This window comes from Pseudomonas sp. PAMC 25886 (assembly GCF_000242655.1).
GTDB lineage: Bacteria > Pseudomonadota > Gammaproteobacteria > Pseudomonadales > Pseudomonadaceae > Aquipseudomonas.
Genome location: NZ_AHHC01000032.1, coordinates 1 through 57,671 on the forward strand (window position 1 = coordinate 1; position 57,671 = coordinate 57,671).

Sequence of the window (57,671 nt, forward strand, 5' to 3'; positions counted from 1 at the left end):
CGCCCACATCGAGGTAATCGGCGCCGCTGGCCAAGGCCGCCAGTGCCACCCGGTCGAGCACCTTGTAGCTGGGCCCTGCGCAATTGATCACCAGCTCGCAGCCGCTGCAAAACGCTGCCAGGCTGCGGGCGTCCCACAGGTCGAGTTCACGGACCTCGGCCCGCCCGTTCAACTCCCGGTCGTTAAAACGCTGGCCTTGCCCGGGGTCACGACCGCCCAGGCGCAGGCGGTAGTGACCCACCAGCACCCGGGCGACCTGCCGACCGACATGCCCGTACCCGCCTACAATCCCGACGTTCATGCCGCCACCTGCGCCAGCCGCTCGAACGCCCGGGCCACGGCTTCGACCTGCGGGCTCTGCATGCAGCTGAAGTGGTCGCCCGGCACGTCGACAACCTGCAACTCCCCGAGGCACAGGGCTTGCCAGTATTGGCTCATGTCCCGGTGCATGCCCGGCAGTACCTGAACCTCGCCGCATTGGCGGATAAACACCATGTCGCCGTCGTAAGGCGTGGCCTGGTGCAACGCGACGGCGGCGAGGCTGTGGCGCAACACCTGCAATTGCTCCCGCAGCCAGTCCAGATCGCTCAATTGCGAGCCCGCATGGCGCATCGCGTCGGCAATCGCCTGCAAACGCTGGTCAGCCGACTTGCGTCCCAGGGCCCGCAGGCAGGCCAGGGCCGTGGCGCAATCAGGCTCGTCCTCCAGCGCCAGCAATGCACCATGGGGCACGCGGCCGGGTGTCTGGCGCAGCACCTTGGCAATCGCCCGTTCCATGGCCTGTTCATCCAGCGGGTAACCCAGGGTGTGCGGGTCGGCCTGCATGACGCGGGCGAACACGTACTCGGCCAGCAGATCATCCTCGATCATGAACGGCACGCGGTAGCTGCTGATCACCGTCAGTTGCAGCACCTCGATGCCCCTGGCCGCCAGGCAGGAGGCGAGTTCCGTCGCCAGCAATCCGCCGAGGCAATAGCCGACGATGCTCACCTGACGCCGGCCTTCGGCGTGCAAGGTGTCGGCATAACGTTCGGCCAGTTCACGAATCGCCGTGGCCGGCGCCAGGGCCATGTAACCCGGTACGTCATTGAGCACCAGCCCTTCCAGTGGCGCTTCTTCCCCCAGCGCGGCAAACAGCGCGCGATACGGTGCCAGGGTGCCGCTGCCGTCATGGACAAAGATTCGCGCCGGGCCTTGCACCTCATCACGAATACGCACCAGCGGCGAAAGACTCTCGCTGCCCTGCCCCCGCAGGTAATCCGCCAGGGCGGCCACCGTCGGCTGATTGATCAACTGCCGCAGTAAATCCCCCCACGGCACGTTTCGGGCCTGGGGCAGGCTTTCCCGCAGGCGGCCAACCACCTGGGCCACCAGTAATGAGTCGCCACCCAGTTCAAAGAAACCCTGCTCACGGCCCACGCTCGGCACCCGCAGCAGGGTTTGCCAGACCTCGGCAATGCTGCGCTCCAGCGCATCCAGCGGCGCAGCGCCGCTGTTGGCCTGTTGCGTGGCCTGGGCAATACCCAGGTTGGCGAGGGCCTGGCGGTCGACCTTGCCGTTGGCCGTCAACGGCATTTCATCCAGCACCCGCCACTCGGTGGGCACCATGTAGTCCGGCAAACGCTGGCCCAGATGCGCGCGCAACGCCTCGGGTTCGAGGGTGTGGCGGTCGGTCTTGAAGCGCGTGATAAACAAGTGCTGGCCGATCTGCGACATGGCATCGTCTGCCGCAGGCAGGCACAGCGGCGTCTGCGCGCCGGCCTCCTGCAACAACTGGTGCCACTGCTCGCGGCGGATAAACGTGGTGTCCTGTGCGGCACGGAAATCCTCGAACGCGGTCAGGCCCTCCTTGAACTCCATGGACGCCATGATCTGGTAGGTGTCGCGCGTGGCCTCGATAAAGATCAGCCAGCCTCCGGGTGCAAGCATTTCCCGCAACCGCGCCAGGACCCGGCTGGCGTGCCGCGAGTTGTGCAGCACGTTGGCACACAGGATCACATCCAGGGAGTTGGCGGCGATACCTTGGCCCCAATGATCGAGGTTCAGGTCAAACAGCCCGTAGCTGACCCACGGAAACTCGACAAAATGCTCCCGCGCTTCGTTGAGGAAGAACTGCGACAGGTCGGTGAACTGGTAGTCCACCGCCAAGCCGTCCAGGGCCGGAATCAGGTCGGCGCTGGTGCCGCCCACGCCTGCGCCGATTTCCAACAGGCGCAGGCGCTGGCCCGCCGGTTGCTGCGCGGCGATTTCCTGCACGGCTGCGCACACCGCCTGGTTCAGGTACTGGCTGATCAGGTTCTTGCGGTAGGCACCTTCGGCGGTGTCGGTACGGCCTTCGGGGAACAGCAGGTGCAACGGGTCGAGCCGGTCGCTCATCAGTGCCGGCAGTTGCTCCTGGCTCTCGCGCAGGTAACGCAGCACTTCAGCGCCCCAGCCCACACTGGGTTCAAGGGCCTCGATGCGTTGCCACAGTTGACGGTACTCGGCGCCCGAGACCCGCAGTGACGAATAGGCGCCGGTGTGTGGATTCTGGTCCACCAGTTGCTCGCGGTGCAGGGCTTGCAGCCAGCGGCGGATCAGCCGTTCATTGCGGGGCGCGACCTCGCATGCCGTCATGACCTGCGCCAGGTCATGCTCGACGCCCGGTTGATCAAACAACCCCGGACGTTGCAGGGCCAGGCCCATGGACAGCAGCGCGGCACGCTCGACGCAATCGGACATTTGCGTGATCAGCACCTCGGTCAATTGGCCTTTCACCCCGTTGGCCGCCGCCAGGGCGTTGGGTGCCAACCGGGCAGGCCAAGGCAATGGCGTATCGCGCAGCGTGCCGCGCACACAGGCCTGCAAACGCCGCTCGAACGCGCCTTCGCCCGCGGCGACTACCACGGCCGACTCCACATTGGGATGGCTGAGCAACGCACTCTCGACTTCCGCCAACTCGATGCGATGGCCGCGCACCTTGACCTGGAAATCCTCACGGCCAAGGAACTCGATCAGCCCGTTTTCCAGGTACCGACCCAGATCGCCGGTGCGGTACAGACGCTCGCCACTGTGGGCGTGCTCGATAAAGCGCTCGGCGGTTTTCTCGGCGTCCCCCAGGTACCCCATGGCCAGCCCGCTGCCGGCGATAAACAGCTCACCCGCAACGCCCTGCGGACGGTCACGTCCCTGCTCGTCGAGCACCATGAAACGTTGGTTGGCCAGCGGCGCGCCGTAGGGAATGCTGCGCCATTGCGCGTCCACCTCGGTGATCGGATAGGCAATCGACCAGATCGCCGCCTCCGTCGCGCCGCCCAGGCTGATCAGTTGCAGCGTGGGCAGCAACGCACCGATCTCGGCGGGCAGATTCAGCGGGATCCAGTCGCCGGACAACAACGCCAGGCGCAGGCTATGCGGTGCCGCTGCGGGGACCGCTTGCAGGTAATGGGTCAGCATCTGCAACTGCGCGGGCACCGAGTTCCACAGGGTCACGCCATGCTCGCGGGCGCACGCCGCCCAGTGGGACGGATCAGCCCGGCGGCCGGCGTCGGGCAGCACCAGCGCGCCCCCCACCGCCAGCAGGCCGAAGATGTCGTACACCGACAGATCGAACCCCAGGCTGGCCAGGGCGAGCACCCGGTCTTCGGCGCCGATGGCGAAGCGCTGGTTGATATCGACCACGGTGTTGAGGGCCGCCTGGTGGTTGATCATCACGCCTTTGGGAATGCCGGTGGAGCCGGAGGTGTAGATCACGTAGGCCAGCTGTTGCGTTGTCACAGTTGGCGTGGGCAGCTCACGGGTGGCGGCAGTGCCCGCCTGGTCGACTTGCAGGCACTGAGTCACCTGGGCAGGCCACATCAGGTCCGCGCTCAACCACGACTGGCTGAGCACCCGGCTGACGTCGGCATTTTCAATAATCAGCGCGCGGCGTGCCGCAGGCTGATTGGTGTCCAGCGGCAGGTAGGCCGCGCCGGCGCGCAAAATTCCGAGCACGGCCACCACCTGCTCGATGCCCTTGTCCATGCACACCGCCACCCGCTCACCGGGCTGGCAGCCGGCGTCCAGCAACTGCTCGGCAATCGCCTCGGCGCGGCCTGCCAGTTGCGCGTAGGTGAGTGGCCGTGAACCCTGGATCAGGGCGATGCGGTGTGGTGCTGCGCGGGCCTGGCGAAAGAACGGTTCATGCAGCAAACCCGGCGGAATCGGCTGCGCGGTCTGGTTGATCAGCTCCCGCACCAGCCGTTGGGGCACCGGCAGTTCCAGGCAGTCATCCAGGGTCCAGGCCGAGGGTTCACGGGCCAGGCGCTTGAGCAGGCGTTCGAAGGTGTCGAACATCGCCTCCAGCATCTCGTCATTGAACACGCCCTGGCGAATGTCCCAATTGATGTACAGGCCACTGTCGCGCTCGCTGACCTGGCAGTCGATCAGCACCTGCGGGGTCTGGCTGATGCCATGCACCAGGCGTGAGCCGGGCATGAACGCCCCGCCGCCACTTTCACCGCCGGCGCCGAGGGTGCTGGTGAAGGCATAGGGCATCAAGGCCGCCTCACGGCCTTTGCGCCGCGCCAGTTCGCGCAGTACTTCGATGCCGGAACACAGGCGGTGGTCCATGTCCTGCCACAGGCGCTCCTGCAACTGCTGGCTGCGTTCGCCGAAACTGCCGCCTTGCAAGGTCTGGACTTCCAGCAGTTCCACCGAGCTGAAATCCCCCACCAGCCGGTCGACCTGCGGGTGCAGCGACAGGCGATTGAGCAAGGTCAGGCTCAGGCAGAAATGCCCCTTGCGGCTCCAGCGCCCCAGGGTCTCGGCATAGCACGCGAGAATCGCAGCCGACACCCCCACACCGGCGGCCGCCGCATTCAGGCGCAGGGCGTTGAAATCCCGGGCCTCCAGGCTCAGGGCGCGACGCTCGAAACGCGGGCCGCTGGGTGCGCCCATCATCGGCAATTCCGGGGCACCAGGCAGGCTGTCGACCCGCGCCCACCAATACTGGCGGTCACGCTGGTAGCGCGGCTGCTCGCGCAGGCGGCGTTCACCCAACACGTAGTCGCGAAAACTGATGGGGGCTGCCGACGGCAAGGCTTCGCCCCGGTAAACCTGCTGCAACTCGGCCAGCAGCATGCGCACGCTCTGGTAGTCGCATACCAGCAAGTCCACTGACAGGTGCAGACGCGCATGCTCACGGCCCTGGCTCACGCACAACTCGATCAGCGGCCACTGCCGGGGCGAGGCCTGGCGGATTTCCATGCGCTCGCGCAACGCCGCCAACCCCTGGCCATCGTCGTCGCGCAGGTCGTGCCGGGCGATCAGGTAATGCGGCACCTGGGGCAGGATTTGTTGGTAGCCGTCTTCCAGCACCACCGCCCGCAGCATGTCGTGACGGGCTACCAGATGGTTCCACGCCTGCTCCAGGCGCGCCGGGTCGAGTTCCTCGAGCTCAAATTCCAGGTACCCATGACAGGCTACCCCGCCATAGCTGAACGCTTGGGTGCGGCCCATCAGGTAGGCAGCCTGCACGTCGGTCAGCGGAAACGGTTCGCTGCGGGCGGCCAGGTCCGCCGAGACGGTGGGCATCGCCGGTTCCATCAGCTGTTGCAACAGCGCGTCCTTGTGCTCGCGCAGTTGTTGCAAGCGGTCTTCGTCCATCACCCCGGCCGGCGCCCGATAGCGCAGGCGGCCCTGCTCTTCCCAGAGTTCCACACCCAGTGCCTCGAGTTCCTGTTGCAGTTGCTGCAGTGTCATAGCGCACCCTCCACCATTGCGTTTCGGTTGACGTGGTCCTGTTCCCGTCGGGCGGCCAGCCATTGGGCCTGCCGGGCGACGGTGGCCGCGTTGAAAAAGTCTTTCAGCGACAGTTCGACGTCGAACTGCCGGGCAATACGTTCGATCAGGCGCGCCGCCAACAAGCTGTTGCCGCCGAGGGCGAAGAAGCCCTGATGGCGCCCCACCAGCGGAATGTCGAGCAGCTCGCGCCAAAGCCCGGCCAGCAGTTGCTCGGCTTCGCCTTGAGGCGCGTCTTCACTCGCGGGTTTGGCGCCCTGGCGTTGCTCCTGCACCAGCCACAACAGGGCGGCGCGGTCGACCTTGCCGTTGGCGCTCAGGGGCAGTTCGCTGAGGTTCAGCCAGTGGTCCGGCAGCATGTGTTCCGGCAGCCACTGGCGGAGCCACTGGTGCATGGCGTCGGCATCCGGCACCGCGTCGCCCGTCAGAGCCGCTGCCAGTTGCGGGTTGGCACCCGGCAGTACCAGGGTGACCGCGCGACTGACAGCCGGATGGCGCTCCAGGGCCACGTCGATTTCACTGAGTTCGATACGGAAACCCCGGACCTTCACCTGGTGGTCCATGCGCCCGAGAAATTCGAGGTTGCCGTCGGGCCAGTAGCGGCCCTGATCACCGGTGCGGTACCAGCGCTGCCCGGCCTGCTCGACGAACCGCTGGGCACTGAGGTGCGCCAGGCCGCGGTAGCCTTGGGCAACCCCGGCCCCGCCGATCCACAATTCCCCCGCCACCCAATCCGGGCAATCGCGGCCCTGGCTGTCGACCACCCGGAAGCACTGGTTATCCAGGGGCTTGCCGTAGGGAATCGAGCGCCAGTGCGCGGGTACGTCGTCGACGTCCTGGACGTTGGACCAGATTGCCGCTTCGGTGGCGCCTCCGAGGGCGGCAAACCGGGTGCTTTCGCCGGCAGCCACGCGCAAGCGGCGCGGCAGGTCCAGCCCGACCCAATCGCCCGAGACCATCGCCAGGCGCAGTCCGACCAGGGCATTCGGCTCGCGGGCCTTGAGGGTCAGCATGTCGAGCAAGGCCGGCACCGAGTTCCACAGGGTTACCCGTTGCTGGCGCACCAGGCGCAGCCATTCAGACGGTTCCTTGCGGCAGGCATCCGCCGGCAGCACCACCGCGCCACCGACGCTCAACAGGCCGAACAGGTCGTACACCGACAGGTCGAAATCGAGGGCGGACACGCCGAGCACGCGGTCCTGCGCGCACACCTGATAACGCCGGTTGATCGCCTCGACGGTGTTCAGCGCCGCTTGATGGGACACCTCCACGCCCTTGGGTTCGCCGGTGGTGCCGGAGGTGAAAATCACATAGGCCAGCGCCTCCGGTGAGACCTCGACCGGCTGCTTCAGGGGCGGGGCCGAGCGGGCCTGGGCCAGGTCCACTACTTGCAGGTCTGCCAGCCATACACCGCGATCGCGGTGGGCCGCATCGGTGATCACCACCTTGGCCCCGGCTCGCTGATAAATCATGTCGCGACGGGCTGCCGGCTGTTCGATGCCCACCGGTACATACACCGCGCCCGCTGCCAATACGCCGAGCACCGCAATGATTTGCGCCTGGCCCTTGGGCAAGGTAATCGCCACCGCATCGCCCGCTTCGATCCCCCACTGGCCGAGGGCTCCCGCCACGTGCAAGGCCTCGGTTGCCAGCTCGGCGTAGCTCAGTTCACCTTCCTCGGTGATCAGCGCTACCCGTTGCGGGTGCAGGCGCGCCTGCTGGAAAAAGCCTGCGTGCAGCAGCCCTTTGTCATAGGCCCAGGGCGTGTGATTGACCGCGGTGCGCACCTGTTGCTGGGCGTGCGGCAACGGCAGCGGCGCGGGTTGGCGCCAGTCATCGGTGCACAACCACGCCAGCAGGTCGCCATAGGCAGCGAACATTTCATCCAGCAGGCCTTCGGGGAACAGCGCGTCCACCGCGTCCCAGTTCAGCAGCAGGCCGTCAGGCAGCGGGTAGCTCTGGTGATCGAGCCACACCTGGGGTGTTTGCGACAACGCCCAACCCGGTTCCCCCAGGTGTTCTCGGCAGGTGGCGTCGACAAATGCTTCGCCGAGGTTGCAGGCAAACACCACCGGTGCGCCGCCTTGCCGGGTGCGGGACAACTCACGCAGCACCTCCACACCGGGCCAGGCACTGTGGGCAATATCGCGGTGCAACTGGCGTTGCAGGATTTGCGCCTGTTGCGCGAAAGAACCTGCCTGGCGCTGGTCGACCTCCAGCAGCACCAGGTTGGAAAAGTCGGCCAGCAGGTGCGGCACGCAGGGGTGCAGTTCCTGGCGATTGAACAGCGGCACGTTCAACAGGAAATGCTGGCTGGCGCTCCAACGGCCCAGCACTTGGGCGTAAGCGCAGCACAATACGCTGGCCAGGGTCAGGCCGTGTTGCCGCGCCTGGTCTTCGAGGGCGTGCAACTGGGCACGGCCGAGGCGCATCGCCAGGCGACGAAAGCGCGGCGCGCCGAGGGACTGCGGCTCCTGCGCCAGGGGCAGTTGCGGGCCGTCGGGCAAATCATCGAGGCGCTGCAACCAGTAGTCACGTGCGCCCGCATCGGTGGTTCGGGTGGCACTCAGGTAGTGCGCAAAATCCCATTCGAGGCGTGGCAGTTGCGCTTCCTGCCCGCTGTAGATCAGCGCGAGATCCCGCAGCAGCACGCTGATACTCAACACGTCCGCCACCAGCAAATCGATGTTCAAGTGCACCCGGCTGCGGCCGTTGGGCAAGTGGCTCAGTTGCACATCGAACACTTCGCCCCGACGCACCTCCAGGCAACGGTGAGCCAGGCGCTCGCGCAGGGCCAGCGCATCCGGCAATTCATGCACGGTCAACCCGGGCCATGGGCTCACCGGCAGGATGCGCTGGCAGGTGGCCGTGGGGAAACAGGCGCGTAGCATCGGATGGCGCTGGGTCAGGCGCACCACCGCGTGCTCAAGGCGTTGCGCATCAACCTGAGGCCCGTCCAGCTCCTGATACAGGTGGCAGCCGACGCCGCCCAACGGCATGGCCGGGTCGCGGCCAAACCAGTAGGCCTGCTGCAAGGGCGTGAGCGGGAAATCACTGTCAGTGGCAACGGGCTTGAGGTGAGCCGGCGGGCCGCGACGGCGATCGATCAGGGCCCACCAGGCCTCGAGGGTCGGCCGCTCAATCAGTTCGGCAAAGCTCACCTGCACACCTTCGCGGGCGAGCAACGCCGGCAGGCGCATCATGCTCACCGAATCCAGGCCTTGCTCGATCAGCGAGGCGTCGGGCTCCAGGTCCTGGGGGGCATAGTTGAGCAACTGCGCGACACCGGCGCACAGCGCCTCGGGGCTGTGTGCGAGGCCGCCGGGTGAAGGATGAACGCATGCCAGTGCTGGGTTATCGGTCATGGGGGACGGTCCTTTGGGGAACGGTAGGGTCTGGACGCAAGCGCCAGCGATTGATCGCTTCGCGCTCGTGGAACAACTCGCGGTAACGGCCGGGCACGGCCATCAACGCGTCATGGCGGCCGACCTGGGCCAATTGGCCGTGGTCGAGCAGCAGAATCTGGTCGGCGTGGGGCGCCAGCGTCGGCTTGTGGGTGACCAGCACCACGGTGTGCTGGCGGGCCAGTTGCAACAGGGTGCGATTGACCCGGGCCTCGCTGATGGCGTCGAGGGCCGCCGTCGGCTCATCCAGCAGGATCAGCGACGCGTCCTTGAGCAGCACCCGCGACAACGCCAGGCATTGGCGTTCACCCCCGGACAGGCTCACGCCCTGCTCTCCCAGCAGGGTCTGCCAGCCCTGGGGCAGGCGTTCGGCGAGGCGGTCCAGGCCCGTGGCGCGGGCGGCGTGCTGCCATTGCTCTTCGCTGGCATCGGGGCGCCCCAGCAGCAGGTTGTCCAGCAGGCTGGCCGGCAATGGCGGGCTGTCCTGGAACATCAGCGCGACCTGGGTATCCCGGGCCAGTGCCGACTGTTGCCGCAGGTCGACACCGCCCAGGCAGATCGCCCCGCTGCTGACATCGCTGAAGCGCGCCAACAGGCGCAACAGGCTGGACTTGCCGGAGCCGGACGCGCCCACCACCAGGTTCAGCGAACGCTCCTGCAGGGTAAACGTGATGCCCTGCAACACCGGCTGCCCCTGGCGTACCAGGCCGACATCTTGCACCTGCACGTCGAAACCTTTGGCAGATTGAGGCTCAAGCGGCTCAGGCAAACCCGGCATTTGCAGCAGATGGCGCAGGCGATTCAACGCGTGGCGGGTCTGGCGCAAGGTGGTACCGAGATTGACCAGCGCGCCCATCGGCTCCACCAGGCAGGTGGCGAGAATCGCCAGCGCAAGGAACTTCGCCGGGTCGAGGGTGCCACCCAACACGGCATACAGGCCGCCTAACAGAATGGCGCTGTAGCCGGCCTGCAACACCACGGCCAGGCCCAACGCAGCAGGAAAGGTTCGCCAGTGGGCGTGACGCTGGGCCTGTTGCTGCTGGGCCAGGGCCTCGGTGAGCAATTCGAACCCTTGCCCGGTGCGCCCGCTGGAACGCAGCAAAGGTTGCTGGCGCAGAAACTCCATCACCCGCGCTGCCGCTTCATTGGCTGCGGCTTCGCTCAGCGCTTCGGCCTGCCCGCCCCACCGCACGCCCCAGTGGTACACCAGCACCAACAAGGGCAACGCAGCCAGTGCGGCCAGCGCCATGGAGCGGTCGTAGAAAAACAGCGCCAGCAGCAGCGCCAGGGGCGTTAACAGCGCGTTGGCCATGGGTTGCAGCAGGTGTGCCGGGGTGCTCATGATTTGCAGCACGGTGTGGGTCACCAGCCGATTCAGCTCCGCGCTGCGCCGTTCCACAAACCATTCCAGCGGCAGTTGCACCAGCTTTTCACCGATACGCCGGTTCAACGCCTGGGCCGCCTCGGCACCGGCGCGATAGCCCGCCAATTGGGCATACCGGCGCAACCACAGGCACAGCACTGCCATGCCGGTGAAGCCAAGGGCCCAGGCCCAGGGCGTTGCGGTGCCGAACCATTGGGCAAAGGCCATCGGCAACAGGGCCAGTGCCGCGCCCTGGGCCAGCGCGCTCAACGCCATTGCCATCAGCGCGCGCCGCACCAGGCCGGCTTCACGGGGTTGCAGGCTGCGTAACAGGGCGCGAATCATGCCCGCGCCCTCTTCAGCGCTGTCGCCGAGAACTGTTCGGCCGCCCATAGCCCGGCGTAGGCGCCCTGCTGGTCCAGCAAGCCATGATGGGTGCCGCGCTCGACAATCCGCCCGCCTTGCAGCACTACAATCTGGTCGGCGTCCTGGATGCTGCTCAAGCGGTGGGCGATCACCAGCACCGTGCGCCCACGGGCCAGGCGTGACAGGGCCTGCTGGATCGCGGCTTCGGATTCCGGGTCACTGGCGGCGGTGGCTTCATCGAGGATCAGGATCGGCGCTTCACTGAGCATGGCCCGGGCAATACCCAGGCGCTGCACTTCCCCGCCGGACAGTTGCACGCCGGCGCCGAGCACCGTGTGATAACCCTGGGGCAACGCGAGGATGCGCTGGTGAATCTGTGCGGCCCGGGCGGCGGTTTCCACCTCGGGCAGCGTGGCTTCGGGGCGTGCCAGGCGCAGGTTGTCGAGGACGCTGGTGCGCAGCAGGCGCACGTCCTGGAACACAAAGGCGACCTGGCGGTACAGCGCCGCACTGTGCATGTCCCGCAGGTCGACGCCGCCGATGCGAATCGACCCGGCGGTCACGTCTGCAAAGCGTGCCAGCAAGGTGGCAAGGGTGGATTTGCCGGCACCCGAATCGCCCACCAGGGCGGTCAGCGTGCCGGGTGGCAAATCCAGGTCAATGCCCTGCAGCACCTGGGTGCCATCGGGATAACGAAAGTCCACCCGCTCAAAGCGGACCTGCCGCCCTTGAGGTTCGCGAGACTCGCGGGGTTGCGGCAACGTCGCGCTGTTCAGCACGGCAGCGATCCGGCTGGCGGCCATGCGGCCTTGCACCAGCGCATCCGCACCATGCCCGAGGGCCGCGACCGGCGCCGCCAGCGCCGGCCCCAGCAACAGGAATGGCAGCAATTGCACCGGCAGCAGCCAGCCGCTCCCTACCAACAGCGCACCGCCCAGCAACACCAGGGCCAGCACCAGCAACGGCGAAAGCAGCACCTCGACACTCGCCCCAAGCCCGGCCCAGCGCTGGGCCCAGCAGGAAAAGAAACCGGCAAAACGTTCGACCGCCGCGAAAAACTTCGACTGCACCCGATCAGCCCGGCCGAACGACTTGACCATGGCGATGCTCTGCACAAACTGCTGGGTGGCCTGGGACAGGTTGCCCAGCGCCGCGCCCAGTGCTTTCTGGTCATCCCGATAAGCCCGGGAGCGCAACGCCCGCAGGCGCCATAACGCAACCACCGGCGGCAGCAGCACCACAACGGTCATCGGCACACTCACCGTCAGCAGGTACAGCAGGCAGGCCAGTGGCGCCACCAGTGCGGCGGCGAGGTTGTTCGGCAGGTGCGCCACCAGTTGATGCAGGGCGCCCACATCATCGAGCAATACGCGGTCGACTTTTTGCCCGCCACGGGCACTGAACCAGGCCAGTGGCACCCGCGACAAATGCGCCGCCAGGCGCTGGCGAATCTGGCGCTGCAGGTCGCTGTCGGCCAAGTGGGTCACCTGCAAGGCCGCCGCCAACCCGAGCATGCGCAACAGCAAGGCGCCCGCGCCGGCCAGCAACCACCAGAACCCGTCCTGCAGGTCGAGCTTGCCCTCCAGCAGCAACGGCGCCAGTTCCGCCACCGCGATCAACGGCAGCAAGCCGATCAAGGTCGCCAGGGCCTGCAGCAGCATGGCGCCGATCAGCCGGCCACGTACGGGGGCAAGCAGCGTGTGCAGCGGATTGTTATCAGCCACGGGCCGCACTTCCCTCAGGGGTTTTCGCCCCGAAATACAGCTGTTGGATGGCCTCCCGCAGGTGCTTGCGACTGACCTTGCCCACGCCGGTCTGCGGGAACCCCGGGATAAACTCGAAGCGATCCGGCAGCTTGAAGGCGGCAAGCCCTTGCTCACGCAAATGGCGCAGCAGCTCCGGCGGGCGCGGTGCGGTGCCACGGGGAATCACGAAGGCGCAGGTGCGCTCGCCGAGGTAGGCGTCGGGCATCGCCACCAATGCCACATCGGCCACGGCGGGATGGCTGAGCAGGAGGTTTTCCACTTCTTCGGCGGCAATCTTTTCGCCGCCCCGGTTGATCACGTCCTTGTCACGACCTTCGACCATCAGGTAGCCGTCGGCGGTGAGCATCACCCGGTCACCGGTGCGGTAGAAACCGTCGGTGGTGAAAGCCTGGGCGTTGTGCGTCGGGTGGCGGTAGTAACCGCGAATCGTGTACGGGCCACGGGTGAGCAACTGGCCAACCTGGCCCTGGGGCACGTCCTGTTCGTTGTCGTCCACCACCCGGATTTCATCGGCCGGGGACAGCGGTTTGCCCTGGGTGTGCAAGACCCGTTGCGGCGGGTCGTTGGGGTCGGTGTAGCAAATCAGCCCTTCGGCCATGCCGAACACTTGCTGCAGGCGGCAGCCCAGAGTGGGCTCCACACGCCGGGCTGCCTCGAAGCTCAGCTTGGCACCGCCCACCTGCAACAGTTGCAGGCCCGGCAAGCCCTGCCCCCGGGCCTGGGCAGCGTCCAGCCAGACCAGCACCAGTGGCGGCACCAATGCGGTGTGGGTCACGCGTTCCTGCTCGATCAGCGCAAAGCAGGTTTCGGCGCTGGGTGAGGGGCTCAAGACCACGCGGCCGCCCATCAGCAAGGTGCCCATAAACCCCGGGCAGCACATGGGAAAGTTGTGGGCCATCGGCAATGCGGCGAGGTACACCGTGGCCTCGGTCAGGCCGCAACGCTCGGCGCTGGCCCGTACGTTGTAGAGGTATTCGTGGTGGCGCCGAGGGATCAGTTTCGGCACGCCCGTAGAGCCGCCGGACAACTGGAAACAGGCCACTGCGTCGGCCGCCGGTGCGCAAAAGGATGGGTGCGGGGTGTCCAGATAGAGGTCTTCGAGTGCGGTGAACTCTTCGGCCTCGCCCGCCACAATCACCCACGCAAGATCCGCATGGGCAGCCTTCAAACCCCGCGCCATGGCGCGATAATCAAAGCCCGCCGTGACGTCGGCGCACAGGTACGCCCTGGCCTGGGCAAACTCGCAGAAGCGGCCGATTTCCAGATGACGGTGGGCCGGCAAGGCGAAGATTGGCCGTACGCCAAGGCGATACAGAGCGAAGCACACTTCGACAAATCCCACGCAGTTCGGCAGTTGCACCACCACGTTGTCCCCCGCCACCAACCCCAGCCGGGACAACCCGTTGGCCAGTTGATCGACGCGTTGATCGAGTTGGCGATAGCTCACCCGCAGCGCTCCGTCGGTGATCGCTTCACGGTCGCCAAAGGCCTGGGCAGCGTTGCGCAGCAGATCGCCAAAGGTCTCGTCGCGCCAGTAGCCGGCGTCGCGGTAACGCTTCGCAAATGCCTGGGGCCAATCGGGGCAGTCATCGTTGAAAGTCATGGGGTCTCCAGAGTTTTTTTCGGCAATAAGGGGCCGTTGCCGTGAACAAAAGGCCTGCGGGCAAGGGTGAAAAAGGCTAGGGAGAATGGGGCATTGAGCGGTTCATCCATGAGTCGCCAAGGGCTGCGGAAATGAGAGTGATTATTAATAGGCAAAAGCTGCAGCACGGCAACCGGCAGGACATTCGTTTGCGCGGCTTTTTCTTTTGATTGCGCAACAGCGCCGTTTTCAGCGGCCTGCAGCGATGAGACGGGATCTGTGCTTTTCGCTAAAGGATAATCATTCTTAATTACAGGTAAGAAATTTCCTGCTAGCGTATGGCCCTCTTTTCCGGTTCACAGGGAGTCCGCCATGCTCAGCCCTCACGCTGCGCCGCTACCGACCCAAAGGGATTTCACCCTCAATTTCCCCAACACCTTGAACACCGGTGCCGCTACCGTCGTGCCGGAAATCACCCTGTCCGCCGGGACGGTGTTGATGGACAGCCAGATGTGGATGCAGGAACCCCTGTGGCAGGGTTTGAAGATCATCCTGGTGCTCAGCGGCCAGCTCAATTGCCGGGTCGAAGGCCAGCAGGAAGTCGAGATTCGCGGGCCCACCCTGTGCGCCGTGGCCAACCAAGGTGAACATTGTGGTGACCACCTGTTCGCCAGTGGCGTGCCGGTGCGCTACACCACCGTGCAGCTGGATTTCCCGTCGATTCGCAGCGTCGGCCTCGAGCCGGAACGCCTGCTGGATAAACGCGGCGGTGGGCCGATGATGTTCTGCCAGCCCGCCAGCAAACCATTGCTGGCCCTCGCCCAACAGATTTTCACATGCCCGTTGCAGGGCCCTGCCCGCTCCTTCTATCTGGGTGGCAAGGCGCTGGAACTGACGGCACTCGGGGTGGAAGGCATCCTCGCGCAAACCGAGTCGCGCCCGGTGCAGGAATCCCATTGCAATTCGGCCGATATCGAACGCATTCATGCGGCGCGCGACCTGTTGCTCGGTTCGCTGCAGGCTTCGCCCTCACTGGCCGAGTTGTCTCGCGCAGTCGGCCTGAACCCGCGCAAATTGACTGCGGGCTTTCGTCAGGTATTCGGCACCAGTGTCTACGTGTACTTGCAGGAACAGCGCCTGGCCGAAGCCTATCGGCTGCTGGCCAGTGGCGAGACCAATGTCTCCAGCGCAGCCTACCGCGTAGGTTACAGCCCGGCGCATTTCTCCACGGCGTTTCGCAAGCGCTTCGGGGTTTCGCCCAAGGCGTTGCGCTGAGGATTTTGTAAAAGTTCCTGCCCCGCCTCGCAAACGAAAGAAATGGTCGCTCGACCCAAAGCAATAGCCCTGCGTCACACTGCCTAGATGAGATACGTTTGCATTCGCATTAAACACCTCATCATGGAGTGAAGCATGGGCACCCGCGTTCTGTACCGAGACACCCCAGGTTTGCCAGTCGATATCGCAGTCCCGCTCTTGAAGTCCAATCGCAAGCCCTTGGCAACCCTGATCCATGGCGTGGCCCTGGGCCTGTCGCTGACCCAGATGAGTCACGTGCTGGCCGCCGAGGCCGACACCGATCACGCCGTGGTGCTCGACAGCAGCGTGGTCACCGGCACCCAGGCCGACAGCCCTACCGGGCAACAGACCGGTTACGTGGCCAAGCGCAGCCTCAGCGGGACCAAGACCGACACGGCCCTGAATGAAATCCCTCAGTCGATTTCAGTAGTCACCCGTGACCAGATGGACGCGCAGCAAGTGCAATCGGTCAGCGAAGCGTTGCGCTACACCGCCGGCGTGCAGGCCAACACCACCGCCGCCAGCCAGCGCTTCGACAACCTCTCGATTCGCGGCTTTGACGTGACCAGCACCGGCATGTTGCGTGACGGTTTGCGCGGCACCACCACCCAGGCGTGGCCAAAAGCCGAAGCGTATGGCCTGGAACGCATCGACGTGCTCAAGGGCCCGGCCTCGGTGTTGTTCGGCCAGAACGCGCCGGGCGGCGTGGTCAACCAGATCAGCAAGCGGCCCCTGGACCAGCCGTTCCATGAAGTGCAGATCCAGGGCGGCAGCTTCGACCGTGCCCAGGGCCAGTTCGATTTCAGCGGGCCGCTGGATGACCAGGGCCAGTTCCTCTATCGCCTGGTGGGCCTGGAACGCAGCAGCGGCACCCAGTTCGATCACATCAAGGACGACAAGACCTTCATCGCACCGTCCTTCACCTGGCGACCGAATGACGACACCAGCCTGACCGTGCTGGCCGACTACACCGAGGATGAATTCGGCGCGCCACGGGTGTTTTTACCCACTGTGGGCACCCTCAAGCCCAACCCGAACGGCAAGGTCAAACACAACGTCTTCCTCGACGAGCCGGGCCTGGACAATGGCCGCACCCAATACTCCCTGGGTTATTTGCTGGAACATCGCATCAACGATGTGTGGAGCCTGAACTCCAGCGCACGTTATGGCCACGTCAACCTGCTGACCAATACCGCCAGCGGCATGTCCCTGGCACCGGACCTGCGCACCTTGAACCGCGCCGCCTACCGTTTCCGCATCGTCGGCGACGTGTACTCCCTGGACAACAATGCCCAGGCCCGCTGGAACCTCGGCGAGGTGCAGATGCTGTCGCTGCTGGGGGTCGATTACCGGCGTACCCGTGAGGACTATTACCTCAACGCCGGCCGCGCATCGTCGATCGACGTCTACAACCCGGTGCATGGCGGCGTGTTCGCACCGAACACGCCATTCGCCAGCACCTTGCAGCGCGCCGACCAGACCGGGCTCTACGCCCAGCAACAGATGACGTTCAACGACCGCTGGGTACTGACCGTCGGCGGTCGCCAGGATCACTCCAGCGCACGCACCGACAACCGCCTGACCGACACCGGGCAGAAGCAGGACGACAACAAGTTCACCTACCGTGCGGGCCTGGTTTACCTGGCCGATAACGGCCTGTCGCCGTACATCAGCTACGCCACCTCGTTCGACCCCGTGCTGGGCACCGACTTCTACGGCACCACGTTCAAACCGAGCACCGCCAAACAGTCGGAAGTCGGCATCAAGTACCAGCCGCCCGGTATCGACAGCTACATCACCCTGTCGCTGTTCGACCTGACCCAACAGAACGTCAAGACCACTGACCCCACCAACCCGCTCAATAGCGTGCAGACCGGTGAAGTCAACGTGCGCGGGGTGGAACTGGAGGGCAAGGCCAGCCTCGCCAAGGGCCTCGACCTGCTGGCGACCCTGACCTACAACGACGCCGAAGTCAGCAAGAGCAACAACCCGCTGGAAAAAGGCAACCGCCCCACCGACACCCCGGAAAAAATGGCGTCGCTGTGGGCCGACTACACGCTGCCGTTCGGCCCGCTGACGGGGCTCGGATTTGGCGTCGGCGTGCGCTATATCGGCTCCACCGAAGCCGACGCCGCCAACACCTTGAGCGTGCCCTCCTACACCTTGCTCGACGCGGCGGTGCACTACGATTTCGACACGTTGATCCCGGCGGCCAAGGGCCTGCGCCTGGCAGTGAACGCCACCAACCTGACCGACAAGCACTATTACGAAGGCTGCTCCCTCTCCAGTTGCAGTGCCGGGTATGACCGCAGTGTCATCGCCAGCCTGCGTTATCGCTGGTAACCGCTATGCATTGGTGGTGGCTTCGTGTGCATCGCTGGCTGGCGCTGAGCGTCGGCCTGTTGCTGGCGCTGATCGGCTTGAGTGGCGCGCTGCTGGAACTCAAGGGGCCGATCCTGCGCTGGGAAGTCGGCAGCCAGGCCCTGGACCTGGCCCCGGGTGAGCACGGCCCGGTGCTGGACGACGGGCAGTGGATCAGCGCGGCGATGAGCGCGTACCCGCAGTTCCAGAAAGTCTTTGGCGCCGCAAAGCCGCGCCAGGGCTTCCTCGAATCGGACAACGCGATTGTATTCGGTGCGCTCAAGGATCGGCCCGGCATCGGCATCGCCATGATCGATCCCTACAGCGCCGAGCCTCGCGCGTTCTTTGTCTTCGATGACCTGTGGCTGGCAAAACTGGTGGCGTTGCACCGGGCACTCCTGTTGCCGCCGCCGCTTGGCGCCATCGCCCTGTTTGCCTGTGGCCTGGTGCTGCTGGGTTCGGTGGGCAGCGGCCTGTACCTGTGGTGGCCGGGGCGGCGCAGTTGGTGGAAAGCCGCCAGCCTGCGCCCCGGCAGCCAGGGCCAACGCCGGCTGCGGGAATGGCACAACGTCGCGGCAGCCTGGCTGTGCCTGCCATTGGCGGTGATTGCCGGCAGCGGCGCCTGGCTGGCCCGGCCCGACTGGTTTGTCGCCAACCCCGTCGCGCTCAAGCCGTTGTTCTCCGCGGCCCACGGGCACCTGCTGCTGGGGTTGCCCGGTGCGGCCCTGGCGTTTCTCTGCGGCCTGGCATTGCCGCTGCTCTATCTCACCGGGCTGTTGTTGTGGTGGCGCAAACGCGTCCGCCGCCTGCACCCCACCGTTCAAGGAAACCTTTGATGAAACACCTCCCGTTGTTGCAACGCAGCCTGCTGCTGGGCCTCTGCCTGTTGATGAGCGGCCTGGCCTGCGCCCACACCGTCACAGACCTGGCAGGTCGCAAGGTCGACGTGCCGGACAAGGTCTCGCATATCCTGCTGGGTGAAGGCCGGATGATCTACTCGTTGTCATTGCTGGAAGGCAAGAACCCGTTTACCCGCATCGCCGGCTGGCAAGGGGATTTTCGCGGGCTGGATGTGCAGGGTTACGCCGCCTTCCAGAAGCACTTTCCCGAAGCCGACAATGTCCCCCTGGTAGGCGGTACTTCTGCCGAGACCTTCAGCGTGGAAAAAGCACTGGCGGTGCACCCGGACCTGGCGATCATGGCCCTGAGCGGCGGCCATGGCCCGAGCCCCGACAGTGAGGCGGTCAAGCAGTTGGAAGCGGCCGGCGTGGCGGTGATCTTCGTCGACTTCAGCGACCATCCGTTGAGCAACACCGTGCCGAGCATGCGCCTGCTGGGCCAGGCCCTGGACCGTAATCAGCAGGCCGACGACTACATCGCGTTTTACCAGGCCGCGCTGGCGAAGGTCACCGACACCCTGGCCAAGGCCGGGACGGTAAAACGGCCGAAAATCTTTATCGACATGCTGGCCGGCCTGCAGGATTGCTGCGGCTCACCGGGCACCGGCAACTTCGGGGAAATGATCAAGCTCGCTGGCGGCCAGAACATTGCCGACGGGCGCATTCCCGGCCCGATCGGCACGCTGAACGTCGAGTACATCCTGTCCAGTGACCCGGATGTGTACGTCGCCACCGGAGTGTTCGGCCACGGCCAGGGCGGCGTAACCCTCGGTTATTCGGCCCCGCCGCAGCAGGCCAACGACAGCCTCAGGCAAGTGGCCCATCGCGCCCCGCTGAATGAACTGCGGGCGGTGCGCGAAGGCAATGTGCATGGCCTGTGGCATATCTTCTACGACTCGCCGGAACACTTGATCGCGGTGCAGGCCCTGGCCAAGTGGCTGCACCCGGACCTGTTCGCCGACCTTGATCCGGAACAGACCCGCGCCGAACTGTACCGGCGCTTTATGCCGATCCCGGCCAGCGGCGTGTTCACCACGAGCCTCGTGCCGTGACGCAGGTGCAGGCCTGTGAAAGTGCCAATAACGCAGGTGAGCGCTATCGCCATCGCCATGGACGGCGGGTGTTGCTGCTGTCGGTACTGGCGTTGGCGCTGGTGGTTTCCCTGGCGGCGGACATCACCACCGGCCCTTCCGGCATGAGCCTGACGCGTCTGCTGCACGTGCTGTGGGACCCGGCCTCCATGCCTCGGGTGGAAGCGGTGATCGTATGGAACGTACGCCTGCCCTACGCGCTGATGGCGGTACTGGTGGGCGCGGCCCTGGCCCTGGCGGGGGCGGAAATGCAGACGGTGCTGGATAACCCGCTGGCCAGCCCGTTCACCCTCGGTGTTTCAGCGGCGGCAGCCTTTGGGGCGGCCCTGGCCATTGTGCTGGGGCTCGGCATTCCTGGCGTGCCGGCGCAGTACCTGATTTCGGCCAACGCTTTTCTGTTCGCCCTGGCCTCGGTAGCGCTGCTGTACCTGTTGGCACGCTGGCGTGGGTTTGGCGTGGAAAGCCTGGTGCTGTTCGGGATTGCCCTGGTGTTTGCGTTCAACGCGCTGGTGGCGCTGCTGCAGTTTGTGGCGAGCCAGGACAGCCTCCAGCAACTGGTGTTCTGGACCCTGGGCAGCCTGGCCCGGGCATCCTGGGAAAAGCTCGGGATTCTCGCCGCCGCGTTGCTGCTGTGCCTGCCGTTTTCCCTGCGTCAGAGCTGGGCGTTGACCGCCCTGACCCTGGGAGAAGAGCGCGCCCGCAGCTTCGGGGTTGATGTGGCCCGCCTGCGGGTGCTGTCGCTGCTGCGCATCAGCCTGCTGTCGGCACTGGCGGTGTCGTTTGTCGGCACCATCGGTTTTATCGGGCTGATTGCCCCGCATATCGCGCGGCTGCTGGTGGGGGAAGATCATCGCTTGTTTTTGCCTGCCAGCGTGCTCAGTGGCGGCTTGATCCTGTCGATGGCGTCGATCGCCAGCAAGGCGCTGATGCCCGGCGTGCTGATCCCCGTGGGGATTGTCACCGCGCTGGTGGGGATTCCGTTTTTCATGGCGATTGTGATGCGTAACCGCCGAGGTGTTCTGTGACCGGACTAAGCACACGTGAGTTGAGCATGCACTACGGCAGCCGCAGCGTGCTCCACGACATCCACCTGCCGGCCCTGCTGCCTGGCAGCATCACCGCGCTGATCGGCCCCAACGCCGCCGGCAAGTCGACCTTGTTGCGGGGTATCGCCGGGCTGCACAAGGCCCGTGGCCAGATCTGGCTGGACGGCACCGACCTCAACCGCTTGCCGCAAGTCGAGCGCGCACAACAGGTGGTGTACCTGCCCCAGAGCCTGCCGGAACGCACGCGCTTGTGCGCCTTCGAAGCGGTGTTGAGTGCGGCCATGGCCGGGCACCGTGGCGCCGGTTTTGCGCCAGGGCGACCGAGCCCTGCGGTGTTCAAGGGCGTCGAAAAAATCCTCGCCGACCTCGACCTGACCGCCCTTGCCGACCGCCCGATCGATGCGCTTTCCGGTGGCCAGCGCCAACTCGTGGGGCTGGCCCAGGCCCTGGTGCGTCAGCCTAAAGTGCTGCTGTTGGACGAACCCACCAGCGCCCTCGACCTGTATCACCAGTGCCAGGTGGTGGAAGCCATCACCCAGGCGACGCGCGAACGCAACCTGATCACCCTGGTGGTGGTGCACGACATCAACCTCGCCCTGGGCTTCAGTGACCAGGTGGTGGTGTTGCACAATGGCCAACTGGCCGCTGCCGGGCCACCGCAAGCGGTGATCAACCAGGCGTTGCTCAAGGACGTCTATGGTGTGAGTGGCCGCCTTGAACAGGTGCACGGCCGCCCGCTGGTGATGGTCGATGCACGACTGCCCTTTCCCCCTGCCCTTGGATAACCCATGAACAGCTCCCAAGACGCTGCACTTGCGACGTTGCACACTGACCGCCCGTTCAACCTGCGCCCGCTGCTGTTGGCCAACATGGCCTGCACCATGGCGATGATGGCGTTTGTCTCGCTGATTGGCCCGATCGCGAGGATTCTCGGCCTGGCCACCTGGCAGGCGGGCGCGGCGGTCACCGTGTCCGGGGTGATCTGGATGCTCCTGGCCCGCCCGTGGGGCCAGGCCAGTGACCGTCTCGGCCGACGTCGCGTGCTGTTGCTCGGCACCGGCGGTTTTACCCTGGCGTACTGGGCGCTCTGCGTATTTATCGATGCGTCCCTGCAACTGCTGCCGTCGGCCATGCTGGCGTTTATCGGGCTGATTCTGGGGCGCGGCCTGATCGGCGTGTTCTACGCCGCGATTCCGGTGGGCGGGTATGCGCTGGTGGCCGACAACATCGAGCCCGAGCACCGGGCCAAGGCCATGGCTTCCCTGGGCGCCGCCAACGCCTGCGGCCTGGTGCTGGGCCCGGCGATTGCCGCGCTGTTGGCGCGTCACAGCCTGAGCCTGCCGTTTTACGTGATGGCGGTGCTGCCCATGCTGGGCTTTCTGGTGCTGCTGGCCAAACTGCCACGCCAGGAGTTGCACCTCAAGCAGCCGCCCAAGCCGGTCAACCTGTCGGACCCACGGCTGCGTCGCCCGCTGGTGGTGGCGTTTGTCGCGATGCTGTGTGTGTCGATTGCACAGATAACCGTGGGCTTTTTCGCGCTGGACCGTCTGAAGATGAACCCGGCCGATGCTGCACAAACCGCCGGCATTGCCCTGACCATGGTCGGGCTGGCGCTGATCTGCTCGCAACTGCTGGTGCGCAAACTGGAGTGGCCGCCGCTGCGGATGATTCGCGTGGGCGCCGTGGTGTCGGCCCTGGGCTTTGCCGGCAGCATGTTCGCTGACACGGCCTGGATCCTGTGGCTGTGCTTCTTTGTGTCTGCCGCCGGCATGGGTTGGATCTTCCCGTCCTTTGCGGCATTGGCGGCGAATGCGGTGGATGCCTCGGAACAGGGCGCCACGGCCGGTTCGGTGGGTGCAGCCCAAGGCCTGGGCGTGGTAGTCGGGCCTCTGGCCGGGACCTTGATCTACGCGGTCGAGCCGCGCCTGCCCTACCTGGTGGCGGCCGCGCTGCTGCTGTTGATTGCGTGCTGGCCGGCTGCACGGCAACCGGCCTGAGGCTTACAGAATGCGGTAGAGCAACCGCTCGATCCGCACCCGGCTGACCCGACGCAGAAACTTGCCGACGGCCGCCGGGTACTCCACCAGGGTTTCCAGTTGCTGGTAGCGTTCGATACGCGAGGTGTGCTGGAAAATCTGCGCCAGTTCAGTACGCCGAGGCACCACCCATTCACCCTTGGGATCGTCAATCAGCAAGGCGTTTTCCAGGTCGAGGCGAAACGCGCGCGGGTTGATGTTGTTGCCGGTCAGCAACGTATAGCGCTGGTCGACCCACATGCCCTTGAGGTGGTAGGTGTTGTCGCCGTCGCGCCACAGGTGCAGGTTCAACTGGCCGCTGTCGATCATGCGCTGGTGGCGCTTGGCAAAGCGTCGCAGGCTGATTTCATAGAGATACGGCAACGCGGCGATAACCTTGAACGGCTCGCTCGGCGGGATGTAGAAGTCGTTGGCGGTCTTGTCGCCGACGATGATGTCGATCTTCACCCCGCGCGCCAGGGCGCGGTTGATTTCCCGCGTCACCGGCAGCGGCAGGTTGAAGTACGGCGTGCAGATGGTCAGCTGGTGCTGGGCGCTCGCGATCAGCTCGCAGATCACCCGGCTCAGGGGGTTGTTCTTGCACACGCCCAGCAAGGGGCTGACCGACAGGTTGCCGTTGGGCAACTGCCCCGCCGTGGTGTCATACACCGCGTGTTTCAGGCGGCTGCGCAGGTCGCCGATGTCGTTGCGCAGGCTGCGGGTGGTCGGCGGGTTGGGCAGGTCCAGGCGATGCACCGCCTTGGCGGCGACCAGGCCGTGTTCCACCAGGTGCTGCATCGAGTCGGCCAGTGCCTTGTTGTGGATCAGGTGGTAGCGGTCATAACGGTATTTGTCGAACTTGTGCAGGTACACGTTGTTCAGGCTGGCGCCGCTGTACAGCACGCTGTCATCGATCACAAAGCCCTTGAGGTGCAGCACGCCGAACAGTTCGCGGGTTTGCACCGGCACGCCGTAGACCGGCACTTCGGTGCTGTGGGACTGGGTCATGGCCTGGTACCAGGCACTGTTGCCCGGTTGCTTGCCGGCCCCGATCAGGCCGCGCTGGGCACGCAGCGAGTCAACCACCACCACGATGTCCAGCCCGGGCCGCCGGGCCTTGGCAGCGTGCAACGCGTCGTAGATCTCTTGCCCCGCTTCATCCTGCTGCAGGTACAGCGCCACGATGTAGATACGCTGGGTGGCCTGGGAAATTTTCTCCAGCAGGCAGCGGCGGTACTCGGCCGCACCGGACAGCACGTCGATCGCCTCGGGTGTGAGGGGAAAACCGCGCAGCTTGGGCAACAGGGAGCGTTTGAATAACGACGGCATAGGGCTCGCAATGGGTCGAATCCGAAGGACTCGAGAGCTTACACCATGGGCTGGCTCAGGTCTTCCCGCCCAGGGTTAAAAATAATTAATTGACCAAGGAGAACGATCGTTCTACTGTAGTTCACATGAACGATATTACTCGCGACATTATTCTCGACGTTACCGAAAAGTTGATCTACCGAAACGGCATCGCTGCCACCGGCATGGATCTTCTGGTGAAAACCGCTGGCGTCTCCAGAAAGAGCGTCTACCGCTATTTTGCCAATAAGGACGAACTGGTGATCGCCGCCTTGCAGCGCCGTGACGAGCGCTGGATGCACTGGCTGCGCAGCGAAGTGGAACACCACGCCACCACGGGCGAGCGCCTGCTGGGCGTGTTCAGTGCACTGAAGACCTGGTTCGGCTCCGACGACTTTCGCGGTTGCGCCTTCATCAACACCAGCGGCGAAACCGGCGACCCGCAAGACCCGGTGCGCCTGCTGGCCAAGGCCCACAAACAGAAACTGTTCGAGTACGCCCTCGAACTGTGTCAAGCACATGGCACCCCCGACCCGGAACGCCAGGCCGCGCACTTGCTAATCCTGATTGATGGCGCCATTACCGTTGCCCTGGTGATGGGCGACACAACCGCTGCCGATAATGCGCAATCCATGGCGCGAACCTTATTGGCACTTTGACCCAACGTTCATTTGAACCTGCCCAGGAGCCGTCCCATGTCCTCCACCCCTGAAATACGCCCGCCGTTGCCGCCGTTCACCCGCGAATCGGCGATTGAAAAGGTTCGCCTGGCCGAAGACGGCTGGAACTCCCGTGACCCGCAACGAGTGTCCCTGGCATATACCCTGGATACCCAATGGCGCAACCGCGCCGAGTTCGCCCACAACCGCGAAGAAGCCAAGGGCTTCCTGACCCGTAAATGGGCCAAGGAACTGGATTACCGGTTGATCAAGGAACTGTGGGCGTTTACCGGCAACCGCATTGCGGTGCGCTATGCCTATGAATGGCACGACGACTCCGGCAACTGGTTCCGCTCCTACGGCAACGAGAACTGGGAGTTTGATGAGAATGGCTTGATGGCGAACCGGTTTGCCTGCATCAACGACCTGCCGATCAAGGAAAGCGAGCGCAAGTTCCACTGGCCGCTGGGCCGGCGTCCGGATGAGCACCCGGGGTTGTCGCAGCTGGGGCTCTAAACGGTAAGCCGCAAGCTTGAAGCTTCAAGCTTGCGGCTGATGACTCAATCCTGATTCAACCCCACCCGATACAACACACCCCTGTCTTCATCCGTCAGTACATACAGGTAGCCGTCCGGCCCCTGGCGCACATCGCGGATGCGCGCTTTCAAGCCGCCCAGCAGGCGCTCTTCGTGGATGACCTTGTCACCGTCGAACTGCAAACGAATCAGCTCCTGGCTGACCAGTGCGCCAATAAACACGTTGTGCTGCCAGGCCTTGAACCGGTCGGCATCGTAGAACGCCATGCCACTCACACCCGGGGACTTTTCCCATACGTGGTGCGGTGGAACGGTGCCTTCGGCCGTCTTGCCCTTGGCCTCGGGAATCGGCGTCAGGGAATAGTTGATGCCATGGGTTGCCAATGGCCAGCCGTAGTTTTTCCCGCGCTCGATGATGTTGATTTCATCCCCGCCACGCGGACCGTGCTCGTTTTCCCACAGCGTGCCGCTCCACGGGTTCAGTGCCGCGCCCTGGGGGTTGCGCTGTCCATAGGACCAGATTTCCGGTCGCACGCCTTCCTGACCCACGAAGGGGTTGTCTTCCGGCACACGGCCGTCAGGGAAGATCCGCACCACCTTGCCTTGCAGCTTGTCGAGGTCCTGGGCGGTGGGGCGATCGTTGTTCTCCCCCAGGGTCACGAACAGGTAGCCGTCGCGGTCAAACACCAGCCGCGAACCGAAGTGATTGCCCGTGGACAGCTTGGGCTCCTGGCGCAGGATTACCTTGAAGTCTTGCAGGCCAGTGAGGTCGTCGCTCAAGCGCCCGCGCCCGACTGCCGTGCCGGCCGTGCCGTTCTTGCCGCCGCCTTCGGCGTAAGACAGGTACACCAGGCGGTCCTCCTTGAAGTCGGGCGACAGCACCACGTCGAGCAGCCCGCCCTGCCCCTTGGCAAATACCTTCGGCACGCCACCCAACGGCGCGGACAGTTTGCCGTCCGGGCTGACGAAGCGCAGGTTGCCGGGGCGTTCGGTGACCAGGAAGCCTTGTTTGTCCGGCAGGAACGCCACCGCCCACGGGTGATCCAGGCCCTTGGCAACCGGGGTGACCGTGATACTCCCCTGCTCGCTGGGGAACTGTTGGGTGTCGGCCGCCGAAACGGGCAGCGCCAGGGGCAGCAAGGCAGCGGCGCAGAAGGTCGCTAGAAGGGTTTTGCGTAGAAACATACGGTGGGTTTCCTTGTCGTCTTTACACACTCAATCGCCGCGATTGCCATTGGCGTCGCGCGTGGGGGCTTTGGGCTGGATGGCCGGTGGGGTCTGCGCGCCGTCGCGGCGCTGGACACTGTTGCCGATGCCGCCGTTTTGCAGGGTGGGCGGCCGTTGGGCCGGCGGGATAAAGGTGCCCCGCGCAGCCGGCGCGTTGGGCTGGGTGCCCTGCATGCTGTTGGGGTTGGCCTGGTGGATGGGGCCGTTGTAGGGGTTATTGCTCCTGCCGGGCAGGTTTTGCGCCTGTGCCAGCGAGCTCAAGGCCAGGCCCAACGCCAATACGGCAAGGTTACGCAAACGGGTGTTCATGACAAAGCCTCTCTGGGCGCGAGGAGTACGTGCTTTCGATAACACGCTACGCCTTGGGTTCGGCTTTGGTAACTAAATAGTTTCTCATCAGGTGTAACACGATCTGTCTGAAACACCGCTGCCAGCCGGCTGGCCGGGGAAACTTTTGCCGAATCCACCGTGTCACCTGAAGACCCCCACACTTTCAGGAATACCGACATGCCACGGGCTATCTGGAAAGGCGCAATCAGTTTCGGCTTGGTGCACATCCCGGTGTCGCTGGTCTCGGCAACATCCTCCCAAGGCGTCGACTTCGACTGGCTGGACAAGCGCAGCATGGACCCGGTGGGTTACAAGCGCGTCAACAAGGCCACCGGCAAAGAGGTCACCAAGGACAACATCGTCAAGGGCGTGGCCTACGAGAAAGGCCGCTACGTGATCCTCAGCGAAGACGAAATCCGCTCGGCCCACCCCAAGTCGACCCAGACCATCGAAATCATCGCGTTTGTGGCCAGCGATCAAATCCCGCTGCAGAACATCGACACGCCCTACTTCCTGGCACCCGACAAGCGCGGCGGCAAGGTCTACGCGCTGTTGCGCGAAACCCTGAAGAAAACCCGCAAGGTCGCCCTGGCCAACGTGGTGCTGCACACCAAGCAACACCTGGCAGCGTTGATGCCACTGGAGTCGGCCCTGGTGCTGGTGATGCTGCGCTGGCCCGCCGAGGTGCGCGGCCTGGACGAGCTGGAACTGGGCAGCGACGTGACCAAGCCAACCCTGGCCAAGGGCGAACTGGACATGGCCAAGCGGCTGGTGGAAGACATGAGCGCCGACTGGCAGCCCGACGAATACCGCGACAGCTTCCAGGACAAGATCATGGCGTTGGTGGCGAAGAAGGCCAAGGCCGGCAAGATCGAAGACGTGGAGTCCAGCGAGGGCGTGGATGAGCGCAAATCCGCCGACGTGATTGATTTGACGGAACTGCTCAAACGCAGCCTGGCCGGCAAGAGCCCGGCGAAGAAACCGGCCGCGAAAAAAACCCGCAAGGCTTCATGAGGTAGACCACCATGGCCAAGCCCCTGAGTGAATACAACGCCAAGCGCGACTTCGATGTAACCGCCGAACCTGCCGGCAGCGCGCCACGCGGCCGGAACCGGGCGCAGGCCCTGTCGTTTGTGATTCAGAAGCACGACGCCCGCAACCTGCATTATGACTTTCGCCTGGAACTCGATGGCGTGCTCAAAAGCTGGGCGGTGCCCAAGGGCCCGAGCCTCGACCCGAGCCAGAAGCGCCTCGCGGTGCACGTGGAAGACCACCCGTTGGGCTACGGCAGTTTCGAGGGCAGCATTCCGGCCGGCCAATACGGTGCCGGCGATGTGATCGTGTGGGATCGCGGCGTGTGGCAGCCCCACGACGATCCGCGCCAAGCCTACGCGGCAGGCAAGCTTAAATTCACCCTGATCGGCGAAAAGCTCGCGGGCGACTGGACGCTGGTGCGTACCCGCCTCAAGGGCAGCGGAGACAAGGAGCAATGGCTGCTGATCAAGGAAAACGATCAGCAGGCGCGCCCGGTGGCTGACTACGATGTGGTCCGGGCCGAACCGAAAAGCGTGCTGAGCGATGCGACCGTGGGACGTGCGAAAAAGCCGGCAGCGCCAAAGAAAACCACCCGCAAAGCTTCCACCGCCCTGCCCGACCAGTTCACCCCACAGTTGGCGACACTGGTGGACCGTGCGCCGGACGGCGACTGGGTGTACGAGATCAAGTTCGACGGCTACCGGATCCTCGCGCGCATTCAAGGGGGTGAGGTGCGGCTGTTCACCCGCAATGGCCATGACTGGACCGATCGCCTGCCGCGCCAGGCCAAGGCCCTGGAGGCCCTGAAACTCAAGGACAGCTGGCTCGACGGCGAGGTCGTCAGCCTGAACGCCGAGGGTTTGCCGGACTTCCAGGCGCTGCAGAACGCGTTTGATATCGGCCGCAGCCTGGACATCGTCTATTACCTGTTTGATGCGCCGTTTCTGGAAGGCCGTGACCAGCGGGAAGCTGGCGTTGAAACCCGGCGTGCCGCGTTGAAGGACGTGCTGAACCGCAGCAGAAGCAAGCTGCTGCGTTTCTCCGAATCCTTTGCCGCCCACCACCGGGACATCTTTGAAAGCGCCTGTGACCTGGCCCTGGAGGGCGTGATCGGCAAACGAGCCGGCAGCCCATACGTCTCCAGGCGCAGCCCGGACTGGATCAAGCTCAAGTGTCGGCTGCGCCAGGAGTTCGTGATCATCGGTTTCACTCGCCCGCAGGGCTCACGCAGCGGTTTTGGCGCGCTGTTGCTGGCCGTGAATGACGACACCGGCCTGGTGTATGCCGGGCGCGTGGGAACGGGTTTTGATCAGGCCACGCTGAAAAAGATCAGCGCACAGCTGAAGGCGCTGGAGCGCGAGGCTTCACCGCTGGCCAAACCGCTGACCAGTGCCCAGGCGCGCGGCGTGCATTGGGTTGAACCGCAGTTGGTGGGCGAAGTGCAATTTGCCGAATGGACCCGCGAAGGCGTGGTGCGCCAGGCAGCATTTGTCGGGCTGCGCAGCGACAAGCCGGCGGAGCAGATCGTTCACGAGCAGCCGCGGGCGGCCAAGTCGCTGAAGGAAAAACCCCGCAAAAAGACCGCTGAAACCGGCGCTGTGGCGGGCGTCAGGATTACCCATCCCGACCGGGTCATCGACGTTCAAAGCGGCACCCAAAAACTTCAGTTGGCGCAGTTCTACGAGGGGATCAGCACGTGGATCCTGCCCTTTTTACGCCACCGCCCCGTGTCCTTGCTGAGGGCGCCGGAAGGTATCGCGGGCGAGCAGTTTTTCCAGAAGCATTCCGAGCGCCTGGCGATCCCGAATATCAAGCAATTGGATAAGGCCCTGGACTCGGGCCATGCACGGCTGATGGAAATCGACAGCCCCGCCGCACTGATCGGTGCGGTGCAAATGGGCACCGTGGAGTTACACACCTGGGGCGCCACCGCTGACAAGATCGAAACCCCCGACCTGTTTGTGCTCGACCTTGACCCGGACCCGGCGCTGCCGTGGAAAAGCATGGTGGAGGCCGCGCAACTGACCTTGTCGGTGCTGGATGAGTTGGGCCTTGAAGCGTTCGTCAAGACCAGTGGTGGCAAAGGCCTGCACCTGGTAGTGCCGCTGGCACGCCGGGATGACTGGGACACGGTAAAAGCCTTCGCCAAGGCGATCGCCCAGTTCATGACGGAGCAACTGCCGGAGCGTTTCACCGCGACCTCAGGCCCGAAAAATCGCGTCGGCAAGATCTTTATCGACTACCTGCGCAACGCCCGGGGCGCCAGCACGGTCGCGGCCTACTCGGTGCGCGCACGGCCGGGCTTGCCGGTATCGGTGCCGGTGAGTCTCGAGGAATTGAAGGGGTTGCACGGCGCGCAGCAATGGACGGTGGCCAATCTGCATGAACGCTTGCAGGGTTTGAAGAAGGACCCGTGGGCGGGTTATGCCAACCGGCAGAAGATCAGCAAGAAAATGTGGGACAAGTTGGGCGCGCACCCGCCAGGCTGATGCGCTCCGCGGCCTGATTCAGATCAGGATAAAGATCAACGCCAAACCGGCGAAGATCGCCCACTTTTCCAGGTAGTAACGGGTGCGGTTGCGCTTCTTCAGCTCCTTGCCCCGCAGGCGAATTTTGTACAGGCGGGTAAACGCGCGGTTCAGGCCACCGGTCTTGTCACCGGCGTCGTTGGGCGACCCGGCGGCCGCCATCACGTTACGGCTGAACCAGCGGTTGAAGGCAGCTGCCCAGCGGTACTTCATCGGGCGCTCGATATCGCAGAACAGAATGATCCGGTTCTGCGCCGTGGTGTTTTCGGCGTAGTGGATAAACGTCTCGTCAAACATTACCGGCTCGCCATCGCGCCAGTAGTAGTTTTCACCATCCACGTTGATGTAGCAGCCCGGGTCGTTCGGCGTGTCGAGGCCCAGGTGGTAACGGTAGGAACCGGCGTACGGGTCACGATGGCGTACCAGCTTGGAGCCCGGTGGCAGCTCGGCAAACATCGCGGCCTTGATCGAACCAATGCTTTGCACCAGCTCTGTGGTGCGCGGGCACAGCTTCATCGCCGAAGGATGGCTGTCGCCGTACCATTTCAAATAGAAACGCTTCCAGCCCGACTTGAAGAACGAGTTGAAACCCACGTCGTTGTATTGCTCGGAGCGTTTGATCTCGCCTGCGCGCAGCAGGTTCTGGCCTTCCTGGCGAATCTCTTCCCAATGCTCCTGAAGCGGGCTCAGGTCAGGAAAGTCGCTGGTGGACAGGTACGGTCGGCTGGGCAGTTTGGAGAAGAGGTAGAGAAAGCAGTTCACCGGAGCCAGGAAGGTCGAGTGATCGCTGAGCTGGCGGCCCAGCTTGTGTCGCACCCGGCCACGCAGGTGAACATACGCAATGGAGAGAACGTAGAGAGCAACAATGATGAGTTTCAAGGTATTCGTCACAAGTCAGAAGAGAACAGGCTGCTCCTGCGTGCCCACGACGGCCGAGGATTGAAGATGCAGCACCTGAAATCACAATTCACAAACAGGCGGCACGACGGGCTGGGTGACAATCCGGTCATGGCCATTGGCAGCTATTTTAGCCACACTTTGTAACCAAAGGTTAATCAAGAATTGTGAAAAGGTGTCCTTTGAGTGTGCTGGACAGCGCGGGAGCGGGCTTGCCAGACGGCAAGCCCGAGGTCGTTGGGAGTTAAATATGCGGTTCATCATCCTTGCGTGGACGCTGGGAAAACCGATTGTCGTCCTGCAGCGAATAAGCCACAGCTTCACGACGTGTCAAGAGGAAATGACGGCCCAGCGCTATCAACACACCCACCGCCAACCCTGCAACCAGGCTCAGCAGGATAACCAGGGCTTTTTTAGGCTTGATCGGGCTGAGCGGCTCTTGGGCACGCCGGTCGATAGTGACCAGTTTCAAGGCGCTCATGTCGATGTTGAGGCCGCGCAACCGCGCGACTTCCGCTCGTAATGGTTCAACATCCTGCAAGAAAATGTCTTCATTCCCGCGCTTTTTCAGTACTTCCACTTCGCGGTTGACCTGCAGCATCTGCAACTCTTTACCAATCTGTGCAATGCGACTGTTGGTAAAGTCATCGTTGGTGCGCGCCTGCAGGGCCGTGCGCTCCGCCTCAAGCGCCTCTGTACCCAGGAAGTACAGCGGGATTTTCTGATTATTGACCTCGGTGCGCATCACTTGATTCGAGCCGCTACGCGAGGCGTCCGCCATCGAGGAGGGGGTAGTCGGTGTCTTGATGCCCATCGATTTGGCAATGGAGATGGCCTCAGCCAGCTCTGCCAGTCGATCCGTTCTCTCGATTTTCATCTGCAAGCGCAGGGCAACCAACTCGTCCTCCAACTGGGCCCGCTTGAGCCGGTCGGCTTCAAGCAGCTTGGCAATCTTGGACTCCTTATCGGTTTCGTAATTGGAACGCGCCGCGTCAATCTTGCCCTTGAGTTCGTTCAAGCGGTTATTGACGATCACCTTCAGGTCAGCGCCGACTTGGGCACGTTCCGAATCAATGGCGTAATCCACAAAACCGTTGAGAATCGCCACCCCGTCAATGTCTCTGGGGTACTGCAACTCAAGCCGGATATAGTTGCTCAGGGAGTCGGCCTTTTTAGGATCAGGCAGGCTCAGGCTGATGGAGTTTCGGTTGAACTCTTCAAAACTCTGCTCCAGGCTTTGCCCAGGCTTCTGGACCGCCTTGAACAGGTCCTCGTGCGTTTTAAAGAACCCCAGGCGAGCTTCGTAGGAATCCAGCTGTGCCCCCACCTTGTTCAGGGCGTCGGCCGGGGGCAGCTTATAGACCTCGGAGCGGTTCAGTGCGTCCAGTTCGTTGATGGCGGCGGGACGTAGCACGCTACTGACCTGATATTCCCGCGGTGCCAGAAATGCGTACCCCACCCCCAGGACACCCGCCAGAATCGTACACCCCAGCACCACCTTTTTTTGCCGCCAGATACCGTGAAACACTTCAAACAGATCAATTTCGTCCGATGCCGCATGAGCTTGGAGCCGAGGAGTTTTATTCAAAACTGATACACCTTAAAAAAGTCGACAGTCAACGGCCGCACATGTTCATGAAATACTGAATAACCATGCGTAAATCAGGGACAACGCCCTGTACACCCAACACACACGATCTATCGATGGTCATCGGACCACTCCAGACCTGGAAAAGTCCCACGCGAGTAGAGATTGTTTTCCTTCAGATACTTAGATGTCATTCCCGATGCGCTGAGCGTAGACCAGCTTGTAAAGAATGGTGTCCGAAGCGGGCTACAAAATAGCGCTAAATACTCGGGATTATTAGGAAATCTCGTACGCAGATTTGAGAATTCAGACAATTCTCACAAAATCGTTTCAGTTAGGCCTTCAGACAGGGTTAACCCATGGCCTTGACTGGTCATTTCTTAACCAAAAAAAAATTTAAAGGCTGCCGGACAGACAAAAAAAAAGCCCGCGATGAGGGCGGGCCAAGGTGTTCACTGGAGTAGGTAGCCTTCACCCTACAGGTCGATAAGTGAAGGCCATGTGAAAACCATGTCGCAAGAACAGGTTGCCGGCCTGGCAGCCAGTCAGGCTGGGCGCTTGATGGCGGTCAGCGTGTAGCACAGCGGCAGTTGGGCGGGCTGGTGTTCATACTGGTCGTAGAGTTCCTCGCGATTGGAATGCGCGAACTCTTGCAGATGGCTGATCTGCAACCCGGCGGCGATGGCACCGCTGACGATCGTCCCCAATGTGTGCACAAACCAGTAGGAGGCCGCGGCAACCGCTTCGGTATCACCCTCGTAGACGATGGCCTCCTGTTGCACGAAAGGCTCGCGCTGAAAGTACGAACTCACCGGCAGCATCGGGTTGGGCGCCGTCGGGTCGAACACTTCCAGGAACGGATGGGTTTCGTAAATCACCAGGCTGCCGCCCGGCTTCAGGGTACTGGCGACATGGGCCATGAACAGCGCAATGTCCGGCATCCAGTTCAGTACGCCGATGGTGATCAAGGCAACATCGAAGCGCTCGGTCAAGCCACGGGGCAAATGGTGAATGTCGGCCTCGATGAATTGAGCCTCGTACGGCGAAGCCTCGGCCAACTCGCGGGCTTGTTGCAGAAAGGCTTCCGACTGATCTATCCCCACCACCGTGCGTGCACCCAGCCCGAACAACGACAGGCTTTCCCGCCCGTTGTTACAGCCCAGTTGCACCACGTCCTTGCCCTCCACGCCGACCTTGAGCAGCAATGCGGTCAAGGTCGGGTCCAGCCGCGAGAAGCCGGGCTTGGCCACGTCCTCAAGCAAGGCTTTCCAGTGGGCGGTGTTTTTATGCAGCCTGGCGGATTCGTTCCAGGCGTCCTTGTTGCCGGAAATGGCCTCTTGGGCCGACAGCATGTCCATTGCGTCTCCAAAACGTTCGAGTCATTGCGACAAATAAGAGGTTCGCCCTACAACAAAAGCCTCGCCATCCCTGAACCGGTAAAGAGCCTTCACTGTAGGGCGAACGGACGGAAAATAAGCCAGGCTTATGGGATGTTCAACTGTTAACCATAAATTTCCCTGAAAAAACGCCTTTCCGCGCTATTTTTCGATGCAATTGGCTCCACTTTGTAAATGTTTGTGCTTGTGCAGCCGCGCAGGCACGACGCCGGGGCCGGAAACTATCCGTTCATGCCCGAGGTCACTATCGCTACCGACCCCGTCCTTGAAGACCCTGCCGTGGCCACTCGCTCCGACCTGCGCAACACCCTGTCCCTGGACAGCCTGAACTTCTTCCTGGCGGATGTCCGTGACGGACTGGGGCCGTACCTGGCGATTTATCTGCTGGCCGTGCATCACTGGGACCCCGCCAGTATCGGCGTGGTGATGACCCTCGCCGGCATCGCGGCACTGCTGACCCAGACCCCGGCAGGCGCATTGATTGACCGAACCCGCAGTAAACGGGCGGTGATCGTCATTGCTGCGCTGTTGGTGACTGCCAGTTGCCTGCTGCTGCCCTTCGTCAGTTCCTTCAGCCTGGTGGCGCTGACCCAGGCGGCCAGCGCAGCCGCGGCCTCGGTGTTCGCACCGGCCATCTCGGCGATTTCCCTGGGCATCACCGGGCCGCGCGCCTTCACCCGCCGCACGGGTCGCAATGAAACCTTTAACCACGCCGGTAACGCGGTAGCGGCCCTCCTCGCCGGCGGGTTCGCCTACCTGTTTGGCCCGGTGGCCGTGTTTTATTTGATGGCGGTCATGGCGGTGGCCAGCGTGATCGCCGTCAGTTGCGTGTCAGCCGAGGCGATCGACCACGAGGTCGCGCGAGGCTTCGACCCTCCACACAGCGCGGAACACGAACAACCGTCGGGGATGGCCGTGCTTCTGGCGAACAAACCCTTACTGCTGTTCGCCATCTGCTGCGCTTTGTTTCACCTGGCCAATGCGGCGATGTTGCCGCTGGTCAGCCAGAAGCTGTCGCAGATCAACCTGCAAATGGCCACGCCGTTGACCTCGGCCTGCATTGTCGCGGCTCAGTTGGTGATGGTGCCGGTGGCCTGGCTGGTGGGCGTGAAGGCCGACGTGTGGGGACGCAAGCCGCTGTTGCTTGCCGGGTTCATGATCCTGCCGCTGCGGGGCGTGCTGTATACGCTGTCGAATGATCCTTATTGGCTGGTCGCGGTGCAGATGCTCGACGGCGTCGGCGCCGGGGTGTTTGGCGCGCTGTTTCCGGTCATCGTCAAAGACCTCACCCTGGGCACCGGGCGCTTTAATGTGAGCCTCGGCGCGCTGTCCACGGCATTCGGCCTGGGGGCAGCGCTGAGCAGCAGCCTGGCAGGTTTTGTCGTGCAATGGGCCGGATACAACGCGGCGTTCCTGACCCTGGCGGGTGTGGCCGCCGTCGCATTGGTGCTGTTATGGGTGGCGATGCCGGAGACTCGGGTGAATCCATCCTTGAACCGCCATACAACTCCCGCCTGACATATGCGACAATGCGCGCCAAATTCCAACATGCACCCCATTTTTCTGCTCAGCGACTGGGCCTCAAGCCTTGATGTCGCTGCTGACGTATGCCCGTTAGCCTGGGCCACAAAATGGGCCCGGCCAAATTAGCGCACTCCAAGCTATTGATAGGTAAAGTAATTGATCTCCACAGCTAACATCACCATGCAGTTCGGCGCCAAGCCGCTATTTGAGAACGTTTCGGTCAAGTTCGGCGCAGGCAACCGTTATGGCCTGATCGGTGCCAACGGTTGCGGCAAGTCGACCTTCATGAAAATCCTCGGTGGCGACCTCGACCCGTCGGGCGGCCAGGTCATGCTGGAGCCGAACGTGCGCCTGGGTAAACTGCGCCAGGACCAGTTCGCCTACGAAGAATTCACCGTACTCGACACCGTGATCATGGGTCACGAAGAGCTGTGGAAGGTCAAGGCCGAGCGCGACCGCATCTATTCGCTGCCGGAAATGAGCGAAGAGGACGGCATGGCCGTCGCCGAACTGGAAACCGAATTCGCCGAAATGGACGGCTACACCGCCGAATCCCGCGCCGGCGAGCTGCTGCTGGGCCTGGGCATCCCCCTGGAACAGCATTTCGGTCCGATGAGCGAAGTCTCCCCAGGCTGGAAACTGCGTGTGTTGCTGGCCCAGGCACTGTTTTCCGATCCGGAAGTACTGTTGCTCGACGAACCGACCAACCACCTGGACATCAACACCATTCGCTGGCTGGAAAACATCCTGACCCAGCGTAACAGCCTGATGATCATCATCTCTCACGACCGTCACTTCCTGAACAGCGTCTGCACCCACATGGCCGACCTGGACTACGGCGAGCTGCGTCTGTTCCCGGGCAACTACGACGAATACATGACCGTGGCGACCCAGTCCCGCGAGCAGTTGCTGTCGGACAACGCCAAGAAGAAAGCCCAGATTTCCGAGCTGCAATCGTTCGTCAGCCGCTTCTCGGCCAACGCCTCGAAAGCCAAGCAAGCCACTTCCCGTGCCAAGGCGATCGACAAGATCCAGCTGGCCGAGGTCAAGCCTTCCAGCCGCGTCAGCCCGTTCATCCGCTTTGAACAGACCAAGAAGCTGCACCGTCAGGCGGTCATGGTCGAAAAAATGGCCAAGGGTTTCGACGGCAAGCCTCTGTTCAAAGACTTCAGCTTCCAGGTTGAAGCCGGCGAGCGCGTGGCGATCATCGGCCCGAACGGTATCGGCAAGACCACCCTGCTGCGCACCCTGGTCAACGAACTGACCCCGGATGCCGGTACGGTGAAATGGACCGACGCGGCCGAGCTGGGCTACTACGCCCAGGACCACGCCCACGACTTCGAAGACGACATGAGCCTGTTCGACTGGATGGGCCAATGGACTCAAGGCGAACAAGTGATTCGCGGCACCCTGGGCCGCATGCTGTTCTCCAACGATGAGATCCTGAAGTCGGTGAAGGTGATTTCCGGTGGTGAGCAAGGCCGCATGTTGTTCGGCAAGCTGATCCTGCAAAAGCCGAACGTGCTGATCATGGACGAACCGACCAACCACTTGGACATGGAATCCATCGAGGCGCTGAACCTGGCGCTGGAGAACTACCCGGGCACGCTGATCTTCGTCAGCCATGACCGTGAGTTCGTATCGTCCCTGGCGACCCGCATCATCGAGCTGAGCCCAAGCGGCGTGATCGACTTCAGCGGCACCTATGACGACTACCTGCGTAGCCAAGGCGTGGTTTTCTAAGCACTGCCTGCCGTAGGAACGCCAAAGCCCCGTCCAGTGTGACGGGGCTTTTTCATTTCAGTGGCGCAAATTGTGGCGAGGGAGCTCGCGGAAAATTAGATAGCCTGCTTCCTTTTGCCCCGGGCCCTTGCCATGATGCATTCACCGCCCGCCCGCGAACGAGTCCCCATGCCTGCCCCACAGCCCGCCGCCCCCAGCTCCCTGTCGATCACCCTGCAGATCGTCTCCATCGTCTTCTACACCTTTATCGCGTTCATCTGCATCGGCCTGCCGATTGCGGTGATCCCCGGCTACGTCCATGGCGAACTGGGCTTCAGTGCGGTGATCGCCGGGATCACCATCGGCTCGCAATACCTGGCAACGTTACTCAGCCGCCCGATGGCCGGACGCATGTCCGACAACGTGGGCACCAAGCGCGCCATTGTGCTGGGCCTGAGCGGTATCTTGCTGAGCGGCGTGCTGACGTTTATCGCGACGCTGGTGCAAAGCCTGCCGCTGCTGAGCCTCGGCATATTGATCGTGGGCCGCCTGTTGCTGGGCGTGGCCCAGGGCTTGATCGGGGTGGGCACTATCAGTTGGTGCATGGGGGCGGTCGGGGCCGAACACACCGCGCGCTCGATCTCGTGGAACGGTATCGCTTCCTACGGCGCGATTGCGATTGGCGCGCCGCTGGGCGTGGTGATGGTTGCCGATTACGGCTACACCAGCCTCGGAATCGCCCTCACGGTGCTTTCCGCCCTGGGCCTATTGCTGATCCGCAATAAACCCTCGGTGCCCGTGGTGCGCGGTGAACGCCTGCCATTCTGGGCCGTGTTCGGACGCATTGCGCCGTTTGGCACCAGCCTATGCCTGGCGTCGATTGGCTACGGCACCCTCACCACGTTTATCACCCTGTATTACCTGAGCCGTGGCTGGGTCGGCGCGGCGTGGTGCCTGACGGTATTCGGGGTGTGTTTTATCCTGTCGCGCCTGGTGTTTATCTCTGCCATCAACCGCTTCGGCGGCTTCACGGCGGCAATTGCCTGCATGACCATCGAAACCCTCGGCCTCACGCTGCTGTGGCTGGCACCGTCCACCGGTGTGGCATTGATCGGCGCCGGGCTCACTGGCTTTGGGTTGTCGCTGGTGTACCCGGCGCTGGGCGTGGAGGCGATCAAGCAGGTGCCCAACAGCAGCCGTGGCGCCGGGTTGAGTGCATATGCGGTGTTTTTTGACCTGGCGCTGGCGATTGCCGGGCCGGTGATGGGCGCAGTGGCGTTGAATCTGGGCTATTCGTGGATCTTCTTCTGCGCCGCCGTGCTCTCGGTCACCGGCCTGGGCCTGACCTTGATGCTCAAGCGCCGCGCTTACTGATCAGCCGTCTGCAAGCCCGCCCGGGTGGATTGGCCCAGAGTGTGATTGAAGAACCGCCCGGCCTCGGAAATCAGGTCGCGATGGATACTTTCACGGTCAACCCCGTCGGCATCGGTGCACATGGCCGGCATCGCGGCCAGTTGGCTCTCATCGCAAGGCGCCATGAACACAAAGTGCCCTGCCCCGGCCAACAGCTTGAAGTCCGGCGGTTGCGGCAGTTTGCGCGCCAGGGCCTCGGCGTTCTTGTCCACCGCCACCAGCTTGTCACCGTCGCCGCTGTAGAGCAGCACCGGCACATGCACGTCTGCCAGGGTGTGACGGCCAAACATCAGGCTCAGCGGCGCCATCAACATCAAGGCATGGATGCGCGGGTCGGCCTGAGGCTGCAGGTCGTCACGGTCGACGATCAACTCACCCTTGGTGGTGCAGGCATCACGGTCTTCAGGACGTTGCTGGCAGTAACGGCGCAGGCGGTCCAGGTCCGGCTTGGCACCGGCGAGAATCAGCGCGGTCTCGCCGCCGGCCGAATAGCCGATGACCCCCACCTGATCGACGTTGACGAACGGCGACAGCATCGGGTCGCCCAGGGTGGCGGTGATGGCTTCGGAAATCTGGATCGGGCGCCCATACAAGTTGCTCAAGGTGCCCAGGCGGCTGTGGTCCTTATAGTTGTCGCCCGGGTGCAGCACCGCCACCACCACAAACCCTTTGCGTGCCAGGGAGGTTGCCAGGTCGTGCAGGGCCAGCGGTGTGCCGGTATTGCCGTGGGACAGCATCAACATCGGAAAGCGGCCGATGGCGATTTTCGAATCTTCAGTGGCGGCGATGTGATAAGCGCCCACCTGGGTGGTGTGTTCCAGGCCCGTGGACGGATAGAACGCGACGGCTTTCATCGGCTGCAGGTCCAGCGGGTCGAGAAAGGTCATGCGATGGAAGCCCACACTCCAATGAGGGTGCGGCGCCGGCGCGGCTTGCACTGAAATCAGGCCGCCGAGCAGAGAAATGACCAAGACTGCACAAAGACGCATCATGGGGATGTCCACCTTTGCTGCGTAAGCCCGCGTAGCTATTGAAATATCCATGGTTCAGGCGCTCGGACTGGCAGGGTTCTACCCATGCGTGCATAACCTGGGCCAAAGTAGTGACAGCGGGTAAACGAAAAAACTCCGTACTCCGTTCGCTTTTCAGGCGAGCAGAATACAGAGTTTAGGCGCCTCGACTCAGATTGATATCGAGGAACTGCAAAATTTACATAAGTCTTACGCAGCGGCGAACAATTGTTCGTTGATAACTACGTTGGCGTCGCTGATCGCCTTGCTGCGAACTTCTTCGCCGTAGCCCAAACCGTGGGCGCGGACGATTTCGATGTCGGTGATGCCAAGGAAGCCCAGCAGCACTTTCAAGTAGTCTTCGTGAGCCACGCCGGTCGGCTGGCCAACATGCAGGCCGCCGGACGTCGACACGATGATGACTTTCTTGCCACCGGCCAGGCCTTCAGGGCCGTTTTCGGTGTAGCGGAAAGTCTGGCCGGCGACGGCGATACGGTCGATCCAGGCTTTGAGCTGGGTCGGGATGGTGAAGTTGTACATCGGCGCCGCCAGTACAATCGCGTCGGCCGCGAGGAATTCAGCAAGGGTGTTGGCGCTCAACTCGGCTTCGTGTTTCTGCACGGCATCACGCAGCTCGGCTGCGGTGCCCAGTGCACCCAGGGTCACGCCGGAGAAATGGTTGATGCCTTCACCGGCCAGGTCACGGTAGGTCACTTCAACGCCTGGCTCGGCCGCCTGCCAGGTCTTGACGACGCCGGCGCTCAACTGACGGGAAACCGAGTTGTCGCCGAGGATGCTGGAATCGATATGCAACAGTTTCATGGGTTATCTCCAAGTAAGCATCGCCAGGGGCGACGGAATGGAAATAAGCCTACAGATGAAACCAATCATGTATTAGTCGGGCAAAATGCGATTGTTCGTCCCACTGGCAGGACAGTGTCTTTAATGTGAAGAGACGTAGATGGACGCGCTCGTGGGCGCCGGCAACGCGTAGGTGCGCTTCATCCAGTCAATCTCTTCAAGGGGCGTGCGACCAAAAAACCGCTTGAACTCACGGCTGAACTGCGAGGCGCTCTCGTAACCGACCTTGATGCAGGCCGTGGCGGCGGTGATATCACTCCTCAGCATCAGCAGTCGCGCCTGATGCAAGCGTGTCGACTTCAAGTACTGCATGGGCGAGGTGTCGGTCACCGTACGAAAATGCGCATGAAAACTCGGCACGCTCATCATGGCTTCTTTCGCCAGCTCCTCCACGTCCAGGCGTTGTTCGTAACACGCATGAATCTTGCGAATCGCCCGGGCCACTTTGCCAAACTGGCCCTGGCGATTCAGCGCTGCACGCATCGAACCGCCCTGCTCGCCCGTGATGATGCGGTAGTAGATTTCCCGCATCAGCGTCGGCCCCAGCACGCGCGCTTCCACCGGCACACTCATCACTTCCAGAAAGCGCAACAATGACTCACTGAGCTTGTCATCCATCGGCGAGGAGTACATGCCCTTGGGCCTGGCTTCGGGCGACGGGGCCAACTCATCCAGTTCCAGCATCAGCTCGGCAGCCAGGTTGAAATCCAGGCGCAGGTAAACCGCCAGCATCGGCTCTGCTTCGCTGGCCTCGGTTTCCATGGTGAACGGCACCGGCACCGACACCACCAGGTAGTGCTGGGCGTCGTAGACATAGATGTCTTCTCCCAGGTAACCGCGCTTGCGGCCCTGGCACACGATCACGATACCCGGGTCGTAAAGCACCGGAATCCGCGTCAACGGCCGGTTGGAGCGCAGGAAGCGCACGTCATCCAGCGGCGTCAGGTTGTAGCCCTCAACGGGCGCCAACCGCCCCATCAACTCGATGATTCTGCGGGTGCGCGGGTGCTCAAGACTCATTGGAAGGTACGTGCCGGGGAAAACCAGAAGGTAACCCGCCGATGCGTCACTGGCCAGCCAACTCTTGCTCGCGCCTGCAGTTGGGGGTGGATTTGCCGACGTCAGACGCGGATAGTTCGTCCTATTGACAGGACAATAGGCCGACCATGCAAGATCTGAATGACCTCTACTATTTCGCCAAAGTAGTGGAAGCCGGTGGTTTCGCCGCCGCCGGGCGGCTGCTGGGGATTCCCAAGTCACGGCTGTCGCGGCGCATTGCCGAGCTGGAAGAGCGCCTCGGCGCACGTTTGCTGCAACGCACCACCCGCCAGTTGACCCTGACCGCCGTAGGCGAACGTTACCTGCGCCACTGCCAGGCGATGCTGCTGGAAGCGGAAATGGCCGATGAGGCCGTGGCCAGCATGTCCAGCGAGCCCCGTGGCCGGTTGCGGGTCAGCAGCCCGGTGGGCCTGGCTCACCAGTTCCTGCAAACCGTGGTGGCAGAGTTTCTCAGCGCCAACCCGCTGGTGCAGTTGGAGATGAACCTGGTCAACCGTCGCGTTGACCTGGTAGCCGAAGGCATCGATGTGGCCCTGCGCGTGCGTGAGCTCGGGGACGAAGACCCGTTGCTGGTGACCAAGCGCCTGCGCCAGGCACAGACCGCCATTGTCGCCAGCCCCGCCTTTGTGCGAGACCGGCAGATCACCACCCTGGAAGACCTCAAGCAACTGCCGGTGCTGGGTGCCCTGGAGGCAGACCGCATGGTGCACTTCCGCATGCTGAGCCCGGAAGGCATTAGCCACGACCTGGTCATGGAAGCGCGGCTGGGCATCGACGACTTCCTGGTACGCAAGGCGTGCGCCCTCGCCAGCCTAGGGTTTACGGTGTTGCCGATGATGTACTGCGAGGAGGAGTTGGCCAACGGCCAGTTGGTGCAGCTCCTGCCGGAATGGTCCTTGCCGGGTGGCTGGTTGCAGGCGGTTTACCCACACCGGCGTGGCGTGTTGCCGGCCGTGCGGGCCTGGATCGACCATCTGGATAACGCCTTCAAAGGGTGCGGAGACCGTTTGCTATGAGAATGACCGAAGACCAAGTCGCCGAGTTTTGCCTGGGGTTGCCCGGTGCGCGGGAGGATTACAAATGGGGCGGCGTGCGGGTGTTCTCGATTGCCGGCAACAAGATGTTCGCCTTGCAGAACCTGCGGGGTGATTCGCTGGCCTTCAAGGTCGACAAGGAGCTGTTCCTGGGCCACGTAGACCGCCCGGGCATCCATCCGGCGCCGTACCTGGCGCGGGCCCAATGGATCATCATGGAAACGCCCTACCCGCTGGGCGCTGAAGAACTGCGTGGCTTGTTGCAGCGTTCCCACCAGTTGGTGGTGAGCAAGCTGCCCAAGCGCACGCAGATTGGTTTGCTGCTAGAAGATCGAGAGTAGCGTGCCGCCGAGGAACAACTGGTCAATCCAGAACACCTCGTGCAGCAATACAATCAGCCAGAACGCCACCTGATAAGACACCTTGCGCGTCTTGTGGCGGAACACCTGCTGGGCGATCAGCGCGCCCGGCCAACCGCCTGCCAGCTCAACGGCGTGCAGGATGTTTTCCGGGGTGCGCCAGCTGTCTTCGCGGGCCTTGCGCTTGTCGCGCCAGTACAGCAAGAACGCCACCACGCTGACCACGCCATACGCCACCAGCGGGACCATCGAAACCCCGCGATACCACAGCAGCGCCGAGCCCAACAGCGGCGCGGCGCACACCAGTGCAAACACCAACGCCTTGAGGCGCGGATGCTGGATGCTCATGGCTTGACGGCCGACCAGTCGATCCAGCCGAACTGCCAGGTCGCCAGGATCACCAGGCCGAAGGCGATCCGGTACCAGGCAAACGCCGCGTAGCTGTGGCTGGCGATGAACTTGAGCAGCGCCTTGACCGCGATCATCGCGAAGATGAACGAGGTGACAAACCCGATGGCAAACACCGGCAAGTCATCCGGCTGAAACAGGTGACGGTACTTGTAGCCCGAATACACCGCCGCACCGACCATGGTCGGCATCGCCAGGAAGAACGAGAACTCGGTGGCGGTCTTGCGTGACAGGCCGAACAGCAGGCCGCCAATGATGGTGGCGCCGGAACGCGAGGTGCCCGGGATCATCGCAAGGCACTGGGCGAAGCCGACTTTGACGGCGTCCTTCCAGGTAATCTGGTCGACGGTTTCGGCGTGCACTTCATGTTGGCGACGCTCGGCCCACAACATGATGATGCCGCCGATCACCAGCGCCGTGGCCACGGTGATCGGGTTAAACAGGTAGTGTTTGATCAGGTCGGCAAAAATTACCCCCAGCACGACGGCGGGCAATACCGCGATGATCAGGTTGATCGTGAAGCGCTGGGCGTTGCGCTGGGTCGGCAAGCCGATCACCACGTCGAGGATCTTGCGTCGAAACTCCCACACCACCGCCAGGATCGCGCCCAGCTGGATGATGATGTTGAACGCTTCAAAGCGCTCGCCACCGAAGTTGATCAAGTCGGCGACGATAATCTGGTGCCCGGTACTGGAGATCGGCAAAAACTCCGTCAGCCCTTCTACAACCCCGAGTATCAGCGCCTGAGCGGCGGTCCAAAGATCCATCAATTCCCCCAAAGGTCATGCTCGCGGCATGCCTCGTTCATATTTTTTAGACGTTCACTAACGATGAGTACGCGGCGAAAGCTGCGCAAATAATCAAGGCCGAGCTGCGAAAATTCCGTGAAAAATCAGGCAGGACTCAGGTTTCTTGATTCTGGGCCGAAAGCCTATCAGACAAGCCGGAAATGTCGATGCAGCACCCAAAATTATAAGAACACGGAGTGACAGGACCATGAACAGTTTGCGCAGTATGTCGATCAGCCGGCGCCTCTGGCTGATCCTGATCGTCGCCGTGTTGATGCTGCTAACCCTCGGCCTGCTTATGCTCAAGCAGATTCATGACGACCTTTACCAGGCCAAGAGTGAGCAGACCCAGCGAGTGGTTCAGACCGCCAACGGGATCCTGACGTATTATCACAGCCTCGAAACCAGCGGCGTCCTGACCCGCGAAGCGGCCCAGAAGCAAGCCTTGAGCGTGGTCCGCGGCCTGCGCTACGGCAAGGATGATTACTTCTGGATCAACGACCTCACGCCCGTGATGATCATGCACGCGGCCAACCCCAAACTGGATGGGCAGAACCTGTCGGCGATTCGCGACCCGGACGGTTTTGCGGTGTTCAACGAGTTCGTGATCCTGGCCAAGGCCAAGGGCGCCGGGATGGTGAACTACCGCTGGCCCAAACCCGGGGCCGATGCGCCGGTGGCCAAGACCTCGTATATCCAGCTGTTTGAACCCTGGGGCTGGATCATTGGTTCCGGCGTGTATGTCGATGACGTGCAGGGCGAGTTCCGGGGCCAGGTGTGGAAGGCCTCGATGGTGGGCCTGGTGATTGCCGTGATCATGGCGCTGCTGGTGGTGTTGATTGCCCGCAGCATCGTGCGCCCGTTGCAACAAGCGGTGAACGCCATGGCCAATATCGCCAGCGGCGAAAGCGACCTGACCCGCACCCTCGACACCCACGGCCAGGACGAGGTCACCCAACTGTCCCGGCACTTCAACAGTTTTACCGCCAAGCTGCGGCAGGTGGTCGGCCAGTTGCAGACCTGCGCCAATGCACTGGGCCAGTCGTCCACCGAGTTGGGCAGCAATGCCAGCGACGCCCATGACCGCAGCCAGCAGCAATCCCAGCAGATGGAGCTGGTGGCAACGGCGATCAACGAAGTCACCTACGGCGTGCAGGACGTGGCCAGGAATGCCGAGCACGCCGCCAGCGAAATGCGAGACGCCCAGGTACAGGCCGAACAAGGCCAGCTCAATATCGACGGCAGCCTGCAACGGATCGACCAGCTCTCCACCACCATCAGCCAGGCCGTGGAAGTGATCCGCACCCTGTCGACGGAAAGCACGCAGATTGGCGGCGTGCTGGAAGTGATCCGCTCCATCGCCGACCAGACCAACCTGCTGGCCTTGAATGCTGCGATCGAGGCGGCACGCGCCGGGGAGCAAGGGCGGGGCTTTGCGGTGGTGGCCGATGAAGTCCGGCTGCTGGCGCAGCGCACGCAAAAATCCACGGCTGAAATCCAGAGCATGATCGAGCGCCTGCAAGGCCACTCGGAAGCGGCGGTCAAGGTCATCAGCGACAGTCACCAGGCGTCGCAACTGACCATCGAACAAGCGGGCCAGGCCGGCGCGAGTTTGACGGCCATCGGCCAGGCGTTGCGCAATCTCAATGGGCTGAATGCATCGATTGCCAGCGCCACGTTGCAGCAGGCGCATGTGGTGGAGGACATCAACCAGAACGTCACTCAGGCGGCCGGGTTGTCCCACAGCACGGCGTTGGCGGCAGAGCAGTCCAGCGTGGCGAGTGCACACTTGAAGGGATTGAGCGAACAACTCGACAGGCTTCTGCGCCAGTTCAAGGTCTGACTCGATCTCTGCCAAAAGGGCTTTCTGTAGTGAGGGGGCTTGTCCCCCGCTGGGCTGCGAAGCGGCCCCAAAACCCTGCCACTCGGTTTGTCTGAAAGAACGCGTTTACCTTATCAGGGCCGCTGCGCAGCCCAACGGGGGACAAGCCCCCTCACCACAGAGGAGCTCTACCCCGCGCCCACCACTCTGGTTACAATCACCGCCCTCTTAGACTCCCCCAAGGAACCGCCATGTCCGGGCTTGAACTGTTTGCCGCCGCCCTGGGGGTGATCGCTGTCTGGTTGACGGTTAAACAGAACCCCTGGTGCTGGCCCATCGGCCTGGTGATGGTGCTGCTGTACACCTGGATCTTCTTCGATGTGAAGCTCTACTCCGACATGCTGCTGCAAGTGATCTACGCCGCCCTGCAACTCTACGGCTGGTGGCAGTGGACCCGCGCCGGCGAGGTCAGGCAAGGCCGGCAGGTCACCAGCCTGGGGCTGCAACCGATCCTGCAAGGCCTGGCCGTAGGTGCCCTCGGCAGCCTGTTGCTGGGTGCGGCCATGGCCCACTGGACCGACGCCGCCCAACCCTGGCTGGACGCGGCCCTGACCGGCTTCAGCCTGGTGGCGCAAATGTGGATGGCACAAAAACGCGTGCAGTGCTGGCCGCTGTGGATCACCGTGGACGTGATCTTTGTCGGGCTGTTCCTCTACAAAGGCCTGTACCTCACCGCCGCGCTCTACGCCTTGTTCACCGTGATCGCGGTGCAGGGCTGGCGCGAATGGCGCGCCGACCCGGCGTTGCACGCATGAAAGTCGTGGTACTGGCCGGCCCGGAATCCAGTGGCAAAAGCTGGTTGGCCGCGCAGTTGCAGGCACACTTTGGCGGGCTGATGGTGGGCGAGTACGTGCGCCATTTCATCGACCAGCATCAGCGCGATACCACCCTGGCCGATATTCCGGACATCGCCCGTGGCCAACTGGCCTGGGAAGATGCCGCCCGTGCCGCACAGCCGGCGTTGCTGATCCTGGACACCAACCTGCTGACCAACAAGCTGTGGAGCCAGACGCTGTTCGGCGACTGCCCGGCATGGCTCGACAGCGAACTCCTGGCCCGCCACTACGACCTGCACCTGCTGCTGTCGCCTGAAGACGTGGAGTGGACCGCCGACGGGCAACGCTGCCAACCGGCGTTTGCCGACCGCCTGGCATTTTTCCAGGCCAGCCTTGAGTGGCTGGAGCAGCAGCACCTGCCGCTGCAGGTGATCCGCGGTGACTGGCAAGCACGCCAGGCCCAGGCATTTGCCGCCGTGGAGCAGTTGCTACAGCCGCTCCAGGTTGGCATTCAGCTTTAGCAGCAACGCCAGCAACGTCTGCTCCTCCTCCTCGGTAAACCCTTCCAGCGCCTGCGCGGTGCCCTGTAGCAGGACTTCCCTGGCCATCGGAAAGTTGGCTCGGGCAGCGTCTGTCAGGGTAATCAACCGGCTGCGTTTATCCGCAGGGTCCGGCACCCGTTGAATCATCCCGTCGCGCTCCATGCGGGCGAGCAATTGCGCCATGCTCGACTGCTCGACCCCAACGATGCGCACCAGTTCGGCCTGGGGCAGGCCCTCGCTGTGTTTGAGTGCCACCAGCACCGGAATCTGCGCCACGGCGAAGCCCAGCTCACGCAGGCGGCCTTCGTAAATCCGCGTGAAACTGCGGTGGGCGACGCCGATTTGTTGCATCGGGTGGGGAGCGGGTGATTGATCATTCATCGTGTCGTTGACTTTCCATAGGAGCCTATGCATCAAATGTATAGGATCCTATCAACGCCACCAAGGACAATTTTCATGAATCGCTCATCAAGCATCGCCATTGTCGGTGGCGGCCCCGCCGGGCTGACCCTGGCACGGATTCTTGTGGTCAACGGTTTTACCGTCAGCGTATTCGAGCGTGAGCGCGGGCCGCTGGAGCGCCCTCAGGGCGGCACCCTGGACCTGCACGCGGAATCCGGCCAGCTTGCGCTGAAACGCGCGGGCCTGGAGGACGCCTTCCGCAGCATCGCCCGCTATGAAGACCAGGGCTCACGCCTGATGGACAAGCACGCCCGCCTGCTGCTGGAAGACCCCGACCCTGGCGCCGGCGATCGCCCGGAAGTCGACCGCACCGCCTTGCGCCAGATCCTGCTGGACTCGCTGCCTGACGATTGTGTGAAGTGGGACGCCAGCGTCAACGAGATCCGTCAGGCGGGCGACGCACACTGGACCGTGCATCAGGGCGACACCGTCCATGGGCCGTTTGACCTGATCGTCGGCGCCGACGGTGCCTGGTCGAAAGTGCGCCCGTTGCTGTCGCGCTATCAGCCGCAGTACAGCGGACTGACGTTTATCGAGTTCGGGATTGATGATGTCGATCGCCGCCATCCCGCCCTCGCCCAACTGGTCGGCCGTGGCAAACTGGACGTTTCGGGTGATGCCAGGGCGCTGGTGGTGCAACGCAATGCCAACGCGCACCTGCGCGGCTATGGGATCTTTCGCGTTCCCACGGACTGGGCCGCCCGGCAGCTCGACTGGTCATCCCCGCAAGCGACCCGGCAATCGCTGCTCGCCCAGTTCGAAGGCTGGCACCCGGATATCCTGGCGCTGCTGCACGCCGCAAACGAGCGGTTCCTGTCCCGGGCAATTCATGCGCTCCCCGTCGGCCATCATTGGGCGCATCGCGCGGGCCTGACGTTGATCGGCGACGCGGCGCACCTGATGTCACCGTTTGGTGGCGAAGGCGTGAATGCCGCGATGCTCGACGCGGCGGAGCTGGCCCGGCACTTGATCGAAAACACCTCATGCTCCGAAGCGGTACAAGCCTACGAAGCCGAGATGTTTGAACGCATTGAGCCCATTGCCCGTGACAGCGCTGAAGCGGCTGCCACCCAGCTTTCCCATGATGATATCGCCCTCTCCCTGGCGCACTTTCTCAGCCACCAGGGAGAGCACGACGGATCGACGCCTCAGTAGCCCAGCGACAGCCCGGTATTGCGCCGTGGGTCGTTGGCCCCGTAGAAGCGGTTGTTGCCGACCGGCTTGCCATCCAGGGACGGCGCGCCCACCAGGATCGCCGCCAGGTGGTTGGCGTCCTGCGGGCCGGCAAACTTGTGGCCCCAGCCTTCGAGGATTTTCTGGGTATCGGGGCTCAGGGCAAAGCGCTCGATATTGGTCGCCTCAGGCAACCATTGCTGGTGGAAACGCGGTGCGTCCACGGCTTCCTGAATGTTCATCTTGTAGTCGATCACATTGAGGATGGTCAGCAAGGTGGCCGTGATGATGCGGCTGCCACCCGGCGTACCCACCACCATCACCGCCTTGCCATCCTTGGTGACGATGGTCGGGCTCATGGACGACAGCGGCGTCTTGCCCGGGGCGATGGCATTGGCTTCGCCCTGCACCAGGCCGTACATGTTCGGCACGCCGATCTTGGAGGTGAAGTCGTCCATTTCGTCGTTGAGGATCACCCCGGTCTTGCTGGCCATCACGCCGGCACCAAACCAGTCATTGAGGGTGTAGGTCACCGAGACCGCGTTGCCCCATTTGTCGACGATGGAGTAATGGGTGGTGTTATTGCCCTCGTGAGGCGAAACGCCCGGCTTGATGTCCTGGGAGATGCCGGCCTTTTGCGGGTCGATGGCGGCGCGCAGTTTGGCGGCGTAGTCCTTGTCCAGCAGATGGTCGACCGGGTTTTGCACGAAGTCCGGGTCGCCGAGGTAGCTGTTGCGGTCGACGTACGCGTGGCGCATCGCCTCGATCTGGTAGTGCAAGCCTTGGGCCGAGTGATAGCCAAGATCGGCCATCGGGTAGCCTTCGAGGATGTTCATGATCTCGCAGATGACCACGCCGCCTGAGCTCGGTGGTGGCGCAGACACCACGTGGTAGCCGCGGTAGTCGCATTCCACGGGCGCCAGTTCGCGGGTCTTGTACTTGTCCAGGTCGGCCTGGGTGATGATGCCTTTGCCCGACTGGCTCGAATCGACAATCGCCTTGGCCACCCAACCTTTATAGAAGCCGTCGGTGCCCTTGGCGGAGATTTCCCGCAGGGTTTTCGCCAGGTCTTTCTGCACCAGCTTCTGACCTACCAGCATGGGTTCGCCGCCGTGCAGGAAGATGCCGCGCAGGTCTTTGTCTTTCTTGAATTCGTCGGTGGCGGTGTGCAGCAGGTCGATATCGCCCTGCTCCAGGGCAAAGCCCTCTTCAGCCAGCTTGATGGCCGGGGCGATCACCTGGGCGCGCTTGAGGGTGCCGTATTTGCTCAGCGCCAGTTCCATGCCCGACACGGTGCCGGGAACGCCGACGGCCAGGTGGCCCTTGGAGCTGAGGTCCGGGACGACGTTGCCGTCCTTGTCCAGGTACATGTCGGCGGTGGCTGCCAACGGCGCTTTTTCACGGAAGTCGAGGAAGGTCTTGCGCCCGTCGGCCAGTTGCACGGTCATGAAGCCGCCGCCGCCCAGGTTGCCGGCCGCCGGGTACACCACCGCCAGGGCGTAACCCACCGCCACCGCTGCATCCACGGCGTTACCACCGGCCTTGAGCACATCCACGCCCACATGGGTGGCCAGGTGTTGCGCGGTGACCACCATGCCATTTTCGCCAGCCACCGGGGCCTGAGAGGCCGCCTGTACACCGCTGACGGTCAGCACCAGCGCCGTGGCAATCAATGTTCGGGTAAACGGTTGGTATTTCATCCCTGGCTACTCTGTTTATTAGAAGAACTAGAAAGTAATACGTTTCGGATCCAAGCCCCAGCGTGATGCCGCGTTTGTGACAGAGCCTGTCGGTAACGGAATAATGCCCATGCTATATTCCGGGCCTTTACGCTGTGCAGCAGAGGCTTTTCGATGGTGATCAAGAAGACCGGTATCCGCGCCCAGCAGGCCGACCAGACCCGTGCGCGGATTCTCCAGGCGGCGGTCAAGGTCTTCACCCGCGACGGCTATTCCGGCGGGCGCGTCGAAAGCATTTCCCGGGAGGCCGACTCCAACGACCGCATGCTCTATTACTACTTCGGCAGCAAGGAACACCTGTTCGTGTGCGTGCTGGAACACACCTATGAACAGTTCAATAAGGCCGAAAGCAAACTCAAGCTCGACCTGAGTGCGCCGGTGCAAGCGTTGCAGGCGCTGGTGGCGTTTATCTGGAACTACTACGTCAAGCATCCCGAGTTTGTGGCGATCTTGAGTATCGAGAACCTGCACAAGGGCAAGCATGCCAAGCAGTCCGGCGAATTGCGCCGGCTGTCCGGGGAGGCGGTCGGGGTATTGCGGCCGATCATCGAAGCCGGCCAGGCACAGGGGCTGTTTCGCGAGGATGTGGACATCAAGCATGTGTACTTGATGATTGCTTCGTTGTGCTACTTCTACAACTCCAACCAGCACACCCTCAGTTCGTTTCTGGGGGAAGATCTGGCGGACAAGGGGCAGCAGCGGGATTGGCTGGGGTTTATCAGTGATCTGGTGTTGCGTGGTGTACGGTAGAAACCGAATCAAAATGTGGGAGCTGGCTTGCCTGCGATTGCGGTGGATCAGCTAATAATTCAGTGACTGACGCACCGCTATCGCAGGCAAGCCAGCTCCCACATTTGATCTCCATATGGCTTGAATTTGTCAGTGGGTGCCGGGGTTGGCTCGCAGGTGTGCAACGGTTTGTTCCAGGCCTTTCCACTGCGGGGCATTGGGTGCAAAGCGGCTGCGCAGGTATGACGCCAGCTCCGCCACCTGGGTGTTGGACAGGCTGTCCTTGAACGCGGGCATGTAGCCCAGGTCCTTGGTCGCCGGGGTGCTGATGCCTTGCAGGATTACCTTGATCAGGTTGTCCGGCTGGTCGCTGTGCACATTGGTATTGGTCGCCAGTGACGGGCTGACGCCGAACAGCTTCGGCCCCTGCCCGTCGGCATGGCAGGCCTTGCATGAACCTTCGAATACCCGTCGTCCATTCGCATTGGGCAGCGTCGCGGCGGCTACCACCTGCGCTTCGGCGGCGCTGCTGTCGTTCAGTGAGGCCAGGTACACCGCCATCGCGCGGATGTCGGTCTTGGGCAGTTTCGCCAGCTCAGTCACGACCGGTCCCATCGGCCCTGTCGCCACGCCGTGTGCGTCGGAATAGCCGGTGCTCAAATAGGTGAACAGTTGGTCTTCGGTCCACGGCGTCGGCGCCTTGGACAAGCCATTCAAGGCCGGCGCCTCCCAGCCGTCCACCGTGCCGCCCGCGAGGAATGCCTTGCCGCCCTTCTCCGCCCCCATCAAGTTACGCGGTGAGTGGCACGCCGCGCAGTGCCCCAGGCCATTGACCAGATAGGCCCCGCGATTCCATTGCTCGCTGCGCTGGGGTTGCACGGTGATTTCCCCCCGGCGCAAAAACAGCGCATTCCACCCGGCCATCAACGGCCGGATATTGAACGGAAAACTCATGGCATTCGGCACGGGTGCCTGGCTCACGGGGGCCTGGGACATCAGGTACGCATACAACGCCTGCATGTCGGCATCGTTGATATTGCGAAACGCGGTATAGGGAAACGCCGGGTACAGGTTGCGCCCGTCGCGGCCAATACCATCACGCATCGCCCGCTCGAACGCCGGGTACGACCAGTTGCCAATCCCGGTTTTCTCATCCGGGGTGATGTTGCTGCTGTACAGCGTGCCGAACGGCGTGTGCATCGCCAGCCCGCCGGCATTGGTGGCGCCGCCCGGTGCCGTGTGGCACACCGCGCAATCCCCCACGGCGGCCAGCAAACGCCCGCGTTCCAGTGTGGCCTTGGACCAGGTGCCGGCGCTGGGCGGCGCAATCGGGGCGATTTCACCGTGGAACGGCCAGGCCGTGGCCGCCATCCCCAGCACCGCACCCAAGGCGGCGAACAATGAGCCGAATAGCCATTTGCGACGCTTCTGCGGGGACTTTGCCGGCTCGCCCAATGTGCCTGCATTCAGCGCCGCCAGCACGCGCTCGGGGGTGATCGGCAATTCGCGAAAACGAATGCCGGTGGCGTCATAGATCGCGTTGGCAATCGCTGCCGCACTGGGCACCGAGGCGGACTCGCCGGCGCCCATTGGCGGCTGGTCCTGGCGCGGCATCATCAGCACGTCGATCTGCGGCACTTCAGGGAAGGTCAGGATCGGATAACCGCCCCACTCCTTGCTCGCCACGGTCGACTCTTCAAAAGTCACGCGCTCCTTGAGCACGCGGCTGGTGGACTGGATCACATTGCCGTGGATCTGATGCTGCACCCCCGCCGGGTTGATCATCATCCCCGAGTCATGCCCGATCACCACGCGGGTCACCGAGACATCACCGGTGTGTTTGTCGATGGCCACGTCCGCCACCCAGGCCGCCCACGCTGCGCCGAAGCCGGGGAACTTGCTGTGGATGTAGCGCGCGTAGGCAAAGCCTCGGCCTCGCAGCAGGTGGTCCTCATTCGCGGTTTGCATCGGCGCGGTGCGCGGTGCCCAGTTGGCCCGCTCGGCGGTGGATTTGACCAGGTCGATGGCGCGCTCGTCCTTCAGGTAACGCAGGCGGTATTCCACCGGATCGACCCCGGCGGCAAACGCCAGTTCGTCGATATAGGATTCGTGGGCGAAGGTGTTGGGCAGTGCCGACACCCCGCGCATCCACGAGGCGCGCACGATCGGCGCCATGTCGTTGATGGTGACCCGCATGTGGTCGATGTCGTAAGGCGGGATCGAGGTGCGGTCGCCCATTTCGAACATCGCGGCCACCGGCTCGACCCGCCCGGTCAACAGCAGCGCCAGGGTGGGCGCGCCGTTGGACGGGTAGCTGGTTTCAAAGTCATAGGCGGCGATGCTGCCGTCGGCGTTCAGGCCGCCATCCACATCCATCAGCTGTGCGGTGCCCTTGGGCTCCCACAGGTGTTCCTGTTCGCGGGTCAGTTGCACCCGCACCGGCTTGCCCACGGCGCGAGACAACAGCAAGGCATCGGCGCACACATCGTCGGCGCAATTGCGGCCATAACAGCCGGCGGCTTCCATACGGATCACGTCGATGGCGTCTTCTGTGCACTCCAGCAGCCAGGCCAGATCCGCCCGCAGCAGGTGCGGGTTCTGGCTGCCCGACCAGACCCGGCTGACCCCGGGCTGATAATCCGCCACACCGCAGGACGGGCCAATGGAGCCGTGCATCTGGTACGGCCACAGGTAGGTGCGCGGCATGCGCTGGCTGGCGGAAGCCAGGGCTTCGTCGACGTTGCCCTGGTCGAGCACCGTGCGCCGTACCCGAGGGTTATCACGAATCGCCTGCTCCACATCGCTCATGTCCGGCAACGGGTGGTTCCAGGGTTTCCAGTGAACCTGCAGTTCCTGGGCGGCCTTGATCGCCTGTTCTTCGCGCAAGGCGACCACGCCGACAAAATCACGGATCACCACCACCGCGACGATGCCCGGGATGTGGGCGATGGAGGACTCATCCACCTTCAACAGGCTATTGCCGACAAAGTCACCGCAATCCAGGCCCGCATACGGCGGGCGAATCACCCGGCCGTGGAGCATGTCCGGCACACGCATGTCGTGGACGTAAGTCAGCTCGCCAGTGGCCTTGCCGGGGATATCCACCCGGGCAGCGCCCTTGCCTACCAAACGGTAATCGGCGGTGGCTTTAAGCGGTGCATCGCCGCTGATGTGCAGTTGGTCATGCTCGCCCGTCACCAGCTCGCCGTATGTAATGGTGCGTCCGTCTTCGGTGCTGATAACCCCTGCGTCGACCTTCAGGCCATGTGCATCGACCGACCAGCGTTGCGCCGCCCGCGCCAGCAGGAAACGCCGGGCTTCGGCGGCGGCGTTGCGCAGCGGGATCGCGGAGATCTGCAAGGTCGCACTGGCGATGGTCGCGCCCTGGTTCGGCACGCGCTCCGTATCACCCAGCACCATGCGCACCTGCTCCAGGGTCAGGTCCAGCTCTTCGGCCACGATCTGCGCCAGCGAGGTGCGAATGCCGGTGCCCAGGTCCACGTGCCCGTTGAAGGCGTACACCAACCCGTCATCGTTCACGGCGATAAACAGCCCCAGCTCCTTGGGCTTGACCGTCGGCGTGCCGCCCTTGGCCACCGGCCCCGAAGGCGGCAACACGTCGTCGACGATCAGCAGGACGCCGGCCTTGGCCAGCCATTGGTCACGGGAAGGGATTGCGTCAGTCATGGTCATCGATCCACGTTCAAGGCGTTTGGCGGGCGGCACGCAGCACCGCGCGGAGGATTTCGATATGGGTGCCGCAGCGGCACAGGTTGCCCGACAGTTCGGTGCGCACCTCGGCTTCGCTGGGGTTGGGATTGCGGTCGAGCAAGGCCTTGGCGGTCATGATCATGCCGTTGAGGCAGTAGCCGCACTGGGCCGCCTGCTCGTCGATAAAGGCTTGTTGCACGCGGTGCGGGGTTTCGCGGGTGCCGAGGCCTTCGAGGGTGACGATGTCGCGGCCCACTGCACCCGACAGCGGGAATACGCAGGCCCTTGCGGCGACGCCGTCGATGATCACTGTGCACGCACCACACTCCCCCAGGCCGCAGCCGTACTTGGGGCCGTTGAGTTGCAGGTCATTGCGCAGGATCAGCAATAGCGGTGTGTCCGCCATTGCGCTGACTTCGGTGGTGTGGCCGTTGACCTCAAGCGTTACCGTGATGTGCTGGCTGATCATTCGCTTCGCCCGTTGGCTTTGGTGAAGTGTCCACTACATCAAACAGTCAAAAAAAAGCGTCGCGTACCTGGGGTCTCGCGACACACTTGACAGGTGAAGTGGTTACTACACGAATGCAGAGCAAAAACAGTGCCAGAAGGTGGATTCGCTACTTGTGGTGAGGGGGCTTGTCCCCCGCTGGAGTGCGCAGCGCTCCCGCTTTTTTGGGGCCGCTTCGCAGCCCAACGGGGGACAAGCCCCCTCACCACAAAGGGGTTGGGTTATCAGCCTGGGAAGTTGGGTTATCAGCCTTGGAAGTTGGGTTGTCAGCCTTGGGAGTTGGATTATCAGCGTTGGAAGTCGGGGGATCAGGCTTGGGGGTCGTCGATCATCTTGCGCAGCAGGAACAGCACCGCCACGCTCTCGGCGGGGTTGAGGTTGCTCAGGGTCAGCTCGGTGATGGTCGCGGCGCAGGGTACGGTTTGCTGCACCAGGGCGGCGCCGGATGCGGACAGGTTGACCACCACTTTGCGTTTGTCCTGGGGGTCGGGTTCCAGGGTGATCAGTTCGCGGGCCTTGAGGCGTTCGACGATGCCGCGGATGGTCGCCTGGTCGACGGCGGTGGCCTTGACCAGTTCGGTGAGCGAGCTTGCACCGTGATCGCGCAGGGCACACAGGGTGACGAACTGCACGGCGGTGAGTTGGGAGTCGCCCACGTTCTGCTGGAAGATCGCCAGGTGGCGCTGGTAGGCCTTGCGCAGCAGGTGGCCAACTTGCTCGGAGAAAACGTAGGAATCAGGCACGGCGGGCTCGGAAAGGCGGCGGTCGATGGGGTGGCATGATGGCGGGGTTGTGGGTTGGACTCAAGCATCAGCCACTGAAGGAATCAAATCGAATGTGGGAGCTGGCTTGCCTGCGATTGCGGTGGATCAGCCAGCTCTCTGTTGTCTGACACTCCGCTATCGCAGGCAAGCCAGCTCCTACAGGGGATTTTTAGCGTGCCAGGGAGGCTTGGGGCGCCACTACATCGCCTGCGATGACTACGGCCTCATCATCGAGGTAGACGTCGCAGTTGCGCAGCGGGATGTCCATGTGGCACGGCGTCTTGCGGGTGCCGCCGACTTCGGTATTCGGGCCGGTGGAGAACAGGAAGTTGCCGTAGAACGCGCGGGCATCCATGCACATGCCGTCGTTCTTGTCGTGCAGGCCCATCGCCGTCCATTGCGCCCGCGGCTGCAGGCCCCAGCCGATGTGGGAGATGCCATAGACCTCGGGGTCGTTGAAGTATTTCATGTAGTCGCGCAGGTATTCGGCCTCGAAACCACCGTGAATCCGGGTGATGAAGCCCTTCTCGATCTCCAGGGTGATTTTCTCCCGGGTGTAGGTCTTGAACGGCAGCAAAATGTCGCCGATATCCAGCACCAGCACGCCCTCGGCGGTTTCTTCGTTGGGCCAGGAGAACAGGAAGCCGCTGGGCCAGTGGTCCCAGCGCCCGGGCTCATCGGCAAAACCGTACTCGGTGACGGACGGGTATTGCC

At 63.2% G+C, this 57,671-nt stretch carries 44 protein-coding genes (1 of these 44 running past the window's edge); 21 read left to right on the forward strand and 23 right to left on the reverse strand.

Going from position 1 to position 57,671, the window contains the following annotated elements; genetic code table 11:
• The 6 genes from MUM_RS01000000132470 to MUM_RS0110035 form a co-directional block, all read right to left on the reverse strand.
• A partial coding sequence (locus MUM_RS01000000132470) for a saccharopine dehydrogenase NADP-binding domain-containing protein (RefSeq protein ID WP_010169513.1) occupies nucleotides 1-301 on the reverse strand: 301 nt, incomplete at its 3' end.
• The gene (locus MUM_RS0110015) at nucleotides 298-5,721 is read right to left on the reverse strand and encodes a non-ribosomal peptide synthetase (protein WP_010169515.1); all 5,424 of its coding nucleotides are present in this window, start codon (nucleotides 5,719-5,721) and stop codon (nucleotides 298-300) included. The genes MUM_RS01000000132470 and MUM_RS0110015, both read right to left, overlap by 4 nt.
• Nucleotides 5,718-9,125, reverse strand: coding sequence for a non-ribosomal peptide synthetase (locus tag MUM_RS0110020; RefSeq protein ID WP_010169517.1), 3,408 nt, complete (start codon nucleotides 9,123-9,125; stop codon nucleotides 5,718-5,720). Before MUM_RS0110020 ends, MUM_RS0110015 begins: the two co-directional genes overlap by 4 nt.
• Nucleotides 9,115-10,872, reverse strand: a complete 1,758-nt coding sequence (locus MUM_RS0110025) for an ABC transporter ATP-binding protein (RefSeq protein ID WP_010169519.1) — start codon at nucleotides 10,870-10,872, stop codon at nucleotides 9,115-9,117. Before MUM_RS0110025 ends, MUM_RS0110020 begins: the two co-directional genes overlap by 11 nt.
• Nucleotides 10,869-12,617, reverse strand: a complete 1,749-nt coding sequence (locus tag MUM_RS0110030) for an ABC transporter ATP-binding protein (RefSeq protein WP_010169521.1) — start codon at nucleotides 12,615-12,617, stop codon at nucleotides 10,869-10,871. The genes MUM_RS0110025 and MUM_RS0110030 overlap by 4 nt, the downstream gene beginning before the upstream one ends.
• A complete protein-coding gene (locus MUM_RS0110035) occupies nucleotides 12,610-14,262 on the reverse strand; it encodes a (2,3-dihydroxybenzoyl)adenylate synthase (RefSeq protein WP_010169523.1) in 1,653 nt (550 codons plus the stop codon). Before MUM_RS0110035 ends, MUM_RS0110030 begins: the two co-directional genes overlap by 8 nt.
• A gap of 351 nt (nucleotides 14,263-14,613) precedes the next feature.
• On the opposite strand from MUM_RS0110035, the gene MUM_RS0110040 reads away from it, so the two are divergent.
• The 7 genes from MUM_RS0110040 (at nucleotide 14,614) to MUM_RS0110070 (ending at nucleotide 22,931) form a co-directional block, all read left to right on the forward strand.
• Nucleotides 14,614-15,516 (forward strand): AraC family transcriptional regulator, encoded by a 903-nt coding sequence (locus tag MUM_RS0110040; protein ID WP_010169525.1) that lies wholly within the window; start codon nucleotides 14,614-14,616, stop codon nucleotides 15,514-15,516.
• Between the two features lie 135 nt (nucleotides 15,517-15,651).
• Nucleotides 15,652-17,880, forward strand: a complete 2,229-nt coding sequence (locus MUM_RS0110045; RefSeq protein WP_010169527.1) for a TonB-dependent siderophore receptor — start codon at nucleotides 15,652-15,654, stop codon at nucleotides 17,878-17,880.
• A gap of 26 nt (nucleotides 17,881-17,906) precedes the next feature.
• Nucleotides 17,907-18,734, forward strand: coding sequence for a PepSY-associated TM helix domain-containing protein (locus tag MUM_RS0110050; RefSeq protein WP_238535524.1), 828 nt, complete (start codon nucleotides 17,907-17,909; stop codon nucleotides 18,732-18,734).
• On the forward strand, nucleotides 18,734-19,849 hold the full coding sequence (locus tag MUM_RS0110055; protein WP_010169530.1) for an ABC transporter substrate-binding protein: 1,116 nt from the start codon (nucleotides 18,734-18,736) through the stop codon (nucleotides 19,847-19,849). The genes MUM_RS0110050 and MUM_RS0110055 overlap by 1 nt, the downstream gene beginning before the upstream one ends.
• The gene (locus MUM_RS0110060) at nucleotides 19,846-20,913 is read left to right on the forward strand and encodes a FecCD family ABC transporter permease (protein ID WP_010169532.1); all 1,068 of its coding nucleotides are present in this window, start codon (nucleotides 19,846-19,848) and stop codon (nucleotides 20,911-20,913) included. The genes MUM_RS0110055 and MUM_RS0110060 overlap by 4 nt, the downstream gene beginning before the upstream one ends.
• Before the next feature lie 26 nt (nucleotides 20,914-20,939).
• Nucleotides 20,940-21,719 (forward strand): ABC transporter ATP-binding protein, encoded by a 780-nt coding sequence (locus MUM_RS0110065; protein ID WP_010169533.1) that lies wholly within the window; start codon nucleotides 20,940-20,942, stop codon nucleotides 21,717-21,719.
• Nucleotides 21,720-21,722: 3 nt separating this feature from the next.
• Complete coding sequence (locus MUM_RS0110070) at nucleotides 21,723-22,931, forward strand: MFS transporter (RefSeq protein WP_010169534.1); 1,209 nt, start codon at nucleotides 21,723-21,725, stop codon at nucleotides 22,929-22,931.
• A 3-nt stretch (nucleotides 22,932-22,934) separates the two neighbouring features.
• On the opposite strand, the gene pssA is transcribed toward MUM_RS0110070, so the two are convergent.
• Complete coding sequence (gene pssA, locus MUM_RS0110075; protein ID WP_010169536.1) at nucleotides 22,935-24,278, reverse strand: CDP-diacylglycerol--serine O-phosphatidyltransferase; 1,344 nt, start codon at nucleotides 24,276-24,278, stop codon at nucleotides 22,935-22,937.
• 125 nt (nucleotides 24,279-24,403) lie between these two features.
• Here pssA and MUM_RS0110080 point away from each other — a divergent pair, with 125 nt between their 5' ends.
• The gene (locus MUM_RS0110080) at nucleotides 24,404-24,955 is read left to right on the forward strand and encodes a TetR/AcrR family transcriptional regulator (RefSeq protein WP_010169538.1); all 552 of its coding nucleotides are present in this window, start codon (nucleotides 24,404-24,406) and stop codon (nucleotides 24,953-24,955) included.
• A 36-nt stretch (nucleotides 24,956-24,991) separates the two neighbouring features.
• A complete protein-coding gene (locus MUM_RS0110085) occupies nucleotides 24,992-25,471 on the forward strand; it encodes a nuclear transport factor 2 family protein (protein ID WP_010169540.1) in 480 nt (159 codons plus the stop codon).
• Nucleotides 25,472-25,515: 44 nt separating this feature from the next.
• On the opposite strand, the gene MUM_RS0110090 is transcribed toward MUM_RS0110085, so the two are convergent.
• Nucleotides 25,516-26,676 (reverse strand): PQQ-dependent sugar dehydrogenase, encoded by a 1,161-nt coding sequence (locus MUM_RS0110090; protein WP_010169542.1) that lies wholly within the window; start codon nucleotides 26,674-26,676, stop codon nucleotides 25,516-25,518.
• Nucleotides 26,677-26,706: 30 nt separating this feature from the next.
• Entirely contained in the window at nucleotides 26,707-27,027 is a 321-nt protein-coding gene (locus MUM_RS0110095; protein ID WP_010169544.1) for a hypothetical protein, read from the reverse strand.
• 198 nt (nucleotides 27,028-27,225) lie between these two features.
• On the opposite strand from MUM_RS0110095, the gene ku reads away from it, so the two are divergent.
• Together ku and ligD are read left to right on the forward strand one after the other, a co-directional pair.
• Nucleotides 27,226-28,062 (forward strand): non-homologous end joining protein Ku, encoded by an 837-nt coding sequence (gene ku / locus MUM_RS0110100; protein WP_010169546.1) that lies wholly within the window; start codon nucleotides 27,226-27,228, stop codon nucleotides 28,060-28,062.
• Nucleotides 28,063-28,073: 11 nt separating this feature from the next.
• Nucleotides 28,074-30,572, forward strand: a complete 2,499-nt coding sequence (gene ligD, locus MUM_RS0110105; RefSeq protein ID WP_010169548.1) for a DNA ligase D — start codon at nucleotides 28,074-28,076, stop codon at nucleotides 30,570-30,572.
• An 18-nt stretch (nucleotides 30,573-30,590) separates the two neighbouring features.
• On the opposite strand, the gene lpxO is transcribed toward ligD, so the two are convergent.
• From lpxO to MUM_RS0110120, 3 genes are all read right to left on the reverse strand, one after another.
• Complete coding sequence (lpxO, locus tag MUM_RS0110110) at nucleotides 30,591-31,490, reverse strand: lipid A hydroxylase LpxO (RefSeq protein WP_010169551.1); 900 nt, start codon at nucleotides 31,488-31,490, stop codon at nucleotides 30,591-30,593.
• Between the two features lie 262 nt (nucleotides 31,491-31,752).
• Nucleotides 31,753-33,096 carry a Wzz/FepE/Etk N-terminal domain-containing protein gene (locus MUM_RS0110115; protein ID WP_010169555.1) on the reverse strand — a complete coding sequence of 448 codons (1,344 nt, stop codon included), beginning with the start codon at nucleotides 33,094-33,096 and terminating at the stop codon, nucleotides 31,753-31,755.
• A 545-nt stretch (nucleotides 33,097-33,641) separates the two neighbouring features.
• On the reverse strand, nucleotides 33,642-34,454 hold the full coding sequence (locus MUM_RS0110120; protein ID WP_010169557.1) for a class I SAM-dependent methyltransferase: 813 nt from the start codon (nucleotides 34,452-34,454) through the stop codon (nucleotides 33,642-33,644).
• A 318-nt stretch (nucleotides 34,455-34,772) separates the two neighbouring features.
• On the opposite strand from MUM_RS0110120, the gene MUM_RS0110125 reads away from it, so the two are divergent.
• The 3 genes from MUM_RS0110125 (at nucleotide 34,773) to MUM_RS0110135 (ending at nucleotide 39,113) form a co-directional block, all read left to right on the forward strand.
• Nucleotides 34,773-36,011, forward strand: coding sequence for an MFS transporter (locus MUM_RS0110125; protein ID WP_029615833.1), 1,239 nt, complete (start codon nucleotides 34,773-34,775; stop codon nucleotides 36,009-36,011).
• 162 nt (nucleotides 36,012-36,173) lie between these two features.
• Nucleotides 36,174-37,760 carry an ABC-F family ATPase gene (locus MUM_RS0110130; RefSeq protein WP_010169561.1) on the forward strand — a complete coding sequence of 529 codons (1,587 nt, stop codon included), beginning with the start codon at nucleotides 36,174-36,176 and terminating at the stop codon, nucleotides 37,758-37,760.
• Between the two features lie 168 nt (nucleotides 37,761-37,928).
• Nucleotides 37,929-39,113, forward strand: coding sequence for an MFS transporter (locus tag MUM_RS0110135; RefSeq protein WP_010169563.1), 1,185 nt, complete (start codon nucleotides 37,929-37,931; stop codon nucleotides 39,111-39,113).
• Here the strand turns inward: MUM_RS0110135 and MUM_RS0110140 are convergent.
• From MUM_RS0110140 to MUM_RS0110150, 3 genes are all read right to left on the reverse strand, one after another.
• Nucleotides 39,107-40,144: an alpha/beta hydrolase family protein gene (locus tag MUM_RS0110140; protein ID WP_010169565.1), complete on the reverse strand. Its 1,038-nt coding sequence runs from the start codon at nucleotides 40,142-40,144 to the stop codon at nucleotides 39,107-39,109. The two genes, MUM_RS0110135 and MUM_RS0110140, sit on opposite strands and share 7 nt — an antisense overlap.
• Before the next feature lie 228 nt (nucleotides 40,145-40,372).
• A complete protein-coding gene (locus tag MUM_RS0110145) occupies nucleotides 40,373-40,984 on the reverse strand; it encodes an FMN-dependent NADH-azoreductase (RefSeq protein ID WP_010169567.1) in 612 nt (203 codons plus the stop codon).
• 120 nt (nucleotides 40,985-41,104) lie between these two features.
• Nucleotides 41,105-42,043: an AraC family transcriptional regulator gene (locus tag MUM_RS0110150; protein ID WP_029615834.1), complete on the reverse strand. Its 939-nt coding sequence runs from the start codon at nucleotides 42,041-42,043 to the stop codon at nucleotides 41,105-41,107.
• A 146-nt stretch (nucleotides 42,044-42,189) separates the two neighbouring features.
• Between MUM_RS0110150 and MUM_RS0110155 the strand changes: the two genes are divergently transcribed.
• Both MUM_RS0110155 and MUM_RS0110160 read left to right on the forward strand, forming a co-directional pair.
• Nucleotides 42,190-43,098, forward strand: a complete 909-nt coding sequence (locus MUM_RS0110155) for a LysR substrate-binding domain-containing protein (RefSeq protein ID WP_010169571.1) — start codon at nucleotides 42,190-42,192, stop codon at nucleotides 43,096-43,098.
• Nucleotides 43,095-43,457, forward strand: a complete 363-nt coding sequence (locus tag MUM_RS0110160; protein ID WP_029615835.1) for an MmcQ/YjbR family DNA-binding protein — start codon at nucleotides 43,095-43,097, stop codon at nucleotides 43,455-43,457. Before MUM_RS0110155 ends, MUM_RS0110160 begins: the two co-directional genes overlap by 4 nt.
• Here MUM_RS0110160 and MUM_RS0110165 read toward each other — a convergent pair.
• Together MUM_RS0110165 and MUM_RS0110170 are read right to left on the reverse strand one after the other, a co-directional pair.
• Nucleotides 43,440-43,823 carry a DUF1294 domain-containing protein gene (locus MUM_RS0110165; protein ID WP_010169575.1) on the reverse strand — a complete coding sequence of 128 codons (384 nt, stop codon included), beginning with the start codon at nucleotides 43,821-43,823 and terminating at the stop codon, nucleotides 43,440-43,442. The two genes, MUM_RS0110160 and MUM_RS0110165, sit on opposite strands and share 18 nt — an antisense overlap.
• Nucleotides 43,820-44,650, reverse strand: a complete 831-nt coding sequence (locus MUM_RS0110170) for an undecaprenyl-diphosphate phosphatase (protein ID WP_010169576.1) — start codon at nucleotides 44,648-44,650, stop codon at nucleotides 43,820-43,822. Before MUM_RS0110170 ends, MUM_RS0110165 begins: the two co-directional genes overlap by 4 nt.
• Nucleotides 44,651-44,879: 229 nt before the next feature.
• Between MUM_RS0110170 and MUM_RS0110175 the strand changes: the two genes are divergently transcribed.
• The 3 genes from MUM_RS0110175 (at nucleotide 44,880) to MUM_RS0110185 (ending at nucleotide 47,850) form a co-directional block, all read left to right on the forward strand.
• On the forward strand, nucleotides 44,880-46,514 hold the full coding sequence (locus MUM_RS0110175; protein ID WP_010169579.1) for a methyl-accepting chemotaxis protein: 1,635 nt from the start codon (nucleotides 44,880-44,882) through the stop codon (nucleotides 46,512-46,514).
• Nucleotides 46,515-46,744: 230 nt separating this feature from the next.
• Nucleotides 46,745-47,308: a nicotinamide riboside transporter PnuC gene (pnuC, locus tag MUM_RS0110180; protein WP_010169581.1), complete on the forward strand. Its 564-nt coding sequence runs from the start codon at nucleotides 46,745-46,747 to the stop codon at nucleotides 47,306-47,308.
• A complete protein-coding gene (locus MUM_RS0110185) occupies nucleotides 47,305-47,850 on the forward strand; it encodes an AAA family ATPase (RefSeq protein ID WP_010169583.1) in 546 nt (181 codons plus the stop codon). The genes pnuC and MUM_RS0110185 overlap by 4 nt, the downstream gene beginning before the upstream one ends.
• Here the strand turns inward: MUM_RS0110185 and MUM_RS0110190 are convergent.
• Nucleotides 47,818-48,252 carry a MarR family winged helix-turn-helix transcriptional regulator gene (locus tag MUM_RS0110190; protein ID WP_029615836.1) on the reverse strand — a complete coding sequence of 145 codons (435 nt, stop codon included), beginning with the start codon at nucleotides 48,250-48,252 and terminating at the stop codon, nucleotides 47,818-47,820. The two genes, MUM_RS0110185 and MUM_RS0110190, sit on opposite strands and share 33 nt — an antisense overlap.
• A 75-nt stretch (nucleotides 48,253-48,327) precedes the next feature.
• Between MUM_RS0110190 and MUM_RS0110195 the strand changes: the two genes are divergently transcribed.
• Nucleotides 48,328-49,488 carry an FAD-dependent oxidoreductase gene (locus MUM_RS0110195; protein WP_010169588.1) on the forward strand — a complete coding sequence of 387 codons (1,161 nt, stop codon included), beginning with the start codon at nucleotides 48,328-48,330 and terminating at the stop codon, nucleotides 49,486-49,488.
• On the opposite strand, the gene ggt is transcribed toward MUM_RS0110195, so the two are convergent.
• The gene (gene ggt, locus MUM_RS0110200; protein ID WP_010169591.1) at nucleotides 49,482-51,206 is read right to left on the reverse strand and encodes a gamma-glutamyltransferase; all 1,725 of its coding nucleotides are present in this window, start codon (nucleotides 51,204-51,206) and stop codon (nucleotides 49,482-49,484) included. The genes MUM_RS0110195 and ggt overlap by 7 nt on opposite strands.
• Before the next feature lie 153 nt (nucleotides 51,207-51,359).
• Here ggt and MUM_RS0110205 point away from each other — a divergent pair, with 153 nt between their 5' ends.
• Nucleotides 51,360-51,995, forward strand: coding sequence for a TetR/AcrR family transcriptional regulator (locus MUM_RS0110205; protein WP_010169592.1), 636 nt, complete (start codon nucleotides 51,360-51,362; stop codon nucleotides 51,993-51,995).
• 129 nt (nucleotides 51,996-52,124) lie between these two features.
• Here the strand turns inward: MUM_RS0110205 and MUM_RS0110210 are convergent, their stop codons facing one another.
• From MUM_RS0110210 to MUM_RS0110225, 4 genes are all read right to left on the reverse strand, one after another.
• A complete protein-coding gene (locus MUM_RS0110210) occupies nucleotides 52,125-55,661 on the reverse strand; it encodes a molybdopterin cofactor-binding domain-containing protein (protein ID WP_010169594.1) in 3,537 nt (1,178 codons plus the stop codon).
• A gap of 16 nt (nucleotides 55,662-55,677) precedes the next feature.
• A complete protein-coding gene (locus MUM_RS0110215) occupies nucleotides 55,678-56,154 on the reverse strand; it encodes a (2Fe-2S)-binding protein (protein ID WP_010169595.1) in 477 nt (158 codons plus the stop codon).
• Between the two features lie 347 nt (nucleotides 56,155-56,501).
• A complete protein-coding gene (locus MUM_RS0110220) occupies nucleotides 56,502-56,936 on the reverse strand; it encodes a MarR family winged helix-turn-helix transcriptional regulator (protein ID WP_010169597.1) in 435 nt (144 codons plus the stop codon).
• A 190-nt stretch (nucleotides 56,937-57,126) separates the two neighbouring features.
• A protein-coding gene (locus MUM_RS0110225) for a 2,5-dihydroxypyridine 5,6-dioxygenase (RefSeq protein WP_010169600.1) crosses the window boundary here: on the reverse strand, nucleotides 57,127-57,671 show its 3' portion. Its footprint extends 508 nt past the window's final position; the window shows 545 of its 1,053 coding nt (coding positions 509-1,053); the start codon falls outside the window, past its right edge — the gene reads right to left on this strand; it ends in the stop codon at nucleotides 57,127-57,129.

What these genes read in the sequence shown, in the direction of transcription:
- MUM_RS0110015 (WP_010169515.1), bottom strand. Translation starts at nt 5,721, where the DNA reads ATGACACTGCAGCAACTGCAACAGGAACTCGAGGCACTGGGTGTGGAA.
- MUM_RS0110020 (WP_010169517.1), bottom strand. Translation starts at nt 9,125, where the DNA reads ATGACCGATAACCCAGCACTGGCATGCGTTCATCCTTCACCCGGCGGC.
- MUM_RS0110025 (WP_010169519.1), bottom strand. Translation starts at nt 10,872, where the DNA reads ATGATTCGCGCCCTGTTACGCAGCCTGCAACCCCGTGAAGCCGGCCTG.
- MUM_RS0110035 (WP_010169523.1), bottom strand. Translation starts at nt 14,262, where the DNA reads ATGACTTTCAACGATGACTGCCCCGATTGGCCCCAGGCATTTGCGAAG.
- MUM_RS0110040 (WP_010169525.1), top strand. Translation starts at nt 14,614, where the DNA reads ATGCTCAGCCCTCACGCTGCGCCGCTACCGACCCAAAGGGATTTCACC.
- MUM_RS0110045 (WP_010169527.1), top strand. Translation starts at nt 15,652, where the DNA reads ATGGGCACCCGCGTTCTGTACCGAGACACCCCAGGTTTGCCAGTCGAT.
- MUM_RS0110055 (WP_010169530.1), top strand. Translation starts at nt 18,734, where the DNA reads ATGAAACACCTCCCGTTGTTGCAACGCAGCCTGCTGCTGGGCCTCTGC.
- MUM_RS0110065 (WP_010169533.1), top strand. Translation starts at nt 20,940, where the DNA reads ATGCACTACGGCAGCCGCAGCGTGCTCCACGACATCCACCTGCCGGCC.
- MUM_RS0110070 (WP_010169534.1), top strand. Translation starts at nt 21,723, where the DNA reads ATGAACAGCTCCCAAGACGCTGCACTTGCGACGTTGCACACTGACCGC.
- pssA (WP_010169536.1), bottom strand. Translation starts at nt 24,278, where the DNA reads ATGCCGTCGTTATTCAAACGCTCCCTGTTGCCCAAGCTGCGCGGTTTT.
- MUM_RS0110080 (WP_010169538.1), top strand. Translation starts at nt 24,404, where the DNA reads ATGAACGATATTACTCGCGACATTATTCTCGACGTTACCGAAAAGTTG.
- MUM_RS0110085 (WP_010169540.1), top strand. Translation starts at nt 24,992, where the DNA reads ATGTCCTCCACCCCTGAAATACGCCCGCCGTTGCCGCCGTTCACCCGC.
- MUM_RS0110090 (WP_010169542.1), bottom strand. Translation starts at nt 26,676, where the DNA reads ATGTTTCTACGCAAAACCCTTCTAGCGACCTTCTGCGCCGCTGCCTTG.
- MUM_RS0110095 (WP_010169544.1), bottom strand. Translation starts at nt 27,027, where the DNA reads ATGAACACCCGTTTGCGTAACCTTGCCGTATTGGCGTTGGGCCTGGCC.
- ku (WP_010169546.1), top strand. Translation starts at nt 27,226, where the DNA reads ATGCCACGGGCTATCTGGAAAGGCGCAATCAGTTTCGGCTTGGTGCAC.
- ligD (WP_010169548.1), top strand. Translation starts at nt 28,074, where the DNA reads ATGGCCAAGCCCCTGAGTGAATACAACGCCAAGCGCGACTTCGATGTA.
- MUM_RS0110120 (WP_010169557.1), bottom strand. Translation starts at nt 34,454, where the DNA reads ATGGACATGCTGTCGGCCCAAGAGGCCATTTCCGGCAACAAGGACGCC.
- MUM_RS0110135 (WP_010169563.1), top strand. Translation starts at nt 37,929, where the DNA reads ATGCCTGCCCCACAGCCCGCCGCCCCCAGCTCCCTGTCGATCACCCTG.
- MUM_RS0110140 (WP_010169565.1), bottom strand. Translation starts at nt 40,144, where the DNA reads ATGATGCGTCTTTGTGCAGTCTTGGTCATTTCTCTGCTCGGCGGCCTG.
- MUM_RS0110145 (WP_010169567.1), bottom strand. Translation starts at nt 40,984, where the DNA reads ATGAAACTGTTGCATATCGATTCCAGCATCCTCGGCGACAACTCGGTT.
- MUM_RS0110150 (WP_029615834.1), bottom strand. Translation starts at nt 42,043, where the DNA reads ATGAGTCTTGAGCACCCGCGCACCCGCAGAATCATCGAGTTGATGGGG.
- MUM_RS0110155 (WP_010169571.1), top strand. Translation starts at nt 42,190, where the DNA reads ATGCAAGATCTGAATGACCTCTACTATTTCGCCAAAGTAGTGGAAGCC.
- MUM_RS0110160 (WP_029615835.1), top strand. Translation starts at nt 43,095, where the DNA reads ATGAGAATGACCGAAGACCAAGTCGCCGAGTTTTGCCTGGGGTTGCCC.
- MUM_RS0110165 (WP_010169575.1), bottom strand. Translation starts at nt 43,823, where the DNA reads ATGAGCATCCAGCATCCGCGCCTCAAGGCGTTGGTGTTTGCACTGGTG.
- MUM_RS0110170 (WP_010169576.1), bottom strand. Translation starts at nt 44,650, where the DNA reads ATGGATCTTTGGACCGCCGCTCAGGCGCTGATACTCGGGGTTGTAGAA.
- MUM_RS0110175 (WP_010169579.1), top strand. Translation starts at nt 44,880, where the DNA reads ATGAACAGTTTGCGCAGTATGTCGATCAGCCGGCGCCTCTGGCTGATC.
- pnuC (WP_010169581.1), top strand. Translation starts at nt 46,745, where the DNA reads ATGTCCGGGCTTGAACTGTTTGCCGCCGCCCTGGGGGTGATCGCTGTC.
- MUM_RS0110185 (WP_010169583.1), top strand. Translation starts at nt 47,305, where the DNA reads ATGAAAGTCGTGGTACTGGCCGGCCCGGAATCCAGTGGCAAAAGCTGG.
- MUM_RS0110190 (WP_029615836.1), bottom strand. Translation starts at nt 48,252, where the DNA reads ATGAATGATCAATCACCCGCTCCCCACCCGATGCAACAAATCGGCGTC.
- MUM_RS0110195 (WP_010169588.1), top strand. Translation starts at nt 48,328, where the DNA reads ATGAATCGCTCATCAAGCATCGCCATTGTCGGTGGCGGCCCCGCCGGG.
- ggt (WP_010169591.1), bottom strand. Translation starts at nt 51,206, where the DNA reads ATGAAATACCAACCGTTTACCCGAACATTGATTGCCACGGCGCTGGTG.
- MUM_RS0110205 (WP_010169592.1), top strand. Translation starts at nt 51,360, where the DNA reads ATGGTGATCAAGAAGACCGGTATCCGCGCCCAGCAGGCCGACCAGACC.
- MUM_RS0110210 (WP_010169594.1), bottom strand. Translation starts at nt 55,661, where the DNA reads ATGACTGACGCAATCCCTTCCCGTGACCAATGGCTGGCCAAGGCCGGC.
- MUM_RS0110215 (WP_010169595.1), bottom strand. Translation starts at nt 56,154, where the DNA reads ATGATCAGCCAGCACATCACGGTAACGCTTGAGGTCAACGGCCACACC.